The 57,671-nt window shown below is 38.9% G+C and carries 40 protein-coding genes (2 of these 40 cut by a window edge); 6 read left to right on the forward strand and 34 right to left on the reverse strand.

What is annotated here, in order from left to right:
* Positions 1 to 587 carry the final stretch of an argininosuccinate synthase gene (locus tag BM097_RS00290; RefSeq protein ID WP_090544748.1) on the forward strand. It extends 631 nt beyond the left edge of the window, so 587 of the gene's 1,218 nt are visible here — the last part of the coding sequence; its start codon lies off the left edge, out of view; it ends in the stop codon at positions 585 to 587.
* A gap of 378 nt (positions 588 to 965) precedes the next feature.
* Here BM097_RS00290 and BM097_RS00295 read toward each other — a convergent pair whose 3' ends face one another.
* The 24 genes from BM097_RS00295 to BM097_RS00410 form a co-directional block, all read right to left on the reverse strand.
* Complete coding sequence (locus BM097_RS00295; protein ID WP_090544750.1) at positions 966 to 1,628, reverse strand: thiamine diphosphokinase; 663 nt, start codon at positions 1,626 to 1,628, stop codon at positions 966 to 968.
* Positions 1,625 to 2,278, reverse strand: coding sequence for a ribulose-phosphate 3-epimerase (rpe, locus tag BM097_RS00300; protein ID WP_090544752.1), 654 nt, complete (start codon positions 2,276 to 2,278; stop codon positions 1,625 to 1,627). Before rpe ends, BM097_RS00295 begins: the two co-directional genes overlap by 4 nt.
* Positions 2,279 to 2,283: 5 nt before the next feature.
* On the reverse strand, positions 2,284 to 3,171 hold the full coding sequence (rsgA, locus tag BM097_RS00305; protein ID WP_090544754.1) for a ribosome small subunit-dependent GTPase A: 888 nt from the start codon (positions 3,169 to 3,171) through the stop codon (positions 2,284 to 2,286).
* A gap of 3 nt (positions 3,172 to 3,174) precedes the next feature.
* On the reverse strand, positions 3,175 to 5,127 hold the full coding sequence (gene pknB, locus BM097_RS00310) for a Stk1 family PASTA domain-containing Ser/Thr kinase (RefSeq protein ID WP_090544756.1): 1,953 nt from the start codon (positions 5,125 to 5,127) through the stop codon (positions 3,175 to 3,177).
* A 14-nt stretch (positions 5,128 to 5,141) separates the two neighbouring features.
* Positions 5,142 to 5,861, reverse strand: coding sequence for a Stp1/IreP family PP2C-type Ser/Thr phosphatase (locus BM097_RS00315; RefSeq protein ID WP_090544758.1), 720 nt, complete (start codon positions 5,859 to 5,861; stop codon positions 5,142 to 5,144).
* Entirely contained in the window at positions 5,861 to 6,931 is a 1,071-nt protein-coding gene (gene rlmN, locus BM097_RS00320) for a dual-specificity RNA methyltransferase RlmN (protein ID WP_090544760.1), read from the reverse strand. Before rlmN ends, BM097_RS00315 begins: the two co-directional genes overlap by 1 nt.
* Entirely contained in the window at positions 6,910 to 8,187 is a 1,278-nt protein-coding gene (gene rsmB / locus BM097_RS00325) for a 16S rRNA (cytosine(967)-C(5))-methyltransferase RsmB (RefSeq protein WP_090544762.1), read from the reverse strand. Before rsmB ends, rlmN begins: the two co-directional genes overlap by 22 nt.
* Positions 8,174 to 9,109: a methionyl-tRNA formyltransferase gene (gene fmt / locus BM097_RS00330; protein WP_090544765.1), complete on the reverse strand. Its 936-nt coding sequence runs from the start codon at positions 9,107 to 9,109 to the stop codon at positions 8,174 to 8,176. The genes rsmB and fmt overlap by 14 nt, the downstream gene beginning before the upstream one ends.
* A 122-nt stretch (positions 9,110 to 9,231) precedes the next feature.
* Positions 9,232 to 12,645, reverse strand: coding sequence for a SpaA isopeptide-forming pilin-related protein (locus BM097_RS00335; protein WP_090544767.1), 3,414 nt, complete (start codon positions 12,643 to 12,645; stop codon positions 9,232 to 9,234).
* A gap of 93 nt (positions 12,646 to 12,738) precedes the next feature.
* Positions 12,739 to 14,304 (reverse strand): glycoside hydrolase family 25 protein, encoded by a 1,566-nt coding sequence (locus tag BM097_RS00340; RefSeq protein ID WP_090544769.1) that lies wholly within the window; start codon positions 14,302 to 14,304, stop codon positions 12,739 to 12,741.
* Positions 14,305 to 14,313: 9 nt separating this feature from the next.
* Positions 14,314 to 15,012, reverse strand: a complete 699-nt coding sequence (locus BM097_RS00345; RefSeq protein ID WP_090544771.1) for a hypothetical protein — start codon at positions 15,010 to 15,012, stop codon at positions 14,314 to 14,316.
* Positions 14,999 to 16,279, reverse strand: coding sequence for a sensor histidine kinase (locus BM097_RS00350; protein WP_090544773.1), 1,281 nt, complete (start codon positions 16,277 to 16,279; stop codon positions 14,999 to 15,001). Before BM097_RS00350 ends, BM097_RS00345 begins: the two co-directional genes overlap by 14 nt.
* A gap of 4 nt (positions 16,280 to 16,283) precedes the next feature.
* Positions 16,284 to 19,343: a sortase gene (locus BM097_RS00355; RefSeq protein WP_090544775.1), complete on the reverse strand. Its 3,060-nt coding sequence runs from the start codon at positions 19,341 to 19,343 to the stop codon at positions 16,284 to 16,286.
* 2 nt (positions 19,344 to 19,345) lie between these two features.
* On the reverse strand, positions 19,346 to 20,665 hold the full coding sequence (locus BM097_RS00360; protein WP_090544778.1) for a class C sortase: 1,320 nt from the start codon (positions 20,663 to 20,665) through the stop codon (positions 19,346 to 19,348).
* 93 nt (positions 20,666 to 20,758) lie between these two features.
* Complete coding sequence (locus tag BM097_RS00365; RefSeq protein ID WP_090544781.1) at positions 20,759 to 25,933, reverse strand: LPXTG cell wall anchor domain-containing protein; 5,175 nt, start codon at positions 25,931 to 25,933, stop codon at positions 20,759 to 20,761.
* Between the two features lie 148 nt (positions 25,934 to 26,081).
* On the reverse strand, positions 26,082 to 27,995 hold the full coding sequence (locus BM097_RS00370) for a hypothetical protein (protein WP_090544783.1): 1,914 nt from the start codon (positions 27,993 to 27,995) through the stop codon (positions 26,082 to 26,084).
* 12 nt (positions 27,996 to 28,007) lie between these two features.
* Positions 28,008 to 30,146 carry a hypothetical protein gene (locus tag BM097_RS00375; RefSeq protein ID WP_090544785.1) on the reverse strand — a complete coding sequence of 713 codons (2,139 nt, stop codon included), beginning with the start codon at positions 30,144 to 30,146 and terminating at the stop codon, positions 28,008 to 28,010.
* Between the two features lie 69 nt (positions 30,147 to 30,215).
* Positions 30,216 to 31,034 (reverse strand): response regulator, encoded by an 819-nt coding sequence (locus BM097_RS00380; RefSeq protein WP_177197315.1) that lies wholly within the window; start codon positions 31,032 to 31,034, stop codon positions 30,216 to 30,218.
* Entirely contained in the window at positions 31,012 to 32,346 is a 1,335-nt protein-coding gene (locus BM097_RS00385; protein ID WP_090544789.1) for a sensor histidine kinase, read from the reverse strand. The genes BM097_RS00380 and BM097_RS00385 overlap by 23 nt, the downstream gene beginning before the upstream one ends.
* A gap of 23 nt (positions 32,347 to 32,369) precedes the next feature.
* The gene (locus BM097_RS16200; RefSeq protein ID WP_090544791.1) at positions 32,370 to 33,083 is read right to left on the reverse strand and encodes a hypothetical protein; all 714 of its coding nucleotides are present in this window, start codon (positions 33,081 to 33,083) and stop codon (positions 32,370 to 32,372) included.
* A 160-nt stretch (positions 33,084 to 33,243) separates the two neighbouring features.
* The gene (locus BM097_RS00395; protein ID WP_177197316.1) at positions 33,244 to 35,463 is read right to left on the reverse strand and encodes a SpaA isopeptide-forming pilin-related protein; all 2,220 of its coding nucleotides are present in this window, start codon (positions 35,461 to 35,463) and stop codon (positions 33,244 to 33,246) included.
* A gap of 154 nt (positions 35,464 to 35,617) precedes the next feature.
* Positions 35,618 to 39,247: a SpaA isopeptide-forming pilin-related protein gene (locus BM097_RS00400; RefSeq protein ID WP_090544795.1), complete on the reverse strand. Its 3,630-nt coding sequence runs from the start codon at positions 39,245 to 39,247 to the stop codon at positions 35,618 to 35,620.
* A 212-nt stretch (positions 39,248 to 39,459) separates the two neighbouring features.
* Positions 39,460 to 40,137, reverse strand: a complete 678-nt coding sequence (locus BM097_RS00405; protein WP_177197317.1) for a DUF6591 domain-containing protein — start codon at positions 40,135 to 40,137, stop codon at positions 39,460 to 39,462.
* A 50-nt stretch (positions 40,138 to 40,187) separates the two neighbouring features.
* Positions 40,188 to 41,534, reverse strand: coding sequence for a zinc-ribbon domain-containing protein (locus BM097_RS00410; protein WP_090544799.1), 1,347 nt, complete (start codon positions 41,532 to 41,534; stop codon positions 40,188 to 40,190).
* A gap of 119 nt (positions 41,535 to 41,653) precedes the next feature.
* Here BM097_RS00410 and BM097_RS00415 point away from each other — a divergent pair, with 119 nt between their 5' ends.
* A complete protein-coding gene (locus BM097_RS00415) occupies positions 41,654 to 41,812 on the forward strand; it encodes a type II toxin-antitoxin system antitoxin (RefSeq protein WP_090544801.1) in 159 nt (52 codons plus the stop codon).
* Between the two features lie 97 nt (positions 41,813 to 41,909).
* Here the strand turns inward: BM097_RS00415 and BM097_RS16205 are convergent, their stop codons facing one another.
* From BM097_RS16205 to priA, 5 genes are read right to left on the reverse strand one after another with little or no spacing between them, the layout of a single operon-like run.
* Positions 41,910 to 42,863 (reverse strand): translation initiation factor 2, encoded by a 954-nt coding sequence (locus BM097_RS16205; protein ID WP_177197318.1) that lies wholly within the window; start codon positions 42,861 to 42,863, stop codon positions 41,910 to 41,912.
* 11 nt (positions 42,864 to 42,874) lie between these two features.
* Positions 42,875 to 43,324 carry a DUF4869 domain-containing protein gene (locus BM097_RS00425; protein ID WP_090544803.1) on the reverse strand — a complete coding sequence of 150 codons (450 nt, stop codon included), beginning with the start codon at positions 43,322 to 43,324 and terminating at the stop codon, positions 42,875 to 42,877.
* 11 nt (positions 43,325 to 43,335) lie between these two features.
* Positions 43,336 to 44,922 carry a glycoside hydrolase family 25 protein gene (locus tag BM097_RS00430; RefSeq protein ID WP_090544805.1) on the reverse strand — a complete coding sequence of 529 codons (1,587 nt, stop codon included), beginning with the start codon at positions 44,920 to 44,922 and terminating at the stop codon, positions 43,336 to 43,338.
* Between the two features lie 21 nt (positions 44,923 to 44,943).
* Complete coding sequence (gene def / locus BM097_RS00435) at positions 44,944 to 45,435, reverse strand: peptide deformylase (RefSeq protein WP_090544807.1); 492 nt, start codon at positions 45,433 to 45,435, stop codon at positions 44,944 to 44,946.
* An 18-nt stretch (positions 45,436 to 45,453) separates the two neighbouring features.
* The gene (gene priA / locus BM097_RS00440; protein WP_242944627.1) at positions 45,454 to 47,790 is read right to left on the reverse strand and encodes a replication restart helicase PriA; all 2,337 of its coding nucleotides are present in this window, start codon (positions 47,788 to 47,790) and stop codon (positions 45,454 to 45,456) included.
* Here priA and pyrB point away from each other — a divergent pair.
* A complete protein-coding gene (gene pyrB, locus BM097_RS00445; protein WP_090544809.1) occupies positions 47,782 to 48,696 on the forward strand; it encodes an aspartate carbamoyltransferase in 915 nt (304 codons plus the stop codon). The genes priA and pyrB overlap by 9 nt on opposite strands.
* A gap of 47 nt (positions 48,697 to 48,743) precedes the next feature.
* The gene (locus BM097_RS00450) at positions 48,744 to 49,181 is read left to right on the forward strand and encodes an aspartate carbamoyltransferase regulatory subunit (protein WP_090544811.1); all 438 of its coding nucleotides are present in this window, start codon (positions 48,744 to 48,746) and stop codon (positions 49,179 to 49,181) included.
* 3 nt (positions 49,182 to 49,184) lie between these two features.
* Here the strand turns inward: BM097_RS00450 and BM097_RS00455 are convergent, their stop codons facing one another.
* The 3 genes from BM097_RS00455 to BM097_RS00465 form a co-directional block, all read right to left on the reverse strand.
* Positions 49,185 to 50,828: a sensor histidine kinase gene (locus BM097_RS00455; protein WP_090544813.1), complete on the reverse strand. Its 1,644-nt coding sequence runs from the start codon at positions 50,826 to 50,828 to the stop codon at positions 49,185 to 49,187.
* 16 nt (positions 50,829 to 50,844) lie between these two features.
* Positions 50,845 to 51,516: a response regulator transcription factor gene (locus BM097_RS00460; RefSeq protein WP_090544815.1), complete on the reverse strand. Its 672-nt coding sequence runs from the start codon at positions 51,514 to 51,516 to the stop codon at positions 50,845 to 50,847.
* A gap of 83 nt (positions 51,517 to 51,599) precedes the next feature.
* Complete coding sequence (locus BM097_RS00465; RefSeq protein WP_090544817.1) at positions 51,600 to 51,950, reverse strand: hypothetical protein; 351 nt, start codon at positions 51,948 to 51,950, stop codon at positions 51,600 to 51,602.
* 204 nt (positions 51,951 to 52,154) lie between these two features.
* Here BM097_RS00465 and BM097_RS00470 point away from each other — a divergent pair, with 204 nt between their 5' ends.
* Positions 52,155 to 52,535 carry a response regulator gene (locus BM097_RS00470; protein WP_090544819.1) on the forward strand — a complete coding sequence of 127 codons (381 nt, stop codon included), beginning with the start codon at positions 52,155 to 52,157 and terminating at the stop codon, positions 52,533 to 52,535.
* A 3-nt stretch (positions 52,536 to 52,538) separates the two neighbouring features.
* Positions 52,539 to 53,420: a cyclic di-GMP-binding domain-containing protein, MshE-related gene (locus BM097_RS00475; RefSeq protein ID WP_090544821.1), complete on the forward strand. Its 882-nt coding sequence runs from the start codon at positions 52,539 to 52,541 to the stop codon at positions 53,418 to 53,420.
* A gap of 315 nt (positions 53,421 to 53,735) precedes the next feature.
* On the opposite strand, the gene thrC is transcribed toward BM097_RS00475, so the two are convergent.
* On the reverse strand, positions 53,736 to 55,226 hold the full coding sequence (gene thrC, locus BM097_RS00480; RefSeq protein ID WP_090544823.1) for a threonine synthase: 1,491 nt from the start codon (positions 55,224 to 55,226) through the stop codon (positions 53,736 to 53,738).
* Between the two features lie 93 nt (positions 55,227 to 55,319).
* A protein-coding gene (locus tag BM097_RS00485) for an FtsX-like permease family protein (protein WP_177197319.1) crosses the window boundary here: on the reverse strand, positions 55,320 to 57,671 show its 3' portion. The gene runs 534 nt beyond the window's last position; the window shows 2,352 of its 2,886 coding nt (coding positions 535-2,886); the start codon falls outside the window, past its right edge; its stop codon occupies positions 55,320 to 55,322.

Raw genomic sequence — 57,671 nt, forward strand, 5'->3', positions numbered from 1 at the left:
CACCAGAGAAGGCACCTGAAACACCTGAATATGTAACTCTCACTTTTGAAAAGGGTGTTCCTACATCTGTAAACGGAAAGAAAATGAAGGTAAGCGATATTATCAAAGAGCTAAATGTTATTGGTGGCCGCAACGGAATCGGCATCATTGATATTGTAGAAAACCGTGTTGTTGGTATGAAGTCACGTGGCGTATACGAGACACCAGGCGGAACTATTCTTATGGAAGCTCACGAACAGCTTGAAGAGCTTATCCTCGACCGCGCGACATTAGAGGTTAAGAAAGAAATGGGGGCTAAGCTTGCACAGGTTTGCTACGAAGGCAAATGGTTCACACCACTTTGCGACGCTATCCAGGCCTTCGTAAAATCAACCCAGGAATATGTTACTGGTGAAGTAAAAATCAAGCTTTACAAGGGCAACATCATCAAAGCTGGCACTACTTCACCATACTCACTCTACTCAGAGTCACTTGCATCCTTCACAACTGGTGACCTTTACGACCACCACGACGCCGAAGGCTTCATCACACTCTGGGGCCTCCCACTAAAGGTTCGCGCCCTCAAGCTTGCTGAAGCTAGGGACTAACACCCACGCCCTTCGAATAAAGGGCTGACTGCTAGATATGTATAGAGCGGACATATCCCTAAACTACTAAGCATATGTATGAACTGGATTAGGGTACATTGCTTTCACTATTACATTCGCTAAGAAAAATTAAAAAAGCAGGTTTTGCATATATAGACACCGTGGCACATTCAACATCGTGTTTCAAGTGACCACTTGCGCCGCCGTCCATGGCGGCGCATGCCTATATATTGCAAAACCTGCTTTTTATTTTTCTAAGCTCATTCCAACGTTACAGCAATGTACCCTAATCCAGTTCATACATATGCTATCCAAATATTTTATATGTCCGCTCTATACATATCTAGCAGTCAGTAGAAATCCAAATGGGCGTGGGTGTTAGTCCCTGGATTCGCATACGATTAGGTAGCCCTCGGCCACGTGGATGGTGGCGAAGTTGTCTACGATTTCGTTGCTGACGGTGAGGGTGTTGAAGCCCTCTAAGGTGGCACGATGAAGTGGATATTTGAAGCCCTTCATGGTGACGCCATCTGCGAAGCCTGCGTATGGAAATACGGATATGTATTTGCCAAATTGGTTGCCCTTTTCTAGTTCTAAAGTCCAACCTGGGGCAAGCATAAGGATGTAGTTGCGCTCGTCCACAAGAATAACATCACGGTCATGCTTTAGGCCAAGGCCAAGAAGGTTGATGTTTCCTAGGGTGTGGTCTATCCGGGCGCCAGTGCCTCCTAAGATATATATTTCATCGGTATTTTTGGTACGTTTAAAAGCTAGGCGTAAAGCAAATTCGGTGTCTGTATCGTCCTTGATAGGATTAAGCCTTATCACCTCAGCTCCTGTGTTTTCTATTTTCTTGTATGCATCATCTGAAATAGAATCAAAATCGCCTACTACAATATCTGGATTAACTCCCAGCGATAAGCAGGATTCAAAACCACTGTCGCAAGCAATAAATAAAGTCTTATCAAATGAGTGGTCCGCTATAAATCCTTTAGCAAATTCAGGATTAAGCTTACCTCCTGCTATTATAAAAACTATCATCTCATTTTCTCCAATAGTACTTCGGCGTTAGCTTTAACATCACCCTTGAATACGGCCGAGCCTGCTACGATGATATTGGCACCTGCATCAAGTGCATAATCAATGGTGTCTATGTTAATACCACCGTCAACCTCAATATCAATCTTTGCCCCAACCTGATTGCAAAGCTCTGTAAGCTCACGAACCTTGTGTATAGTATAAGGTATCAGCTTTTGGCCACCAAAGCCTGGATTAACTGTCATAATAAGAACCATGTCTACCTTATCAAGCACGTGCTTAATAGTAGAAACTGGTGTAGCTGGATTTAAAGCTACTCCAGCCATAGCTCCACATGATTTAATCAAATCAATTGTAGCATCAAGATGCTTGCAGGCTTCAGCATGAACTGTGATAATATCTGCTCCTGCCTCTGCAAAATCCCTAATGTATCTTTCAGGATCAACAATCATAAGATGTACATCAAATAATCTATCAGTGTACTTTCGAATGCTCTTAAGTACTGGCATTCCATAGCTGATACTTGGCACAAAAACCCCGTCCATCACATCAAAATGAACATATTGTGCGCCAGCCTCATCGATAAGCTCAAGCTGTTCCTTTAATACCCCGAAATCAGCCGATAAAATTGATGGTGCTAAGCATTTTTCCATATTAATCACCTATACTTGTTATTCCTTTCGTTTACCATTTCCCCATAGATTTGCAGATAGTTTTCATATCTGCTTGCTGCTATTTCTCCGTTTGCAACAGCATCTTTAACCCCGCATTTTGGTTCCTTATCATGGGCGCAACCTGTAAACTTACAGTTAGAAGCCGGTTCAATAAACTCTGGAAATAGCATATATAAATCAACCGGTTCCAGCTTAGGAACGAACAGAGACGAAAATCCTGGTGTATCCATAATGAAGGTATCCTCTCCAAGATACAAAAGCTCGGAATGTCTTGTAGTATGCTTTCCTCTTCCAATTTTTTCTGAGACCTCTCCAGTCTCCATGGAATGACCTTCTGTAAGCATATTTACAATGGAGCTTTTTCCAACACCTGATGGTCCTGCAACAGTTGACGTTTTACCATGTAGTACTTCCCTGATTTCATCAATTCCTTTATTCTGCTTGGCAGAACAAAAGATTACTTTATAGCCTGCTCTTTCATAGGTATTACGCATTAACTCTTCGAATCCATCATCTGCAATATCTTCCTTGTTAAAACAGATTACAATTGGAAGCTCCTGCTCTTCCATCATGCACAAAAATCTGTCTAAAAGATTAAGATTAGGCTCAGGATTCTTAGTAGCAAAAATGAGCAATGCCTGATCTACGTTTGCCACAGCCGGTCTGATAAGCTCAGACTTGCGAGGCAGTAGTTTTACTACATTGCCCGTTTTCTCCTCTTCGGAGATGATGTCTATTTCAACATCATCCCCTACTAAAGGTTTTTTCTTTTCTTTTCTGAAGGCGCCTTTGGCCTTACATTCATAAACGCCTGCATCTATTACATAAACATAATAGAAGCCAGCTATTCCTTTGATAATCTTACCTGTCATATATTAATTGGCTGTTCCCTGTACAGTCTGTGTTTGAGCTTCACCTGCTACACCTTCAGCTGGTGTAAGTGTAACTGTAAGCTGTGCCTTTGAAACATCAGAAATATTAATTGCACCACTCTTTGGAATAGTGCCTGACTTGTTTAATTCAGCAATTGAATATGTGCAATCGCCCTCAAAAGGATTAGCAATTGTGTAATTGTAGGTAGTAGCCTTTGCTCCCTTGCTGATTACAAGTGTAATTGTTGAATTTGCAGCAACCATTTCACCTGGAGCAATTGACTGGCTGATAACCTGTCCCTGTGGTACAGTGTCAGAGTTTTCTGTTGATGTGCTGGTAACAACAATATTCTTTGCATCAAGAACTGTTGTAGCTTCAGCCTGTGTAAGACCAACAACACTAGGAACTGCTACCTTTGCAGAGCTGTCTGCATCTGTAGACTTGTTTTCTGTACCTGCAGCTGGTGTCTGTGTAGCGGCATTACCTGTATTAGCACTTGGAGTGCTATTTGAGGAGCTACTAGAACTGCTGCTAGGCTTAGACTCTGACTTTTCAGAAGAAGCAGAAGAATCTGACCCACCTTCAGCCTCGCCCTCACCAGATACTGTAAGTCTAAGTGTATCATTTAATGAGAACTCATCGCCTTCTTTTGTAGACTGGCTCATTACCACGCCATCTTCGTAATCATCACTATCTTCGTAAGAAACTAAAATGTTTTCCTCTTCAAGACCAAGATCAGTAAGCTCTGTCTTTGCCTCTTCATACTGAGTGCCAACAACATTAATCATAGTAACCTTCTTAGAACCGAACTTAAATACACCAAAGTGTGTTCCAAGAATTGCAACGATGATAACTACAATAGCGATTCCTGCAATAATACCAGAGATTGTAATAATCTTGTCCATTTTAGAATCTTCGTAATCATCTTCGTCATCATAGTACTCATCATCATAATACTCGTCATCATAGTATTCATCATCATAGTACTCTTCTTCCTCATCTTCGTATTCATCATCGAAGATAAGGGCCTGAGCAGCCTTCTTTGTAAGTGATTCCTCCTGCTCTGGTGTGATGCGAGTCATAATCTGTGTCTTACCAAGATCTGCTGACTCGACTATAGTAACGAAATCCTCGTTAGGGCTAACTAAAGCCTTCTTTAAATCCATAAGCATGTCTGAGATAGTAGCATATCTTCTATCTGGGGACTTCATTGTAGCCTTAAGGATAATCTTTTCAAGTGAAATTGGAAGATCTGGAGCGTATGCGCTAGGCGCAACCATTTCCTCCTGCAAATGCTGAATAGCAATTGCAACTGTATTATCTCCATCGAAAGGAACACGGCCAGTTACCATTTCGTACATTACGATACCAAGTGAATAAATATCACTCTTACCATCAACAAAACCATTTCTAGCCTGTTCTGGAGAAGAATAGTGAACAGAGCCCATTACATCTGCATGAATTGTGTTTGAGCTAGCTGCTCTGGCGATACCGAAATCAGTAACCTTAACCTTACCCTCTGTAGAAATAATAATATTCTGAGGCTTGATATCACGGTGAATGATGCCCTTTTGATGAGCTGCCTCAATACCTCTTCCTACCTGAATCGCAATTGAGATAGCTTCCTTGAAATTAAGCTGTCCCTTCTTTTCGATATATGTCTTAAGTGTAATGCCCTCAACATATTCCATTACGATGAAATACATTCCATTTTCAGAGCCTACATCATAAATATTAACGATGTTCGGATGCTCCAAGCCTGCTGCTGACTGAGCCTCTGTTCTAAACTTTGCAACAAAGGTTGCGTCCTCAGAAAACTCTGGCTTTAAGATTTTGATTGCAACTTCTCTTCCTAAAATATGGTCCTTAGCACGGTAAACATCTGACATTCCGCCTGCGCCAATTTTATCAATTACTTCATATCTGTCTGCTATAAATACGCCTTGTGTAATCATTTATTCTCCTTTAACTACTCGATAATTATGACTGATACATTATCCTTACCGCCATGTGCATTTGCAAGCTCAACTAATCGGTTTGCACGATTTGCAATAGTGTTGTCTGATGTGATAACTGAATAAATTTCATCATCATCCACCATATTGGTAAGTCCATCTGAACAAATAAGAATATGCTCCCCACCATTAATCGCAACATCAAAATAATCTGCTACGATAGAGCCTTCTGCTCCAATGGCTCTTGTAATCATATTCTTACGCTTATCATATTTTGCATCTACCTCATCAAGCTCCCCTGTACGAACCAGCTCCGCAACAACAGAGTGGTCCTTTGTAACCTGCTTAAGCCTGTCACGTGTTGCAACATATAATCTGCTATCACCAACATTGGCCACATAAAGATGCCCATCAAAAACTGTAGCCAGTACTAATGTGGTTCCCATACCGGCTTTTGTTGGATCTGTCTGTGATTCAGAATAGATTTTGTTGTTTGCTAGTTGAATTGCCTTTTCAAAAATCCTAACTGTCTCAAGCTCTGTAGAATTTTTGATTTCATTCACGATAATCTCAACGCATCTTGCGGAAGCATAATCTCCTGCCAATTCTCCACCCATACCGTCTGCGACTATGTACAGATTTGGCAATTTACCAACTCTTGCATCAGAGGAAAAAACGCTGTCTTGATTAACTCGTCTTTTTACTCCGACATCTGTTTTTTCATAGCTTATCATTAAATAGTCCCTTTCGAAGCGTCCATGTCTGCATGTCGCTTTCTCAGTTGTCCACAGGCCCCGTCAATGTCGCGACCCATTTCCCTTCTAATAGTAGCATTATTCACGTATTTTTCAATCTTTTTTTGGAAGGCGTAAGCCCTATCCATGCTAGGTGAAACGAAGTCTCTTTCCTTAATTGGATTAACTGGAATCAGATTGACATGACAGTTTAAATGACCTATCAATTGTCCTAATTCTTCTGCATCCACATCCCTATCATTCACACCGCCAACAAGGGAATATTCAAAGGTGATTCTTCTACCTGTTTTCTTGAAATAGTATTCGCATGCATCTATTAGTTCGTGTATTTCATATTTATTTGCTACTGGCATTAGCTCTTTTCTCTTCTCCTGATTAGGAGCATGTAGAGAAATAGCAAGAGTGATTGTTAAATCCTCATCAGCCAGCTGCTTTATCTTTGGAACAATACCGCAGGTGCTAACTGTGATATTTCTTTGAGAAATATTAAGACCATTCTCGTCCGATAATAGTCTAACAAATTTTACGATATTATCATAGTTATCCATAGGCTCGCCTGTACCCATAACAACCACATTGGAAACACGCTCACCTGTATCTCTTTGGATAGCATATATTTGACCTAACATCTCTGCTGCTGTAAGATTTCTTACCCAACCATCAAGTGTGGATGCACAGAAGCGACAGCCCATTTTGCAGCCTACCTGTGAGCTGATACATACGGAATTGCCATGCTTGTAGCTCATCCATACGCTCTCCACCATTTCACCATCAAATAGCTCAAATAGATATTTTCTGGTTCCATCGATTTTGGAAACCTGCAAATCGATTTTCTTGAGTGGTCTGTAGTTACAATTTGAAGCAAGCTTATCCTTCAACGACTTTGGAATGTTCTTCATCTCGTCGTAATCAAGTGCAAGATGCTTATGCATCCATTCATAAAGCTGCTTTGCTCTGAATTTTGGTTCTGAAAGCTCATTTGTAACATAATCCGTCAGCTCTATTAAGTTGAGTGATCTGATATCTACTAATTCTTTTTCATTACACATATAAAAAATCCATCATGATTTTTATCAGGCAGTAATTGTTCCTGACTAACTACTGTAAACTCCTTATGTGAATTTAAGAAGTTTTCTACCTGATTATCATTTTCATCTTTATTAATTGTACATGTGCTGTAGCAAAGTGTGCCACCAGCTTTTACATATCTACAAACTGTATTTAAAATCTTTTCCTGAAGCTGTACAAGCTCGTTCAAAGATTCTTCAGTCTGGTTATATTTAATGTCAGGCTTTTTTCTGATTATTCCAAGGCCTGAGCAAGGTAAATCAGCAATTACAACATCATACTGATTTTCGCCGCTTTCGTCAAATTCTGTGGCGTCCCAAATCTGAGCTGTAATGTTTTTTGCTCCGGTACGCATGATATTTTCATTAATAAGCTGAACCTTAGCTTCTGTAAGATCTCTTGCTACCACCTTGCCATCTACTGCTATTTCTGCTGCGTGACTTGCCTTGCCACCTGGGGCAGCACAAACATCTATGACAGAATCTGAAGCTTTAATGCCTGCTCTAAAAGGAACAAGCTGTGAGGAATAATCCTGTATGTAGAAAAGCCCTTGTTTAAATTCCTCAATTCCTGCCACTGAATCATAGCCTGAAATATATCCTGCGTATGGTAAATCCTCTGATTTTTCAAAGGTGATACCACTAGCCTCAAGTGCTTTTCCTAATGCCACCTCATCAGTCTTATTTTTATTAATTCTGATACAAAGCTTTTCTGGCTCGAAGAAGCCCTTTAGGATTAATTCTGTCTGTTCCTTGCCATAATCCCTGGTCCATTTATCTACAAGCCACTGAGGCATAGAATATTTCACACTATCATCAGAGAAGGTAACGTCAGACTTTGATCTGGAAATGTTACGAAGAACTCCATTTACAAAACCTGTAAGGCCTGAAAATCCTTTCTTTTTGGCAAGCTTAACATATTCATTGCAAGTGGCTGAATCTGGCACTGAATCCATGTAAAAAATCTCATAAGCTCCCATTCGCATAATTGTACGAATCACAGGCTTCATCTTTTTTACCTTTGTTTTAGAAAAGCTGTCGATAATGAAATCCAGCTGAAGCTTTCTTTCCACCGTACCATTCACAAGGCGAGTGAGAAAGGCACGCTCATTTTTACCTAAATAAGCGTACTTATCCAAAACAGCCTTTAGATAAATGTGGGAAAACTGACCATGCTCCAATATTTCCATTAATGTCTCAAGGCCAACAGCTCTTATATTTAAACTACTCTCTGCCATTTGCTAACCTCGTACCTGTTTCTAGCTGGTAACCTCTAAGGAAATCCGCTGCAGCCATACGCTTCTTACCCTCAAGCTGAAGCTCCTCAACTGCAAGAGCCTTTGAGCCGCAGGCGATTGTAAAGCCATTTTTATTGACATCAATAATGGTACCTGGCTCTCCAGACATATCCATAACCTTTGCCTTCCATAGCTTAAGCTGCTTACCATTTACGAAGGTAAATGCTGATGGCCAAGGATTAAGTCCTCTGATTAATCTTTCGATTTCCTCTGCTGATTTAGTCCAATCAACATTTCCCAAATCCTTATGAATCATACCTACGTGAGTAGCCTCCGCTTCATTTTGAGGAATTGGAGTGATTTCTCCTCTATCAAGAGCCTCGATAGTTTTAACAGTAAGCTTACCTCCATCAAGTGCAAGCTTATCAAAAAGACTTCCACCAGTTTCATCTGCCGCAAGCTCTATCTCTGACTTAAGAAGCATATCTCCATCATCAAGACCTGGTCCCATAAGCATAGTGGTGTTTCCTGATACCTTTTCACCATTGATAACAGCCCACTGGATTGGTGCGGCTCCACGATATTTTGGAAGAAGTGAGCCATGAACATTTACACAACCTAAGCGTGGCATATCAAGAATTACCTTTGGCAAAATCTGACCAAATGCAGCAACTACAAATACATCTGCCTCATAGCCCTTAAGATATTCCACTGATTCCTCAGCTCTGATTTTAGCAGGCTGATATACTGGAAGATCATGCTCCATAGCAAATTCCTTTACAGGAGTAGGCTGAAGCTTACCGCTACGTCCCTTTGGCTTATCAGGCTGGCTGACTACAAGAATAATCTCATGACCAGCTTCGTATATTGCCTTTAATGTTTCCACCGCAAAATCCGGTGTACCCATAAAAACTACTTTCATCTATGATAATCCTTTCATTTAATAACCATAATAAAAACGTCGCAAAACGCTACTTATTAGTGTAACATTTTACGACGTTTTTGTACATTACCCCTATTGTCTGTGAATGGGAACAACGTGGTCTACATGTAGTCCTCACCGCTTCGATGCTTTTTGATTACGAATAGTAAAATAACTGTACCCATTAGTATGATGCCAATTATTGTGAAGATAAGTGTACCAATTCCACCTGTGCTTGGAAGTACAAGACCCTGGTAGTTTAGTACTGTAAGGCTTACCATGCTGCTTTCGTTTAATTTTTTGGTGCCTGCTTCATCTCCTGGTTCGTAGAAGTTCTTTAAGCTACCCTGATAATACTGGGCTGCTTCAGAATCTTCCATTCTGTAAATTGTAAACATTATATCTTCTGCAAGCTCATTGTAGCCATTAGGTGCTTTTACCTCGGCAAGGATGTAGTTACCTTCTGATAATCCACTAAGGGCTACACCGTTTGCATTAGCTACTGATACAAATTCACCGCTTTCGATTACCGAATTATTTGCTGTATTATTTATGGCCTTTGTGTATAGGTTAAATACTCTTACAATAGTATCGCCTGCTGCATAAGCAATTCCATCTTCAGTGGTACCAGACTCCCCATATTCCTCTGTGAGGATATAATAATTGCTGGAAAGTCCTGCCTCTTCAAAGGCTGCCATAGCCTCATCCACGTTTACAACATCTGAAGGAGTCTCGGTAGCCTCGCTGCCTACTCTTTTCTTCCAGGTATATGCATCTGAAGCTTCTGCCTTTAAGAAAATGTCTCCTTCTTTGTAAATTCTAAACTGAGCACCTGCAAGGAAGGTATCCTCCCTGCCGCCATCCTTTTTAATTACCTGAAGACCGTAGGTGTAACCACGAACAGTGTCTTCTGTAGAATCAACCTCACCTGTACTTTTTTCAAATAAAATCTTGGCAGTGTTGGTGTTATTATCTGAGCCAACCTCTACAGCATTTGTTACTGTGGCTGTGTAATTAAGTGATACAACAACTTCACTAGGTGATACGCCAGCTGTAGCCTTAAGAGTCTTAAGATATGCCTTTAAAGCACTTACGTTAAAGTTTACAACGATTTCTGTAATACCACTTTCGTTCACATTGTGACCAATACTGTAAAGTGTTCCCATTTGTGGAAGTGCATACATACCAACTAAGTCGGCAGAACCATCATAGCTGTAATCTGCCTCATTATCCTTTGTTATTTCAGTTCCACCGGTAACTGGCGAATCTGAAAATACATAATATGGATATTCCTTTCCAAGCTCGAAAGGTACGTTATCATAATGCACATTTGCTGAATCGATACTATAGGTAAGATATGGCTCCGCTTCTGTAAGTGCAAATGAAGAGCTCATGGTATCCACCATCTGCAGAGTATATTCATTTCCACCAACTGTAGCACGGTCTGCGTACATTGATGGAAGTGTTGCATCTACCTTGAAAAATACTTCATCACCAAAGTTTATTGTATCTGATACATCGTGTCCGTTAATGCTCTTATCAATAGTTGCAACGATTTCCTTTAAATAAGCAGTAAACTCGTTTATTACATACCAGTCTGTATGTGGTCCATTCTGATAAGGGATGATGTCGATAACAACTGGTGTATATGACGTTCCACCACTATTAGTGGCAACTATCATATATCTACCAAAATTCATATCGTTGAAATATGCATAGTAGCTGCCGTCTGCTTCATTTAATGCAGAGGTTACATCATCACCATTTAAAAGCTCGGAAGCTGAAGTATCTCTAACTAAGGTAGCCTCCTTTACCTCTTCAGTAAGCATATCCTTATAGAACTGATTCTTTAAGGCATCGGTCATGCTATCTATGTTCTTAGGTGCGCTATAGGTATTGTCGCTACCATAGCCAGAAGCTGATAACCAGGCCAAGACTGCGTCTGTATCCCAGGTCATATCGTCATAGTCTCTATTGTTATCGTTGTAGAACATATCAGCAATCTTATAGATTTTAATCTTGTCCTCAGAATTATTCAGCACAACTCTAAGATTAGAAACTGCTGAGTCACCCCTTACCTTTTCGATGGTAGACTGCTGCTCTTCATCATATACATTGTTAAGCTTTTCCTGAGCATAATTTGCATCCTCAAGATAAATTTTGAAAGGCTTAACAATTGAGTAGGTAGAGCTATCCTTTGTAAAGGTAACTTTTGCAAAATAGTAGCCTACGTCACGTGGAGCTGTGGTTCCAAGTGATGTGGCGCCTGATTCACTGGTGCTACCATAAGAATTTGTTTTGTAGTAATTAATCTCTCCCACACTATAGCCAGTAGCTGCTGTTAAAAAGCTTGCGTTTGTATCTTTTAAGGTAGCTGGAACTGGCTGTCTATTGTAAACGGTATCTTGAGCCTCAAGCTCATATTCCATTTCATGATCTTTGTCGTACTCACAGCCATCTATTGTACAGTGAGCCTTGAATCTATTATCTACTGCAGAATATGCAAAGGAATAATTTGATTCGCAATTAACAACTACAGAAGATGGTCCCTGTCCTCCATCCTTATCTACCGCTCTAATTCTAGCGTAGTACTGAACACCAGTTGCAAGTCCCTTTACCTGACATGAATTTGTTGATACTGATTTGTTATTGTAATCACCAACAATCTGTGTAAAGTTCTTATCCTTTGCAATATCAATTCTATAAGAAGCTGCTCCTGTAACTGCATCCCAGGTAGCATTAAGAGCTGCGCAGCCTTCAAGCTTAAGATTTGTAGGGGCAGCAACTGCAGCTGTTACACCTGTTACAGCATAAACGTTAATAACACCTGAGCTAGCTGTATTTTTAATAGTTATACTATTTACAAGTCGGGTTGTATCCAGATTCATAACGCAGCGAGTAAAATATGGTCCGCTTGTAGTACTTCCGTTAATACCATCTGCAGATACACGCATGAAGGATGCATTTGCATAGCTTGTACTTGAATACCAATCCACAACAGTAAACTTGGAGGTACTTGCACTACCTGATGAATAATTGATGGTTGTATTCATTGTAGCAGAGCCACCTGGAATACCACCTGCTGTTACAAGGAAATATACCTTCTGGTAAACACCTACTGTATTGAAGGTGAAGGTTGCTGATGAGCCTGGTGAAAGTCTCATATCGTTTTTGGCTTTGTAGTCACCAAGAGTCCAGCTTAAGCCTGAAACGCTACCTGATTTATCTGGGACTACTTTATTGGTTGGAAGACCACCTGAAGAACTGTAGCTGGCAGAATAGAAACAGTTACCACCAACACTTAGATTGTTCATCTGATCTGCCGCTGCCTGATTATTAAGAGTTTCACCGCTATCCATAATTACATCGGCATTAAAACCACTGGCAATTGTCATTGGAATATAGGACACGCTGGCAGCTTCTACCTTTCCAATTCCACCAAAAAGATTTTCAGATATAGACACAGGAACCATGGCAGTCAAAAATATGGCTGCTAAGGTTCCTGCTAAAATTCTTTTCACTAATCTTTTTCCCATGGCTCCTACCCCAATTTCAAAAAAAGTAAATATTTCCTATCTTTGAAATCATTATATAGCGCCATTAGTTACAAACTAGTTACACTGCTTTATTCATTTCTTTTTTCTAACAACGTTCACATCTACGTAACCTGTTATTCCTGCTATGGTCTCCTTTGAAGAATACTGCCAGTAATCCGCCTTGCCTGTGTAGTTACATTCTGTATTATACTGGGCTACCCATATATTATATTTCTCAAGACTCTGGGCGTAGACCTTGTCGTAATACCAGTTTTTGCTGGCGTATACACCACCTGTGTATCCGCTGTTATTTATTGTTTCACAAAAGGCCTCAAGACACCTGGTTCGTGTGGTTTTATCCAAATCATTTGCCCTGCCATTGACTGCGTTTTCTGAATCAATATAGATAGGCAATGAAAGCTGATACCCCTGACACATTTGAAGGGCCATAGATGCTTCCTCTATTGCCTCCTGCTCTGTGATGGCCTGAGTAAAGAAATACACACCTACCTTAATACCGTTTGCAATAGCCCCTTCTATATTCTTCTTAAAATATGGGTCTTCTACCAGCTGACCATTAACAGAGCCTCTAAAGCCACATCTGATGATTGCAAAATCCACGCCAGAGGCTGCTACCAGCTGCCAGTCAATATCCTTCTGCCATTTAGAAACGTCGATTCCCATTTTTCCTATATTTGCAGTAGATATAACACCATCCTCACCAAAATCATAAGGCAAGCCACCGATAATTTGGTGCCCCAAAACAGGATATGAATCAGGACCGAAATAATAGGTCCTTCCATCTATTGTCTGCCAGCCAGTGGTCTTGACCTGACCGTAGAAAAAGTCGTGACTGGCATAATCAGATACTAGAGCCGGCTTTTTTCCTTTCTTATCCAAAAATAGCGGATTTCCTGCTTTATCCATAAGCTGATTATCGCCGTAGGACACGTCCTCCACAAATACATTAAAAATCATTTCCTTTGTGGCAGTCTTACCAGGAGCAGGCTGATAGGTAACGATTACAGAAACCGGTACCTTTCCAGAAAAGTCATCTCCTATGTACATTAAATCCACGCTGGTTCCTGTGCTTTCCGATAGCTGCAGTACATCAGGCTTGGTACTGTTCCAACCTATAGATTTAATAATACCTGCCTTATCAACGATAGAAGCCTCGATAGATATTTTTGAGGATTTCTCAATTCCTGTGTTATACAAATAAACTTCCTTTGGAACAGATACCTTGGAATCACCTATATCCAAAAATCTATGCTCGTTCAACACATAGCTGTCTGGAAAATCGCTTACCTCCACCTGATCCTTCTGTATCTTTTCTCGTTCTCTATAGATACTAGGTAAAAGTGGCGTAGTATTGATATAGGTATTCTCTATTTGAGTCTCATTTATAGCAGAATCTTCCTTATCAACATCCACATCATCCACTGTGAAAACTTCAACCTCTATCTGATGAAAGGCCTCTTCAGCATCCAGTGGAACTATAGCTGCCTCATCCACCACCTCTTCTGCAGCATTCCTAGAAGCTTTATCTGAACCATCCCCACCATTTTTTACTCTGGCGTAAATAATAACCCCAATAAACATAAAAACCATTGCTAAAGACAAAGCAATCGCAATGGTTATCGTTTTCTTGTCCTCCATACTTCTCCTTTAGAATAGTTTGATTCCCATTGCTGGCAAAATAGTTACTAGCATTACAAGTATTGATACTACGAAAGAAACAATTGCAAATATCAGAACATTGTTCATTCGTTTCTTAAGAGAATTAGATTTGTTATCTATACCAAATAGCGCCTGGTTTTGCTTGGCGTTTTCTTCGATAATAACTGCCTGGACATTTCTATATGTTTTTATAGCCTCTATGTTGGTTTTTTCCATGATATTTTCATACATGGCTCTAAAATCAACATTAAGACGCTCATCAATTACCTCCTTTAGCGCCTTAACCTCGGCTTCCATAGTGTCAATTTTTCTAAACTGACGCATTATTAAATCAAGCTGTTCATCATCCAGCTTGGCAAAATCCACCTTTGTAACCTTTGGCTCAGGATACTGAACCGGTGGCAAAATAATTGGCTTGAATTCAGGAAACTCAATATCCTCAAATTCAGTTTGCATCCCAAGTGAGCGCTCAATTTCATCAAGCTCCTGCAATAGAGAATCTATATCTCTTTCTATGGTATTCTCTAGTGTTAAGTCCTGATTTATTTCAGAAGCAGACTCTTCATTGGCTTCCTGCTCAGGTTCTGCCTTCTGTTCATCTCGTTCCATTAAAACCTGGTCAACACTGATGATTTCATCAATGTTGAGATCATCCATGTTTTCATCATCGTCATTAAACAGAATCATCCTTAACCTCCCCCTTCATTATCAAATACGTTACAGTAGTACCTACCCCCTCGGTACTTGCTATAGATATCTTAGACTTGTTTACCTCGTATAAACGTTTTCTAATGTCTTGTATACCTGCATTGATAACATCTTCCTCAAGCTCCTTTGCGTTGAAGCCCAAGCCATCATCTTTAACTATAATTTTATAACAATCTGGCATTTCACGCACGTATATTTTTATAGTTCCTCCTCCAACCTTTTTAGTAACCCCGTGACGAACAGCATTTTCTACTACTGGCTGAAGGGATAATGGAGGAATTAAAAATTCTTCGTTGTCTATACTGTATTCGATTTTTAAATCTGCAAACCTTAGCTGCTCCAGCCAAAGATAGGTTCTAGTGTGCTCTAATTCATCTGAGAAAGGAATTAAATCCTGGTCTGTAATAGTATCCAAATTTCGTCTTAGATACTTTGTAAATTTATCAATGGCGTTTTCTGCCACCTCTGGATTCTTCCTAATCAAATATTTGATGTTAGTTAGAGAATTAAAAATAAAGTGTGGCTGCAATTCAGAGATGATTAAATCTGTCTGCATAATAGTATCATCCATTTTTTGTTCAACCACATGCTGCTCTCTAGTTACATGAATAGCTATAAACATAATTATATAGCTGATAGTCATAGCAGAATAAAGCATAGAAAGACACTGGCATTTTAATGCTGGAAACAGCACAATAAGTGGGAAAGCAATAAACAGATACAATGCCACACATACATTTGCATCTAGCACTCCCGTCATGTGATTGTAGATTATTCTAAACATGATAAATATAACCAGCAGGCAGCCAATCAAGACCACCACAAAGAATAGCTGCTCCTGAGTATATACTCCTTCTTTTGAGATTTTGAAAACATATCCATGAAGCATGGAAGAAATCCAAAATAGAATCATAATGACGCAGACAGCAAATGGAATGCTTCTGAATAAAGGCCTTCTGCCTCTTTTTCTGGTGATCAGTTTATCTACATACAGATTAAAGCCGGAGATACTTACAAAAGTAAAGGAGCCCTGAAGAATAACGGAAATACGAAGTAAAACCAGATTTGATGAGTCATTTGCGAACACAATCGTACCCATATCTGCAAGCAAAACAAGGGCGTTCATAAGTAAAAGAATTGGGAAGTATTCATTCATCGCATTTCTCTTACCTAATAAAACGCCCACTAGAATTACAAACGTAATCAATACCGATAATAAATCCAGTCCTACGCCCATCAATTCCATAGCCTTACCTCTTCAGATCTAAGCGTACAGTAATTCTCTTTTCTCCCGAATAGCTACATGTAAATAAGGTCAAATCCCACTGTCCAGATAGCATCTCATCTATCTGGTCCGGATTAAGATTTTCTATAAGTGTGCTTTCATATTCATACACAGTGCCATCTAAGGTTGTAAGCTTTGCAGTAATCACTTCGTCTTTACCAAGTAAATTGAAATCTCCAAACTGGCTGTCATAATTATGGCCTACAATTACAAGATTTCCATTTTCTCTTGAGCCATTATAAACACAAGGTGTGGTTTTCATATCAGCATCTGTGTAGGTGGCAAGTACAGGAAGCTTTATTCCAAATCTGTCTATTTCTATAACACCTATATACTCTCTACCATCTGCAGGAACCATTGCCTTTTCTGGCTGAGGCTCCTCTACTACCTTGAAGGTAGAGGTATCACCCACTGAAGTTACCTCTGCCACACTTTCCTCTGTTACCTCTTCATTGTCACCTAAATTTGAATTATCAGTAACCTCTGCCATGCTGGCTATAATTTCATTGTTGGTTCTTATTCGCTGAATATCGTTATAAACATGAACTGCCCCAAAGCACATACCGCCCACCAGACAGGTCACTGACATAACAGTAATGTATCTTACTATTTCCTTTCTATCATCCTTGGCTGCCCAAAGAGCTCTGAAAATAAATCCTATTAATCCAACAAATAAAAGCACATATTCCAATCTGAAAACACCTGCCTCTGGAAGTAAGGCGCTGCCTCTACTCCACTTAATTGTATTTGAGCCGTAATCATATACCATAAAATATGCTGCAGAGGTATCCATGTAAAAGGCACTTAAATCCATATCATTGCTGCCTGCTGCAACAAGACTGTTATAGTAATCTGTTCCAAGTGCACCAACTGCTGCATCCAAATCGATTTCCTCGGCAGCCATTGTCACACCAATTAAAAAGCTTTCCGTCTTAATGAGAGGGCCTTCCACTAAAACAATTGCGCCCTCATCCATATAAAGATTTCTGTTGATACGTGCAGTATCTATTCCACCATCAGCATTGGCAGTCTCGCTATAGCTTACATTGTTGTGAAGGATGATATTTCCATTTACCTTAAGAGTTGCACCACTTCTAAGATAAGCTCCTGCTCCAGGGTCTGAGGCTGTAGCTCCAAGAAGAGCCACGTTTCCTACAAGACTAGTGCCCACCTCAGAGGAACCTATAAGTGATAAAGCAGCCCCATCATCGACTGTAATCATAGAGCTTACAGCCACCTGGTCTTCTGCAATAAATCCGTTTAAAGAGCAATCGCTAAGAATAAGCTCTCCTCCACCAACTGCAAACATAGTGCCATCAAAGATTACATCAGCACCACCTCTGGTGAAATTGATGTTGTTTACCTGTACCACAGGACTATAGCCATTTGAATTTGAGGACATGGTATAGGTCTGTGATATTGCCACGTTTGTAATTGCAGGGTCGTTAATAGAAACGATTGCCTTTGCACCATCGTTGTTTCTACTCATATTTGTTGCAGCCTCGAAGGCTTCAGCAAAGGTTGAATAGTAAAATTCACTTTCACCTAAAAGCTGTAAGGTTACCTTAAACAACGCATTAGATAAGCCGTAGCCTCTTACCTCATAGCCACTGATGGATACTGACATTTCTGCAAGAATCATCTTTTCAGGGCAAACCAGTGTGCCAGCATTTTCGCTGTTAAATAAGTCCTCATATACAAAGAAGCCACCATTAACTGTAAGCTTTGAGTCTGTGTCGGCTATATTTCCAGATGAATTAATTAGATAAGCATTGTAAACATCAATATCTGCAAAGCCTGAGCATATTGTTCCGCTTGAGATATTGTAATAGCCTGATTCAAACTTGATATAATCAGTACCTGCGAAAAGCTTGCCACTTGTACCAGATATACCACCTGGACGATAGTTATCCCCACTATAGTTTATTTCTGTTGCAGTGCTGTCCTTTAGGGTAACTCTGCTGCTGGCAAAATCTATATATGCTCCTGAATCCAAGGAGATTTTATGACCCTTCATATCAATAACAAAGGTGCAATTATTTACAACTGTCATGGAAGACGCGATACTTAATTCATCCTTAATTTCAATTACAGGGATGAAATTGGAATCTCCGTCATTATGTACCTCATCTGCTACAGCTCTTGCACCGTTTAAGGCCTCTTCAAGGGTAAGGAATTCTGCCTCCTTTGACTCGCCACCTACTGAATAAGCAATAATAGCAGCATAATCCTCTTCTTTGCCGATACATTCTGCATAATCCTTGGCACATACAGGGCAGTTTAAATCTACCTTTCCCTCTTTACATTTTTTCTCACAGATACATACCTCTTCAAAAGCGCACTGAGTATAGTCCTTTGCACAAACAGGGCAGGTGCTGTCTACGTCCTCCTCGCTGCAATGTGTCTTGCAGGTACATTCATCCTTATCTAAAATTGCGCAGTCCTCAAAATTCTTTTTGCAAACTGGACATTCTTCATTAAATTCAGCAGAGGTACAGTGAGTTTCACATATACACTTTTTCTCTTCATCATCCTTATTTTCTGTTTCCTCTGTGCCTTCCCCTTCTTTTTCGCCTTCTTCTCCTTCGGTACCAGTGCCAGTACCTTCGCCTTCTTGTGTAGTGCCACTTCCATCTGAAGCAGTACCACTACCTTCAGCATCACTTTCGCCACCTTCTGTACCTGTGCCGCCAGCACCACCCTCACCCGTGGTAACAGCTCCATCTGAACCTGCAGCTGTAGTGTCTCCTATAGCGGTATTACCACCCTCACCTGTGGAAGCATCAGCTTCTCCAGCTTGATTTTCAGGTACATTATCACCGCCTTCAGCGTCTTGGACAGGGGCGTCCTCTGTAAAAGTAATTCCTTCTTCTGACTGAACCTCAGCCTCGTTCTGTGGTAATTCACCTTCATCTGCAAAGGTACGAACAGTAATAACATTGGAAACTGCAAACAAAAGTAGCATAGAGCCTGTAATACCTATCAATATGTAGTTCATGTATTTTTTCCAGACTCTCTTTAACATGGCTACTTTCCTTTCTTGGATTTCTCTACAATATCCTCTCCAATATTAATCTCCTGCTTGAAGTATGGATTCAAATCCTCTGGTGGAGGCTCTGGCCTTCCTCTTTCCATTACATCTGGAATATCGGCAAAAAACAGGTTGAATTTATTTTTCACACGGTCAAAGACTGACCAGTCCTGATCAACCTTTTCAAGTACTTTATCGTCCCAAAGTCTACGCTTTGCATCTTCCTCGCCGTAGTCTACGGACTCATCATAGAAATCGAATTCGTCCCAAGGTCTTTCCTCATCATCCTCTGTAAGCTTATTTTCATGCATTAATGTGTCATCCCAACGTCTTTGCTTTGCCAGTCTGTCTGCCTCTACAGTAACGTTTTCTGTCTCCCAATTTGCTCTTGTAGACATTTCTGAAACCTTAATTGCAGCCTTATAAACCTCTTCAATATTGTCATCCCAAGGTCTTAAATAAAGCTTTGGCTTTACCACCGGTGGGAATATAAGAATTGGCAAGCCAACAAATAGGAAGATGGAACCCATTGTAACTGCTATTACATTTACAATCTGTTCTCTGGTCATACCGTATTTCTTAGTGTCTGTATGCTCTAGTACTTCTTCAGCTTCATCCTGCTGTATTCTCACTCCTCTAATCATAAGACGATGAGTGTTTTCACCGTATGGAGTACAGGTAACAAGCGTTACGTAATCCATCTCCGGGTCAATAGCAAGTGGAGACATATCGTTTGGTAGTACTGTAACAATCTGATCTACCTGATAAAAATGCTCCTCGCCTAAAACAATAATAGAAAATACATCTCCAACCTCTACTCTATCAAGATTTGTAAAAAGTACTGCACTTGGAAGACCTCTGTGTCCTGAAAGACCGCAGTGAGTACCTTTACCACCGATAGGAAGTGAGGTTCCTTCGATATGACCTACATACTTCTGTAAAACATCCTCTGTTGTTCCGTGATAAACAGGAAGATTTAAGCCAAGCTTATCAATCTTTAGGTAACACATCATTCCAGTCCCGTCTACATTCAAGGTGTCCTTGTAAACCTGGAGCATTTCATCTGTCATATCTGCGAAACGACCTACAGGATTTGACTGAAGCTCTGTGTTGTAGCTTTCTGTCTCTTCAAAGAAAGCCTTTCTAGTCTCTTCATTCATCTGAGCAACAGTTTCATCATACTCGCTGATGGATTTAGAGCTGTTCCTTTGATTGAAGAAATCAGAAATATTAGGGTACAAAAGAATACCTAGTCCTACAACGAAGACTAGTACTAAAAGCAAATTCATATAATTGAATTTCCTTCCTGCGCCCATAGTGTCCCTCAATACTTCTGCAAAAAAGCATTTCCTAATATTTAAAAATAGGCAGAAGACAGATACCTGCCTCCTGCCTATATACGTCAGATACTACATGTATGATTCGTTAGATTTTCTTTGCTTTAAAACTATAAGTAGTATTACAGCTGCCATCAGGATGATGCCTATGATTGTGAATAATAATGTACCCATACCACCAGTGCTTGGAAGTGTAAGTCCTTGGTAGTTCTTTACATTGATTCCATAAATACCATCTGAGTATCCCTGATAGTAATTAATTACTGGATTTCCTTCACCATCTGTTTCTTCAAGTGCTACTGCATCTACGATTGTTAATTCTGGATCATTAATATCCACTTGATTTGCTGAATAGAAGATTGCGTCTGTTGTGTAAGCTGCATTCTCTGTAAGGGCGTGCTGCTCGGCACTTAATCTTCTGATTTCAAATCTCATTGCTTCTGTAAGAGCATTGTAGCCTGTAGGCTGCTTTGTCTCGATTAATACATAAGAAGCTTCCTCTAAACCATCTAGTAATACACCATCTTCTGTATCTACAGAAATGATTTTGTTTTCCTTAACTGTCTGATAATCAGCACCTGTTGAATCCTTATCTATCTGATCAGGAAGTGCCATCTGCTTGTAAACTACTACCTTAAAGTGATCATAAGGAATACCATCTTCATTAGCCTTTACTGGTACGTATCTGAAGTAGGTATTTAAGCCGCCTTCGAACTCTGCTGATTCTGCTAAATCAAGTGTTGAAAGTGTTGTTCCTGCATCATCTACAGGAGCTGTTGTTAATTCAGAGGCGTACTCACCATTATTAGCATAAGAATCAAACTTGTAATACTGCCAGGTGTTACTTGTAGGCTCTGCTGTAAAGGTTGATTCAGATACGCCTTCAGCTGTTGTATTTGGTACGTATATATAAGCCTCTTTGTAAAGCTTAAATTCTGCACCAAGCAAATACTTGTTAGCTACTTCACCATCAGTCTTTATTAATCTAAGTGCGTAGGTATAAGCTCTAACTGTATCTTCTACTGGTGTGTAATGTCCTGCGATATCGCTTCTATACCAAAGCTTTGCTGTATTGGTATTATTTTCTGTGCCAGGTAAGCAGTTTTCTGTAACAGTTGCATCATATACAAGTGCTACATACTGATTGTTTCTTACCCACTTGCCAGATTCGCTGTCAATGTCAACAAACTTTGAGTAATTAAAGGTAATTGCAAAGATTGGTCTGTTTTCAACTCTTGCTACTGTACCAACTGATGCAACACCAGTTATTTCCTGATAGCTACTAATGATTGATGAATCAGGTACTGCCATAACAGCTGACTCTGAAGAAGCTGAGCCTTCTGCAAACTTAATTAGCTTACCTTCTTTATCATTGTATACATACCATGTAATTGCCCATGTGCTACCGTTTGGCTTAGCATATTTAACGAAGTAGTTACCTGCTGTATCCTTGCTGTCTCTGTACCAAATAGTACCAGTCTTTTCTACTGCCTTATACTCTGGTGCAATTAAAGCTGTATAGTAATCAGCTGGTACTTCGGTCCATGCATCCTGAGAGGATGGGTCATTGCCTGTGTAAATCTTAAGTGTTGTTGGATCTAATCTGAAGGCTGTTGACATATCATCAGTGATGCTGAAGGTGTAATTTGCATCCCAGTCATAAAGGGAATATGCCTCGCCGTCATCCTTTGTATAAACTACTCCATCTTCGATTGGATAGTACTCTGGTACTTCACCAACTACTTCGAAGTTTACTACCTCACCAGTTCTAACTACATCAGACTTGCCCATGTTGATGTACTTTGAAATAGTAACATCAGCGTACTTAAGTGTAGCTTCAAGGTCACCTGTTAAGTAATAAACACCCATAGGTCCCTGAATTTCAGGAGCTGCTGAAAGAGTAAGTACTGAATATGAACGATTAAGCTCTGGGTTTTCACCCTTTACTAAGTACATACCGTATTCAACGTCTCTGATTGTTGCGTAGTATTCTTTTGTTGTTGGATTCTGTGATGTAACTATCTGGTTGCTGGCAATTTTGTTGATAGAGCCTACACCAGATTTGTCCTTTGAATCATAAATCCATGTTAAGAAATCTGTCTGTTGCTTTGCGTCAAGCTGTGTAAACTGTCCTGGGTCTGTAGGAATATTGTCATTTCCTGTATCAAGACTATAGTTTCCTAAATATGCATATAGGTTTGGAACCCATTCAATATCAGAGAAGGTTTTCTCTTCATCATCGTAAGAGCAGGTTGCAATCTGGTATACGTTAAGTACATCACCCTCATCTCTAAGATGAACTGTAAATACTGCTTTGCCGTTAGGTACTGCCTTCTGTGCACCAACGTTTATTCCATCACTGTTACCAAGGCTGATAGTTGTAGCTGCATTAGATGTAAAAGAGAAGCTAAGTGCTAAAGTAAGTGCCATTACTAATGCCATAAATGTTGCAGCACTGTTTTTTAGCTTTCTGTTTCTTGCAATTACGAATATTATTGCACCACCCATAACTACTATACCTATCAATGTGAATAACAATGTACCAATACCACCAGTACTTGGAAGTGTAAGTCCACTGTAGTTCTTTACAGTAAAGTGATATATACCATCTTCATTATCATCAACTGTAAGGTTGCCATCTGCATCTTCGTATTCGTCAGACATGAAGCCTGCGTATGAGTTTCCTCTTTCTGTAAACTGCTCGTTAGATAGCTGGTTAATCTCGAAGTAAATAGCTGCATTCATCTTGTTGTATCCGCCTGCAGGAGCTACCTTCTCAACCATCAGATACTTGTTAGGGTCAAAGCCTGTAAGTGTAATACCTTCTTCAGTAGCTACTGACTGTGCATCTGCCCAGAATAATGAGTATGCATCCAAGTGCCAGTGTGCTCCAGAATGTGCTCTACATTCTCCTGCCTCTACCCATCTAGGTACGTAAGTTACATATCCATCTGAGAAGTCTTCATGTGTATCCCATGAAATGCCATTTTCCTGGTCTGTCTTAGCCATTGGATTCATGTAGTCAAGTAAGGCATTTCCACCAAAGTTGTCATGTAAATCCTTAAATGTTCCAGATGCATAAATATCTGTGAAATCATATTTGTTTGTAAACTGATCAGCTGTTGCATAGCTACCAACTGCTGCAAGTGCTTCATTTCTTGCCTGGCCAATTGTAAGCGGATCAGTAAGAGACATCTTCTGTGTCAATTCATAAGTAAGAGCCTTTGCAAGTATTCCTGAATATAATCCTCTTGAACCTGCGTATCTTGATGTAAGGTTAGAATCTGTAGGATCAAGTACTGGATATTCTGCATCATCGTAGAAATTAAAGGTGTTATAAATTGATTCAACAGGTACTGCTGACTGGTTAGCATTAGCTGAACCACCGCAATACTCAACATCATATCTGAAGATATCAAATACAGCGCCCTCCAGATAAGGTGTCTTTCCTTCTGCAATAGCCTGTGCCTTTTCCTCAGATGAAAGTGCTTCGAATTCATCGTATGCAGTTCCATCAACCTTGACGATGTTTGCACCGTAGGTCCATGCAACTACTTCATCTTCTGCTGTGCCAATTGTTCCAGTTGTATCTTCTACGTAATAAACTGTTACCTTGTTAGTATTGTTATCATTTCCTAAATAAGCATCATCATTTACTAATGCATCGTATGTTACAGAGATTTTTGCAGGTACTGTAAAATCGTCGCTCATTGTATATACAGCCTTTTGAACTGGAGTTGCACTTTCTCTGATAGGTGTATAGGTATCAGGATTCATCAGCTTCTCGTAGTCAATTACGACACCTATAAGAGATTTTGATGTATCAGCAACTACAAATTTAGATGCATTTGTTGATGTAATATAAGCTGCTGGAATCTTATCATCTGTTCCAAGCTTATTGTTAATTGTATTTAAGTCACTTGTATTAAATACATACTTTCCATTAGTCTTTGACTTCATCATGAGGTAGCTGTTAAGCTCACCACCATTGTTTGTCCAGACAGTAATCTGATTGTCTGAAACTGGAGAAATGTAAAAATACTCCTTAGGGTCCTGGCCCTCAGAATATGTTACAGGATAACTAAATCCGATAAGCTGTGCTGTGTATGTTCCAGCTATATCATTTGCTATCTTATTTCCATAAGCATCACCTGTAAGTGCTGCTGGTACATGGAACTCATTACCATTTGCGTCAAAGAATGTAAGCTTTGCTGATGTAGCTATAAGGGTAAAGCCCTGGCTCATATCATCAAATGCGTTAAACTTTGTAAATGTATATTTATTATCAGTCTTAGTATAAAGAGGAACGTCAAAATCAACTGTAAAGTTTACCATCTCGCCTTCACGGATGATGTCGTTATCACCACCGTTGATTTTCTTAACGATGTTGATTGACTCATTCTTTAAGGTAGCGGTCTTTGTGTTATCGATATACCAATGTCCTGAAGGACCAGTCTGCTCTGGTACAAGATCAACTACTACTGGCTGATATCCCTGGCCAGTTGCTCTTGCTGGATTAGATGCGTCTACGAAATATAAACCAAAGCTCAGACCAGTAATATCATAAGCCATGTTCCAAGAGTCTCCTGAGACACCTGTTCCGATAATATTTGCTGGCTCATATAAGCTTAAATTCTGAGAAGAACCAAGGAGTTCATAGTTAGGAGTTGTACCATCTGCTACTGCTGTTCCGTTAATTCCACCTGCAGGAGTAAGTCTACCGATAGCAGTTGAGCTCTTTTCAACAGCATTTGCATATTGGCTCTTCATAGCATTTACAAGCTTGATGAGCTTCTTTTCACGTTCTGCCTTTGCTGCTTTCTCAGCTGCTACTCTTGCTGCCTCTGAAAGGTTCTGGTCAACGGTGTATGCTCCAAGTGCATTTGGTGTAGCATATTCTGGGTCACCAGAAAATGTTGCACTGTTTGCAATAAACTCAGCAACTGGAGCTTCCCACTGAAGATCAAGGGATGTAATTCCATTCTCAGTGTTCGCAGAAGGATTAAGAGTCACAAGATTATACAGAGTAAAACTATCATTTGCTCTCTTAACTGTAAGAGTAAATCCAGTAGTATCTGTTGTATCAGGTGCTACAGAAACTTCTGTGTGATCAAAGGCCTGATTGCTTACGCTTGTACTTCTTTTGATAAGTGTAGTATTGCTATCAGCACTAACTACCAGTACAGAACTAAAGCAAAGTACTAAAAGAGTAAGTAATGCAGCTAATCGCTTTCCTTTTCCTTTCATGATTTTTTCCTCCTTATCTGACGTATATCGAATTTTTCTTTTGTATAAAGAGACAAAATTCTTTTCTATATGCCATATAATAAACCGTTACTAGTTACAAACTAGTTACAAAGAAAAAATATTTTAAAACTATTTTTGTAACACCCTCTCACACCTTGAAAATACTGAACTTGTGATATTTTCTATATACCTGTGCTATTCCAAGTGCAGCAAAAAGTGTAACAAGTATTCCAAGTGCTCTGTCAGTTTCTAATCCATCCTCACCAGTTGCTGGCAAATAGACGGTTTTATAATCAAGCCAAACTAAATCAAATACGCAATTACCTTCCATGTATTTTTCATCCTGCCAGTCATTTGCTTCAATCAAAAATGACAATTCAGATAAGGCATAGCCAGGTACATGCTCCGTTTGAACAATCAAATATTCTCCAGTAATAATTCCACCAATAGCTATTTGACCTTCATCATTTACATTTAAAGATGCATATTCTTTATATTCATAGGTTACATTTAATTCCTTGTCATAAATCAGCTGCACTATATCCTTGTTTTCTGCTGCAACCTGGGCGACAGCTTCATCAATATCGCCGGAATATGTATTTGATTTCTTATATAAGGTAAATTTATCATCCACCATTCTAGGTGCTGTGGCTAAAATCTCCTCACTACTCTTTTGATAAGAATCCGCATATCCCATACATGAAGTGATTCTGATTCCATAAGCTGCTGCACGGGATGAGGTTTTAATATTTGCTCGCAGGTTTCTATCAAGAGGGCTAACAGAATAGCTTAAGCTGGTATAAATGTCGTACCAGCCATCTGCTGTACTGTATTGATTCTTTTTAGCACTTATACTTGTTTTTAAGGTTGATATATCCACTGCTGTATCAAGAGATACAACAACTACAGACACTCCCCTGGTTTTATAGATAAGCTTAGACTTATCCTCGGTGGTGCCGCCTATTTCATCTGTGCTTATAATTTCAGAGTCTTCGCCTTCTGCAGGCTCCTCTACTACCTCCTCAGAGGCCTCTTCACTATCCTCGGGGCTTATCTCTTCTGCTGTGGAGGTGCCAAGTCCCTTACCGATTTTTTGTAAATGAGTTTCCTCTATTTCATATTCTGTCTGATATGCGCTGTTATATGCCTCTAAGGCAAGCTCCTTTGTGCCATCAGGTCCCACCAGATGATTGCCGTCCAATTCATAGTAGTAATCCTGTGCTCCAAAGAAGATAAAATTATCATTGTAATCCTTATACATGGATACGTTGCTGTAGGTCATTACTGTATAGGCTGATTCCAGAAGAGCTTCCTCCCCCTCTTCTGTAACTGAAAGAAGATTTGCACTATCCTCCACATAATCCATACCATTTGGAATAACGTATGAAATGGTGAGGACACGTTTTCCATCAGAATACATGTCGTTATAGCTTGGCATTTTTAGTACTGAATCCACTGTTACCTGATCGTCATATTCTGTCATTGGAACAGTTTCATTTACAAAGCCTCTATCCTTGGTGGTATTTTTAATAGTGGACTCCACTGATGGGAGGCTATATTTATCCTCAGTATAGACAATACTTTTTTCTTTGCCAGGTCCTAAAACAAACCACTCTATATCGTAAACTCTGGATTTTCCCTTTGGTAAAACGATATAAATGCCTGGCTCAATCTCTACTGTATTTCCAACACCTACCTGATATTCAAAGGATTGACCTTGAAGATTTGCTACACCTGTTGATGTATTTTTAAGACCGTCAAGGAGCAGCTCACAAAATTCCTTTGAATCCTTTGCTTTCATTTTTTGCAGTCCACTTGGACTTAAATCTGCATAGAATTTACCTGTTCTATTGTCTGTCATCCAGGTGGTAACGGCAGAAGCCCATGTGTAGGATGAGCCCGAATCGTCATAATTACAGATTCGATAAATCTCAACCACGTCTCCAACCTCCAACCCTTCAAATACAATAGTGGATGTTGCTGCAGCATATGAAACTGTACCTGTAAGCATTGTCAGGATAATGGTAAGCATTATCAGCAATGCCCCTGTCATCTTTTTCATAAGATTGTCACCTCAGCTAACAAATACCCTCCAGGTTAATGGACCATGTCCCTCAGGTAAAGTAAATATGATTACATTTTGGTTAATTAAGATTGCCCTTTGATTATCTACGTTCAAATCTGTTTCAGCCTCTTGCTCTGGCATAGATGTAAAATAACTAGTAACACCAATTACTCTTTTTGACTCATCAATAAATACAGCCTGAACATTTGTCACAAGAGATTCTCTAATATCTGTATCCAAATTAAGTGATAAACATCCAACCTCTTCAAAGTTGCCAGTAAATACAGTGCAATGCGCCTCACCTATGTCAGATGCCACAATTTCAACAGTGTATTTACATATATTTGGATTAGTAGTCTTTGGCCTTGCAAATGTCCAACTATCGCCAGGATTGATAACAATAGATTTTGTTGTATCCATGTGATTCCAGCCTAGCGACTCACTACCACCTTCCTCTGCCAGATTTATGAAATAATAGTAGTAAAGCTGAACCAAATAAGCTTTATTAGCATTTTCATTGTTTGTTATTACGATATATTCTGCATTTTCATCATTTGCCGAATCTAATCTTTCGTAGGTTATATCAGCTGTATCCATTCTATATGCCACAAGTCCTGTCTCTGAGGCCTGTGATTTATATAATGAATTTGGAAGAGGCGTTTCAATGATTGCATTTCGTGATGCCTCCTTGATTTTTTCGTCAGCTATTTCCTGTGCTCTGTTCTCTACTGTTTCAACATAATTCTCTGCCTGCTCTAGTCTATCTTCGTATTCCTGATTCTTATCAGTCAGCTTTCTAATAGATTCCTTTAAATCCTTTATGCTATTGTTAAGGCTTGATATGGTACTATTTTGCTCGCCCACCTTTTTTTCAAGCTCCTTCGCCCGTTTTTCATAAGCAGAGGATGAAGATGTATTTGTCTTTGTTGAATTTTGCGCTGCAGTTTGATTATTAGTCTTGTTGGTTGTGCTTTGTGTAGTGTTCTGGGTTTGCGTTGTGGTTGTCTGCTGGCTTGCGGTATGTTGAGTAGCTGTTTGCTGTGTAGTGGTTGAGGATGTGGATGAGCTTGTGCTTGAGCTACTACTACTACGGCTACCACCTGATGAAGAGGAGCCGCCTGATGAGGATCTTGTTGCAGAGCCACTGCTTACAGCAGCGCTTTCCGTAGCTTGCTCTGGGGCTTTCTCCTCACCAAAGGATTGCTCGCCACCCTGATCTACACTTACTACTGAACCATCTGGGTCATTTACCTCAAGGGCCATTGTTGTATTGTTATGAAGATTAGTTACTAAATCTCCATTTAATACAGAAATTGAGGATTCCTCAGCACCCTCCTCCATATACAAATCTGCTGAACCATATAATTGCATACTAAGCGGAACAGTGCTCTTTACAACAGAACCAGTAGCACCAGCCTGAAGATTTACATTTAACTTTTCTGCACCTGCTCCTGAAAGGGATAGATTTGTTTTACTGTAAATATCCAGTGTATCTATGGTTCCTCCCTCAACACTTACAGAAGAAATGGAATCATCTGCTTCTAATGACAAGGCTTTTACATTTCCATATATTTCAATTGCAAGGGTAGAACCGTAGGCAATATTTGAAATAGATTCTACTGATGCATCAGACTCAACAATCACATGACTGGCACCTGCAGACAGCACAATGTTGTTGCCACTAGCGTGCTCCACCCAGGTATTGGCAGAAATTTGCATAATGTTGATAGTATTAAAATTGGCATAGTTATCCACCTCTGTGTAAGGTGCATCTATATTTAAAGCCAGATTAGCATAATCACCCTGGGCTATCTCTATTGACTGTTCATCTTCTGTCTGAATAGTGATGGCTCCAATAGAATCATCGGTTTCCGATGCTGTCAGCTTTTCAATAAGTTCTTCCTGGGTAGTAACGATGATACTTCCATCTTCACCGTAATTATCTGTAACAGTATATGTGTCAACAACCTCTTCGGTAGTAGTGGTTCCAATAGGAATACCAAGGCCTTTATGTCTAATCGCAATAATAGCCAGAACAGTAGCCAAAACTACAACTGCACTTACCACCAGGGCAATAATTATGGACTTTTTTTCATCTTTTTCGAAGGTAATCGCATGCTTACTCTTCACAATTTTGTTTTTTGCCATAAAAAATCCCCATAGACTACTTCCATGTTACTAGGATTGTAATCTACAGGGTGTTACAAACTCGTTACATCATGTCATATCTAAAAGTACCCCCAAGGTTACCTCTGCCCAAGGATACTGGGTCATATACTCTTCCGCGAATGAGTTCTTAGCCTGTTCATCTCCATTTAGATATTTCAAGTAATCGCAGGACATTATGCTAACATCTACACTGTAGCAGTCCATATCATTTCGAAGGAAATTAGAAATTCCAATATCTTCCATGCTCTTTCGTATATCGTTGGCAAGCACCCTTATGTAGCCCTTCTTTTCTTCGTTGTCCTCCTCTTCTTCCCATAAAGCGCTTCTGAGCTCCCCTGTAGATATCATGGCTCCTTTTCTATCAATAAGGTAAGCTACCATTTCCTTTGATTTCTTCCTTGCGAAATGTACTGGTGTATTATTGTGGAATATCTCGAAATTGCCAAAGCATCTAACCTCAAGGGGCTTTCCTGTATCCACCTGGGCGGCCTGGGCGCCAGCCCTACTACGATTCTTCAGGATTCTATCAATGGCAGCTGTCATATCCTCCTTGGAAACCGGCTTTAAAATAAAAGCCTTGGCCTCAGTCTTCCAGGCATCCAGACTATAGTGAGCATAGCCTGTTGCAAAAACAATGTCTGCATCAGGATTAATTTCATGTAGCTGCTCCGCCAGCTTAAGTCCATTCATACCTGGCATATCAACATCTGAAAACACCACATCAGCCTTGTGGAGCTTCATCTGCTCAATTGCATCGTAAGGATCGTGAGCTTTGAAAATGGCCGCATTATCCCCCACAATTTCCTTAAGGGTATCAACCATACCTTCCACAATTATTTTTTCATCATCCACCACTAGATACTTCATTCTTTTTCCTCTTTGGTACATGCACAATGGCACGACAGCCCTGACCTGGCTGCGAAATAACCTCCAAGCTACCCTTTATCATGAATTTTAATCTACTATCGGTGTTTTTTAGTCCTACGTGATTCTTGCCATCGCTCTTTAATTCCTCAGAATCAAAGCCGATTCCATTATCCGCAACCTCTACCAGGAACTCATCATTATTTTCATATACGTGAATGCTTACCTTTCCACCTTCAAGCTTTCTAGCCACACCATGTCTTACGGAATTTTCCACCAGTGACTCTACAGAAAGAGGTGGAACGGAAAAGCCTGTAGCTTCAACGTTTATGTCCACCTGCAGCCTATCCTCATACCTTAGCTTTTGCATATACACGTAATGATTTATAATCTCCATCTCCTCTGTAATCGGAATACATACATCCAAATCATAAGCATCAATGTAAGATCTTAAAAAAGAAGATAAATGACTGACAGCTTTAGCTGCCTCCTCCGGATTTTGCTTGCATAAAAACTGAATTACATTTAAGTTGTTATAAATAAAATGAGGCTGAATCTGAGTCCATAACATTGTGTTCTTGAACTCGTTATTAATACGCTCCTTTTCCATGATTTCCTCAGCCTGCTTTAGCATTCTCTGATTCTTTTCAATCTCGTAAAACATGTACATCATAACAAGAGCGATGCTGATAGCTATATTTATAACTGAAGACACCTGTCCTGTTATAACCATGAAAATGGCACTACCTACAGGAAAGGATAAATATACCATCAATGACACTCTCTGGAGTCTACTAAAAAACGATCTATGGTAAAACACAATGGCTAATATTAACACGAAGCAGGAGAACACTGGCACCAGTGCAAGATAATAAACATCACCTCTATGATATACATTGTTCTCGTCAAAATAATAAATTACGTGCTTAAACTGATCAAAAATCAGCGCCAAAATAGAAAAGCACATTATAAAATATGCGATGTAAATAAAGATAGGATTGAATCTACCGCCATTGTTTGTAACTATAGCCCGAAGAAATGCTATAAAATATATTTCCAGCAAATACAGAGTAAAATACAATATAAAATTAGACAGCCTAAGAATAGTAAGACTTATTGCCCCAGGCTCCCCGTTATAGGTAACAGCAAAAATATCGCAAGCCAAAATAACCGCATTAAGCAATAGCATATTTCCAAGCTGTACATTTTCTCTTTGTTCAACTCTTTTTCCTCTGTCAGTGGAAAAGGCGGCAACTAAACAAAAGATTGCCCCCCATATTTCCAATGCAGCTACTCCCATAGCTCCTTGTGGCACTTAGGACTCCTCTCTATCGCCCATTAATGTGTATTGAGCAGTGTAAGTATAAAGAAACACATAAGGGCTAGTAACACTACTATTCCAATAGAATTTGCAATTAAAAACGTGTTATTGGTTGCAATCTTCTGCAAAACATCCCCGATAGTCTTAGAGCCAAACTTCTCGGCCAAGGTTTCCTTCATTCCCTCTGTGGCAGCTTCCATTTGCTCCTTCATTGGATCTGAATAATCCAGATTGCTCTGTAAGGTTTTTAATCTCTCTTCTATGGCATCACACTTAGCCTCCACTGGTAAATTCAATTCGTCCAAATCATCTCTAAGTGTAGCTTGAATCTTTTTTATGTTTGCGCCCATGCCTTCATCCATGCCATCTAGTTTTTCTGACATGCTAGCAATAGTCTTTGTAATGTTGGCTAGAAGCTCCTGATTAGATTTATCTGCCTGTCTAATCATTGTCTTTAAGTCTGCATTTTCCTGGCGTCTGCTGTCTAATGCATCCTTTAAGGCATAGACCTCTCTTCTTAAGCGCTCCACTTCCTCTCTAATCTGGTTGTCATCATTATAATCTTCATATCTATCGTCTCTACGATAATCTTCACGCCTGTCATCTCTATGATAATCGTCATGCCTATCGTCTCTACGATAATCCTCCCGTCTGTCGTCCCGCCTGTCATCCCTTCTATCATCTCTTCTGTCGTCTCTTCTATTATCTCTATCTCTTCTATCGTCGTACATTTTATTTACCCCCTGGCTATACATTGGCAATAAAACTCATTTGCTAGACTACGTTTATTAAATATTAGCATGATTTTTTGGCGATTTTGTTTATCAAATGTGAATTTTTTTGCACAAATAAGGCCTTCCCGATGTTCGGGAAGACCTTCAAATAACTATTTTACATATATGAGCTTGGGTCTAAATTACGCTGCCTTAGGATTAAAAGTAGTAATGAGGATGACATGATAACCATTCCAAGGATTGTGAAAATAAGAATACCAATGCCTCCTGTGCTTGGGAGTGTAAGTCCTCTGTAGTTGAGCACCTTAAGCACTGCAATACCATTTTCAATTAACTGCTTGTTTGAATCATAGCTATCAAAGAAACCACATAAGCTTCCGTTAAACTCAAGCTGTGCTGTTTCATCATCGATTCGACTAATGGTAAATAAAATATCCTCTGCTAATGAGTTGTAGCCACTAGGAGCCTTTGTCTCCATAAGGATATAGTTTCCAGCATCAAGTCCTTTTACAAGGATACCTGTATCTGAAGCTACAGATGTAAGACTACCCTCAAATGGTGTCTCTTCATTAATGGCACCTGCTGTATATTTTACAAATACTCTTGCAACCACTGCATTTTTCTCATAAGCCACACCACTTGTTGTTACTCCTGCATCTTCCATGGTTTGTGTATATACGTAATAATTACTTTCAGGACCTTTACTATTAATATCCTCTTCAATTTCCTCAAAGGAAAGCTCTAAGGTGTCGGCAGCACTTCCATTCATATCTGCCTGCCAGATAAACTGCTTGTTGTCCTCAATATAAGTATTCACTTCCTTGTATAGATTAAACTGGGCGCCTGCTAAAGCTTCCTGGCTGTTTCCATCCAGCTTGATGAGCTGCATACCATAAGTATAAGCTCTTACTGTATCTGAAATACCTGATGTTCCTTCGTATACAATTGTTGCTGTGTTATAGTTTCCTTCTGAATTGACCTCTATCTTATCAGTAACAATGGCCTTGTAGGACAATGTTACAATTGCAGTATCATAGGTTCTACCATCTGTGTCATCCTTAATCATCTGCTTTAACACACCAACATTAATGTTAAGCTTGATATAGGTGCATTCTACGCCATCAGCATTTTCCTTGGTTCTAATTTCGTCTAGTGTGTAGACTGGTGCTGATTTTTTAATTGCATAATAGCTGTGGCCTGCTTCATAACCATCCAGTAAAGCAAGTGAAGTGCAATTAGTTGTGTAATCACTAATATTTCCATCTGTAAGCTCATAGTAATCTTCTCCTTCCGTTAATCCTGTTTTATCATAGGTTTCATCTGCTATTTCATAGTAATCAAAAGGTATTGTTGGAAAGTCCTCTTTAACGGATCCTTCCATAGAACCTGTAGTTGTAAAGCTAACATCTAATTCGTTGGATACCCCATCATTATTTGCATCGTAGATGGTAAAGGCTGGGCTCATGTAATCCTCGATGTACATTGAATATGCCTGGTCCATTGCTCTTGTGTAGGTTACTCTATCCTTGTAAAGAGTTGGTAAAGTAATATCTACATCGAAATCTACAACCTCGCCTATTCTTACATCATCTGCCTGCTTACCATTTATTTTCTTATCGATGGTGGCATCTGCTGATTTAAGCTCGGCAAAATAAACTGAATCTACGTAATAATTTCCCTCTGGTCCATTAATCTTTGGTGTTAAATCCTTTACCACTGGGGTAAATCTCTTAGCATCTGCTGTAACCATAACAGCATAGATACCAAGCTCAAGATCAGAAAATGTAACTTCCAGATTTTCTACATCCTCTACTGTTACACTATCCTTATAAGGTGTTAATTTGCCCTGGTAAACTGTATTTTCATCTTCCACACTAGAAGAAGAACCATACTCGATAACATTGAGTGGTCCACTTGAATCTCTGTTATAAAGTAAGTATTTATAAAACTCTGTCCAGGTAGACTGGCTGGCAGATGCAAGATTCTTAGGTGATGCATAGGCTGTTTTAATAGTTCCATTTGAAGAATAATTATCGTATGCCTGCAGCCAATCAGAAACCTGTGTTACCCAATAAGGATCAGAATATTTTTTTGTAACTGTGTCGTAATTTACTGAAGCTATTTTATAAATAGTAACCTTCTCTCCTACTGAGGTTGTCTTTACTACTAAAGAGGTTGTAGCATTTTCGCTATCTACCTTAATGTTTGATGCAGCAGCTGTTCCAGAGGTATTTTCTCTGTTATTTAAAGAATCCACATCAAAATCTGCTGCCAGGGAATTAATTGCCATAGCAGGCAAAAGTGACATCATTAGCAGAAATACAAATATGAGACTGAGAAGTCTTTTTTTCATTGTTTTAGTATTTACCTTCTTCATAATGTCACCTTCCATCTCTACAAAACAGGACTGTATCCTTATGATGGTTACATTTTACCCCCACCCATGTTACAAAGCTGTTACACATGAATTTGTAATTTTTTGTAATAAAAAAACACCCGAAGGTCAATGCCTTCGGGTGTAGGTTACTAATTTAGAAGTTATCTTCCATTCGTCTTCTGTTTAACATAATCAGGATTACTGTACCCATCAGTACTGTACCAATGATTACGAATAACAGGATACCAATTCCACCAGTACTTGGAAGTGTAAGTCCCTGGTAGTTGTATACATCAATGGAGATGCACGCATTCTGGTTGATTACTGCTGTTTCTGGATTAGTAGCATCATAATCATCTGACATTTCTCTGAACCATACCAAAGATTTGTCTGTAGTCTTTAGCTGCTCTTCATCCTCTGTAAGTCTATTAATTTCGAAGTAAATATCTTCTGCTAATTCGTTGTATCCACTAGGTGCCTTAGTCTCTACTAAGATATATTTGCCATCTGCAAGACCGTGAGCTGTAATACCTTTGTCATTGCCCACAGATACCAATGTATCAAATTCACCAGTGCTTCCCTGTGTGAATACTCCGTTGTCCATTACAACCTTCTTGAAGTATCTATCAGAGGCATCTCCTTCTCCTGGAAGTACATAATAATTCTCATGATCAGCCTCGATTACTTCTATTTCTTCTGGACTTAAGTTGCCAAGAACTTCCTTGTAAAGCTTGAACTGTGCACCTGCAAGGTATGCTCTTTCGCTGGCACTACCATCAATCTTGATGATATTTAAGCCATAGGTGTATGCATAAACTGCGTCATGCATTTCTGTCATTGAACCACCAGAAGAATCCTTCTCATAGTATACGTATGCAATATTGCTGTTTGCATTAGTATTAATCTTTGCATCTGCGTCAAGATATGCATAGTATACAAGTCTAAAGCCAAGTGGCTCTCTTTGCTCTGTTGTCTTTAAGTTATACTTCCAAGCTCTAAGTGCTGGCTCATCAAAATCAATTCTAATCTTAAGAGAGCCATCCTCTTGATTTTCAACTATGAAATCATTAAAGATTCTTACGTTTTCTCTTCTATTATAGTAATTGCCTACCAAATCAGAATTCTTTGTAATAATGTTTGTGTAATCAATCTGGTCGCCAGCCTTATCCATTGTAAGTCCGTTAGAACCTGACACTGGAGATGCTGTAAACTTGTATGGGCTACTTGTAGGAATACCATTCTGAGTAATAAGCTCTGGCTTCATCTCTCCCTCATCCTCATACAAGTAGTATAGCTTAAGATCATGGTCACCACCTTCTAATAAAGTGAAGCCGTTAGCCATAATATCCTCGAAGTACAGCTGATAGCCGCTACCTTCACCTGAAGTAAGTCTATCCTTGTATTCAGGAAGCTGGAAGTCAATTCTAAATTCGATTGGATCATCTGTATTGTTGATTTCGGCAATATCTTCCTTGGCATCATTAATATACTTGTCAATTGTAGGTTCAACTTCCTTGATGTATACAGTAAACATATCCTGTACAAAGAAGTTGCCCTGTGGACCAGACTGCTGTGGATATACAGCTGCAACTGTAACTGCATAGCTACTTGAACCAGCCTTTGCCAATATTGCATAAATACCATAGTTGATATTATCAAACTTAACAGCGTATCTTGTTGCGCCATCAGCGCTTGATGCAACCTCTGCACCTTCTGCATCCACGTAAACGTCAGCCATTGAGTTGTATTGGCTAGGTGAATTATTAACTACCAAATCTTGTAACAAACCTGTGGCATTTCCTTCAGAATCTACAATTACACCGCCTTTATTCTGAAGCATATCCTTGTAAAAGGCTGAAATAGTACTTGAAGATGCCTTTCCATTTGCCAGGTCGTAAGGCGTTGCAGCCGATTTTGAATAACCAGAAGTACTAATCCATTCCTGCACCTCTGGTACCCAGGCAATCTTGTTCAAGGTATTCTCAGAATCGTTCCATGGCATCTCAGCAATCTTGTACATTGAAAGGGTATCTGAAGATGTTGCAAGAACAACCTGTAAATCAGAATATGCTGTACTTGATGTTACCTTACGCTGATAGGGAACCTCTTCCTTTGAATACTGCTTATTATTTAATGAATCCACTGCATAATCTGCATCTGGATCATAAATCTTAAATGTAGATACAGCCTTTGCTGTTACTGTATTTGATGCAAGCTTCGTATTCTTAACACTTACATCTACCTCTGCATAATAATATCCAATATCTGTTGGAGGGCCAGCTAATTGCTGTCCACCACTATAAATACCTGCTCCATCAACCTTAAAATATTTAATTGGAGAAATTGTTGTATTTGCTGCACCTGCTGCAGACTTAATGGCAATATCGCCATCTATGGTTGCACTATTATAAACCTTTCCATCATAAGGCACATCAGCGGTCTTAATATTCATATCAATAGTTACACCAAGTGTAGATTCGTTTGTTGCGAAATATGAACACTTAGGGTCAGCTGCTGAACAGAACATCTTAATTGTATCTGAACCTGCTGGAGAATATAAATTCCAAATGTGACTTAGAGGCTGAGTTGTTGTCTTAAATTCAAAGTTAGTCTTTGCCTTCTGGCCTGCTTCTGTTAATCCTGTTACAGCATCACCATATTCTACGAAGAAACCTGTAGATGTATAATCTGTAACACTTGAAGAACCATATTGAGCCATGTTAGTAGAGCTAATATCATTCCATGAATAACCGGATGCCTTATAATATGGTGATGAAGAATTAATCTTTCCACTTCTGGCACCGGTAGACCAACCTGTACCAATCTTAAGTGTTGTCATAGCAAACTCAACGTTAGAGTTGTTTGGCTCACCACTATTCCAGTTGTTATACATTCCATTGCTGTCGGCTGTTCTCATAAGAGCGTCTGTACCCTTAACAGCATTTAAGAACTTACCACCATTAACATTGACATCAGGACCACATGACCAATACCAGTAACCAATAGCATTATCCGATGCTCCTGATGGTTCAGTAAATGTCTTGTAATAAGGAATACCATTCTTTGTATCAGATGCACCATGATTCATTCTGGTACCACCCATCCAACCGATTTCGTTAGATGTCTGATAAATGAAGAAATCTTCCTGTATACTAGATACTGTTACAAGATAGCCCTGCAAACCTTCATACTGCATATCAAGTGCTGTGTAATATGAATATTCCCAAGAACCATATTGCCATGTCTTTCCTGTTCCATCAGCTTTACCTGCTGCGCCACCAAGCTTATGATCAAACTTGATAAACTGATAATAATGGCCTGTATCTTCTGAATAGAAGGTCATGTATCTAACTATATCTCTACCAATAGAGAAGTTAATTTTCTGAGAAGAGTTTTGGCAATTTAAAAATTTAATTTTTCTAATATAAGCAGCAATATCAACCAGATTCTTACCTTCTGGGATATTGATAACATAAGTACCATCTGTACTAAGCTTTGTCTCGTAAGTAAAGCCTGCCATATTAGTAGGAAGAACAGCCTTCTCACCATTAGTTCTTACAGAAGTAAAGTTAATAACAATACTTTTGTAAAGATTAGCGCCAGTACCCAGACAGTTACTATAGGTCATTGTTCCTGATACAGCATCATAGGAAGGCTGACCTACATCAATCTTATCTGCTACTGCAGCATAGGTTGGAACTGATGGCACTACCATAGCTGCCACCATCAAGATTGTTACCAATAATGATAAAAATCTCTGTTTGAATGTTTTTCCTTTTGCCATAAAAAACCTCCAATCACTTCTCTCTAGTATTAAACACGTAAATGTATTAACCCACTTTGGATTCTGTAATGCCATTCTATAATCCCCCCTGTTACAAACTAGTTACACTTTGAAAAAATTTTTCAGATTATATTTTTTTACATAAAAAAAGTAAAACCAAAGGTTGTATTCCTTCAGTTTTACTTAAATCATTAATTGTAATATTAGCTCAACTAATCAGTATCTAATGAATTCAGTATTTTTTTACTACATCTAGTCGTTACCTCTATATAATAATTATAATCAGCAGTTGTCATAGATTCAGTCTTATATGAATCAACTTTTGATAAATATTCATTATACTTTGAAAGAAAATCGTAATAATCTGTAAGTAACCCAATATCAGTCGGATTATTATTGTATTCTTTCATAAACACAATATATTCATCAATAAATGATTCATAGGAATCAAGAAACTCCTTCAATTCTGGTGTGACATTTTTATAGTCATTTGAAACATTAATATTACTTGCAGAGTCCCTAGTATTATTATTTTGAGGCGTAATAACCGTATGTACCAAAAGGCAAATCATACATACACCAATTACTATGGTAACGATAGGAAAACCTTTTAACTTACACTTTTTTATAATCGATACAATAGCTATAACAAATGCAAGTAAACACAAAATTAAAAAAAGAAATACATTATCTATAAAAAATGCTGCCACAAGTATTAATAAAGAAAATATGCCTAATAATGTATAGACTTTATTTGTTTCTTCCATACCATTCTTTTTGACATTCTCTTTTCTGGTAGATGAAATACTATAATTTATCTGATTTCCACAATTGTGGCAAAAAACAGCATCATCCATAACATAGGCACCGCAATTAGAACAATAAGCCATAGTAGACTCCTCTCTCATCATTTATTAAGGCTAGCAATATATTATTCTATCTAAAAACTTTCTATCATCGTTCCAAATGTAATATCTGTTGTATAAATATAGTTAAAAAAAACATCTTGACTCTTATCTACTTTTTTATAATTAAATGTGAGCTTTGATGGCGTAACTGTTATTGAAGCATTATTATCCAATTCAATTTTCCCCTGTTTCTCCACATTTATATTGCTAGTCAGGCTATAGAGATCTTTTTCAACAAGCTCTCCAACAACAGAATATTCCGTGTATATAGGAATATCACCTTTCATCATTAAAATCACTGAATTATCAGCTTTTAACGAGCATCTAATATCTATTGATAAATCACCTTCATTAAAATCATGGTACCACCAATAACTTGAATAGCTACCATCTTGAGTAGCTTTCATTTTCCCACTAGTACATATCCACGTTCCGCATACTTTTGCCCAATCCTTATTGTTTTCAAGTAACATTTTTATATCTGAAGCTTTTACATCTTCATATTGGCTATTATCTGGCACATTTTCTATTAACTTAATAGCATGATTTAAATTTCCTAATTCAATCTCTTCTTTTGAATAGGCAACAGAAATACTATTTATATAATCATTTACATCTTTATAATCAGTTATCTCTAAAAGCTCATCAAGCGCTTCCTCAAAATTTTTTGAGTTAACCTGTGTTATAGCATAATTATATACAGCCTCTTTATATTGCTCATCACCATCTAAAATATTTCTCGCACTACCAAGTTTGTTTTTAGCAAAAGCATAATTAGATTTTTTAAGAGCATCCATACCAAGGCAGTATTGCACATAATCATTTTCATTAAGCATTTCATAGATTATTCTTGCATTATCATAATCACCTTTATTTACCAACATATCACAAATCTGCATTGCCTTATCATAACTGTCACTATAACCAACTGCATTAGCGTAATTACTAGCAGCATTAATGGCAGCTTCATCGTTATTTTCTTCATATAGACTCTGACCTTTTGAATAATAAAATGCTTTAATCGCGACATCCAATTTATCTGCTGCATCCTTATATGTACCAGCTCTTTTATAACATTTAATAGCTTTACTATATGACTCATTAGAAAAGGCCTTTTCCGCAATATTATATTGAGTATTTGGATTAAAATAATATACCGTTCCAATTATGCAAATAAAGATTACCAACATTACTATAGGCAAATACTTTTTAATTACTATCAATATGCTTTTCATATTATGTATAGTTGACTGTTCCTTATCGATTTTAAGTTCTTGTTCTTCAGATTGCTGACTTCTTAATACTACCGGATATCCACATTTATAACATCTCTCTACATCTGGAGATAACTCTGCCCCACATTTAATACAAAATGCCATATCAACCTTCTCCTTCCCTTAAAACAATTTTTATGTACTTGTTTTAAGTACATTTTAATCATAGCAGACTAATGTGAACTTAATATGTACTTATAAAATCAAATTGATGAGGGGTACACATGAAAAAAGAAAAAGATAAACATTTAGGTTTAAGAATTGATTCAGAAACACATGATAAATTAAAGGATTTAGCTGAATATGAAGGCCGCTCTATTAATGGAGAAGTTTTATATTTAATTAGACAAGCAATAAAAAAATATGAAATTGAAAATAATTAATCTCAGTTGAATAACTATTAATTCTCTAAACGAATTTAATTTTATATAAACAGTGCAAAAAAGTCTCTCCAAAATCATGTTAAGGAGAGACTCATTCTTACTGTATCTGTTCAGGCAATACATGCTTTATCTTCTCTAAAGCTTTTTTACCCAAATAGTTTTTATTCAATTGTGTTTTAGAATATTTATAAATAGTTTGCTGCGATAAATTAATTAAATATTTGTTGTAATATTCTTCCCAGCTAGCGAACTCTTTGCTATCAGCATAATTATATGTTTGATTTATAATTTCATTTGGGACATCCAATAATTCTGACTTAAGTATAATATACTCAAATGACTCCGGTGCATAAATCACACACTTACATTCATTTAAAGATAGATATCCCATTATCTTACCTATTTCAGGACCAAATGCAGCTCCATCTACAATCACAAGAAGCTTCTTGTCTTTATGTTCTCTTATACTTTCGTATATGTTGCTTTTTCCATTTGAAGAAATGCACTTATCAAAGATATGAGAAAAGCACTGATATCCTGAATTAGAATCCTCTGTAATCACAAGCTCAGGATTTACATTCTGAATAGGATTTAAATTATAAAGCCTATACATTTCATTATAAACTTTTTTATAAGCTTTATATTTGGATGTTGAAGATACATTAACAAGACCATAAATCTCATCAACACTATATGGTAACTGGCTCAAATCATCACGAGTAACTATCACAAAATAGTTATCAGAGCCTCTTACCAACTCAGCAAATCTCTTAGTTTTAATAAAATCTGCTGTTTCATCTATAAATACTATAGTTTGAGACAATGCAGATAGTCTCAACTCCCATGCAACATTAGTTAATACTGAACATTTTTTTTCACACTTTAAACTGATACCTGAAGAAGCTCCATTAGCTTCATACTCACTGACTAATCTAATTAATTCAGTCTTACCGGTTGCACTATTTCCCTTAAGGATGGTAATGTTCCGATTAACTTCTAAAAAATAATGAACTTTGTTGTTATAAATTTCAATATCGTATTTTCCTACCATATCTCCATTCCTTAAATCAATTTATTATCAAGTACTTCTATAACTAGTTCCTTTTGTGAATGAACTAATTTTCTAGTATTAACAATTTCTACTTCAAAAGAAGCATCTCCAAAATCCATTAGATATCCTAATCGAATCATAATATCTTTATTTTCGGCAATTTTCAAAATCCATTTTGCGCAATTGTCTCCACACGCAGAAGCATTAAAGACATGTGAATCATCATTATTCATAAGAATGAGTGTTTTTACACCACCTGATAATCTTTCAACAGGAATAGAACCAAGAAATGGACTATCAATCAGCCTAGGTCCCATAACTTTTGATCCATCAATATCCTTAATCATTTCAACTGATATTTTATCAACGATCCATTCATCTTCGTATGTATTGTTAAAATAGACATCAGGATTAAATATATAGTTATCTGCTTCAAATTCTCCAAAATAGATTTTCAGCATAATTCCTCCATTTATTCAACTACCTTAATAAAACTGCTAACGCAATATAAAACCTGTCCGTTGTATTCTACTCTAGACCAGCCCAAATCATTATTGATACCAGTGCGTACTGCTGTCTGCCCATTATGAAGAGTTACAACTACGGCTGAATCAGTATCTGTAACACTTGGTTTAGAGCGAAGATTTACCATTTCCTTAGCGGTAATAGTTTCGTTTACATCTGTAAACTTTGTCTTTATGCCTGATGCTGCTGGTGCTGGTGCAGCATCTGGAGTTTCGGGCTGCTGCGTAGCTTCTGTCTGAGCTGGAGCAGAGGTATCTGTTGTAAGATAGCTGGATACTGCATAGTAGGTTACGCCATCTAAAACTACTCTTGACCAACCGCTATTGCTCACACCAGTTCTAGTGGCAACCACTCCATTTAAAAGTGTTGTCTTTACTGTGCTATCTGCTCCCTGGCTTGGCTTATCTCTAAGATTTGTTTTACTCTTTGCTGTAACAGCCTCATTCACATCTGTAAATTTCATCAAGGCTTCCACATCAGCGGATGCTACCTCTCTAGCAGATGTATCCTTTGCACTTTCAGTTCCGTTATAACCAAAGTATGCAATATTAACATCTACCTTGCCCTTGATACCTGCAACACTACCCTGATTAGAATACTGCCACATATCATACTTAAAGCCTGCCTGAGGTCCCTGGGCTATATTAGAGGTGTCCTGATTATACCAAGCCATCCAAATCTTAAACTTTGAACCAAGAGTGGAAGTGTTCCATTTTGCATCATTTGCCATTTCATTTTTTGAAGCATAAAAGATAGGTGTGTATCCCTTTTTATATATTTCATTAAGAAAGGCTACAGCAAAATTAGATCTATCATCCTTTGAAAGACTATACTGACGACTGCTGCTGTTTTCAAAGCCCTCACAGTTATAACCAACTGGATATGTAATGGCATACTTGCTGATATAATTAGCTACCCAATCTGCCTCTTCAACAGCTTCTGTGGATGTAACAGCAGTAGAGAAAAAGTAAGCACCAACCTTGATTCCATTTTTCTCTGCTTCCTGCATATTGTATTTAGCATTAGTATCTGCCTTGATTTCACCGGTTACAGAATCTCTGTAGCCTACACGAACCATGGCAAAATTAATACCAGTGCTAGCCACCTGTGCCCAGTCAATAGTGCCCTGAAACTTTGAAACATCTATTCCATAGGTAAGATTTCCATTTTCTCCTACATTGCTAGCGCTAACAATATCTTCTACATTTATCGCTGCGCCTGATTCTTTTTGAACTGTACTTTCTGGATCTGTAGTATCTTCTGAAGTGCCTTCTTCGTCTGGATAGATAACTTCAATTTTAACATCTGAGTCCGGGTCTTCCTCAGAAGGAGCCTCCACATTTTGTGCAACCTCTGCAGGCTCATCCTTCTTTGAAATCTTAACCAGCACTACTGCACCAATAATCAATACCACTGCAACCACTCCGCAAATGGATGCAATTAATATTCTTTTTCTTTGTAACTCTCTTTTCTTTCTGTTTCTGCTGCTAACCTGTACCAGAGTTCTATCTAGCTTTTCATAATCATTATTCATTACAAAATATCTCCAGGATAATTAGTCTTCCTCTTCATATTCTTCCATGAGATCTTCTACATTATAAAGCTCACCCTCTACCTTTTCTGTGTAAATGTGGCCATCAAGATGATCAATCTCATGTAAAAGAGCACGAGCCATAAGGCCTTCACCTTCAACGATGTACTCTTCCATGTCTTCATTTAAAGCCTTTACTTTTGCATAGTTAGGACGTGTAACCATTCCTGTTTTACCTGGTACTGAAAGGCAACCCTCATTTCCTGTCTGCTCGCCAGATGTTTCAAGTACCTCTGGATTAATAAGTGTAACAGGGCCCTCGCCTACATCGATAACACAGATACGACGAAGAACGCCTACCTGAGGAGCTGCAAGACCAACACCATCTGCATCATACATTGTGTCGTACATATCCTCGATTAAAGTCTTAAGACGTGGTGTAAGCTCCTTAACTGGCTTGCACACCTTAAGTAATACATCATCTTTTCCATACTCTCTAATTTCTAAAAGTGCCATAATAATTCCTTTCTATTATTAAATAGTTGATATTGGATCAAAATCAAACCAAGTGGTTGTATTTCGATATTGTTTTTGTTCTAATAAAAATCTATCGATTTCATCCTTAACCTTTACTAGTCTATCATATTCATCGGCTTTAACATAGATTACTCTGCGATAAACATCCTTTAATTTTCCGATATATGCATCCTCTGGGCCCATTACAATAATTTGAGGGTCCGCCTGCTTGATTAAAGCTGCCAAAATATCTGCCTGTGCCACTGCATCCTGCTGCTTTTCGCTGCTCACCTGAATTCCAAGGATATGAGAACAAGGTGGATACTGAAGCAATCTGCGATATGCATATTCCTGTTTGAAAAAACTATCGTAATCCTGATTAGCAGATGAAACTACAGCATAATTTTCAGGCTGATATGTCTGGATTACTGCAACGCCAGGCTCACTTCCACGGCCTGCTCTACCAACCGCCTGGGTGAGAAGCTGGAAGGTGCGCTCACCACTGTGAAAATCAGACTCGTTCAGGGAAATATCTGCAGCTATTATACCAACAAGTGTAACGTTGGCAAAGTCATGACCTTTTACAATCATCTGTGTGCCGATAAGCACATCAGCTTCATGATTGACGAAGGCTGATAAAATCTCTTCATGCCCATTTTTGCCAGATGTGGTATCCGCATCCATTCGAAGAACTCTGGCTTCTGGGAAGGATTCCTTAACAATCTCCTCTAAACGCTGGGTGCCCGCCTTAAAGCTTCCTATGTATTTGCTACCGCAGCTAGGACATGTTTTTACTGTCTTTGTTGTAAAACCACAATAGTGACATTTCATTATGCCGCCCGCATGTAGATGTAAGGCAACGTCACAATGTGGACATTTTAATACCTTACCGCAGGCTCTGCAGGAAACAAAGCCCATTAGTCCTCTTCTATTTAAAAACAGCATTATCTGCTGATGCTTTGCCAATCTATCTGCCATCAGCTCCTTTAAGCGCCTGCTTATCATGGAACGATTTCCAGATTGAAGCTCTGCTCTAAGATCTACAATCTCGCAGGCAGCCATATCCTGCCCCATAGCTCGCCCCGTAAGAGTGATTAGCTGATACTCTCCTGATTTTGCCCTTGAATATGCCTCAAGACTAGGAGTGGCTGAACCTAAAATAACTGTGGCTCCTGTAAGCCCTGCGCGATAAACTGCTGTTTCTCTGGCATGATATCTAGGAACTACTTCGGATTTGTAGCTAGGCTCATGCTCCTCATCAATAATAATAAGCCCTAGATTAGCAAAAGGTGTAAACAGTGCTGAACGTGGGCCTACCATAATACTAATATCGCCAGCTTTAGCTCTTTCAAATTGGTCGAAGCGCTCTCCTGGGGACATTCTACTGTTTAGAATGGAAACTGAATCACCAAACCTGGTGTAAAATCTCATTACAGTCTGATAGGTGAGGGCAATCTCTGGTATAAGCACGATTACCTGCTTCCCCATGCTAATTACATGCTCCATAACATCCATGTAGACTTCCGTTTTACCTGAGCCTGTAACACCATGTATCAGATATGTTTTGTGGCGACCAGTATCAATATCCGCTTTGATTTGTTCTGCAGCAGCCTCCTGCTCCTCATTAAGAACCACTCGCTTTTTATCGGAAGTGGCCTGCATGTGAGGATTTCTAAAGGCTCTTACTGAATCTATTTTTATTATGCCTTTAGATTCAAGGTCTTTGATGTTGGCGCTTGGAATCTTAAGCTTTTTGGTGGCAAGCTCCCAATCAAGCATATCAACCTCAAGCAATTCCTTCAAAAGACGTTCCTTACCGACGGCGTGCCTTTTGTTGGTGAGAAGCTCGTTAAGCTCGATTCTGGCATCCTCCACAGACACAGCAAGCCTAATTTCCTTTTTAAGCTTTTCATTTTCGCGCTTTTTGATAGGAATGACAGTCTTCAAAGCCTGATTCATGGTGCTACCGTAGTTGCGCTTTAGAAATGCGGCCAAAGAAATAAGCTGAGACTCTATAGCGATACTATCCTTTACAACCCTCGCAATAGGCTTCAGCTTTGTAACATCAAACTGTGGCTTGTCATGAAGCCCAACAACATAACCAGTAATGGCACGATTGCCATTACCAAATGGAATGACCACCTGAACGCCTTCATTAACCACTTCCTCAAGTTCTGACGGAACAATATATTCAAATGTCTTATCTAATCTCTCATGAGAAATATCAATAATAATATCTGCGTATTTCATGAAAAATATTTTATCATAAAAGGCTTTCTTTTTGTATTCAATGTGGTAAAATGAATTGAATTTTGAATAATTTATCTTTATCTGGGAGGATAATCTATGCGACATCTTATGAGCCCTCTAGACTTTTCTAGAGAGGAACTAGAGCAGCTGATGGACCTGGCAGATGATATTAAAAATCATCCGGATAATTATTCCGAAAAATGCCACGGCAAAAAGCTAGCTACTTGTTTCTACGAACCTAGTACCCGAACACGACTTTCATTTGAAGCTGCCATGCTTAATCTTGGTGGTTCGGTTCTTGGTTTCTCATCCGCTGATTCTTCATCAGCATCCAAAGGCGAAAGTGTTTCTGATACTATTCGTGTCATTTCTTCTTACGCAGACATCTGCGCTATGCGTCATCCAAAAGAAGGCGCTCCGCTCGTTGCTTCTGAGCGTTCACGTATTCCAGTTATTAACGCCGGTGATGGCGGTCATCAACATCCCACTCAAACACTTACAGATTTATTTACTATCCGCTCTTTACGTGGTGAAATCAAAGATCTTACTATCGGACTTTGTGGTGATTTAAAGTTTGGTCGTACTGTACATTCTTTGATTAATGCCCTCGTGCGCTATCCTGGAATTAAATTTGTGCTTATCTCACCTGAGGAGCTAAAGGTTCCAGAATACATCCGTGAGGATGTACTTGAAAAAAATGGATATGAATATAAGGAAGTAGATTCATTAGATGATGTTATGGGAGACCTTGATATCCTTTACATGACTCGCGTTCAGAGAGAGCGTTTCTTCAACGAGGAAGACTACATCCGCTTAAAGGATTTCTTCATCCTCACACCTGAAAAAATGCAGCTCGCCAAGAAGGACATGATGGTTCTCCATCCTCTGCCTCGCGTCAACGAAATCTCCGTAGACGTAGACGATGACCCAAGAGCCATGTACTTCACCCAAGCCCAAAACGGCGTCTACATCCGTATGGCGTTAATCCTAACGCTACTTGAACTTGTATAGATAGCCTGTCTGCGTAACAGGCGAGAGAAAACCAAGGAGGAAATGACATGCTTAATATAAGTGGAATACATGAAGGATTTGTGTTGGATCATATTAAAGCCGGCGAGTCCATGACAATTTATCGCGACCTACATTTAGACAACCTGGGTTGTGACTGCACCATCGCTATGATCATGAATGCTAAATCCAACAAAATGGGTCGCAAAGATATTATAAAAATAGAGTGTCCAATCGAACGAGTAGATTTGGACATATTAGGCTTCATTGATCACAACATCACATGCAATATTATCAAAAACGATATGATAGTTGAAAAGAGACAATTGAAGCTTCCAAAGGAAATTAAAAACGTCATTAAATGTAAAAATCCACGATGCATAAGCACCGTGGAACAAGAACTAGATCAAATTTTCATTCTTACAGATGAATTCAACGAAGTATATCGTTGTAAATACTGTGAAGAGAAATATATTGGCGTAAAATAAATACTACTCTTCGTAGAGATTCAGCGGTAATTCAAACCAGAAGGTGGCACCTTGGCCTTGTTTAGAGGAAACTCCATATTTGGCGCCATGTAATTCTAATACGTTTTTAACAATAGACAGTCCTAAGCCTGTGCCGGAAATGGCACGCTTATGGGCTGTTTTATCTTTGTAATATCTGTCCCAAACATAAGGAATATCTTCCTGCTTAACACCTTCACCAGTGTCCTTGACCTCTATCCTAAGAGTGTCATCCAACACCCTTTGAATAACAGTAACCTTTTTGTCTTCGCCGGTGTAGTTAATAGCATTGTTTACAAGATTGTAGAGAACCTGATACATCTTCTGCTCATCTGCATATACCATGATTTCGTCATCATATATGAAGTCGATGGTGTAGCCCTCAACCTCACGCAGCTTGTTGTAGCGCTCCAATACATGTCTAATGCTTTCAGTGATATTGTACTCCTCTGGCTGAATGGTGATAGTGCCAGCCTTTAGCTTTGAAATATCAAGCATATCATTTACAAGACTGGTAAGACGTTCTGTCTCATCGATAATTACCTGTACATTTTCAGGAGTGTTCTCACCAGGGATATCTCGCATAACCTCGGCATAGCCCTTTATCATGGTAAGTGGGGTGCGCAAATCGTGAGACACATTTGCTATAAGCTCCTTTTGGAAGCTGTCCGTTTTGCCAAGCTCCGTAGCTGTATAGTTTAGAGTATCGGAAAGTTCAGATACCTCCATATAATCTCTAGAATTAAATTTTACAGAATAATCACCATCTGCCAGCCTCTTGGCACCATCGTTTATTCTGATTATTGAACGAGAAATAGTCTTTGATAAGGTTGCTGCAAGGAAAAAAGCAATCACAATCATTATGGCAGAAATAAATCTGAGCTGAACCTTAAGGGTGTAGACAGTAGCATCTACAGGCGTAAGGACAGAATTAATCATGATGACCTCTTCCTGCCCGTCCACATCAATGATATGCACATAAATAACAGATTCAGCCAAATCATTTCCTATGTTCTGCCTAAAGACCTCTTCCTTTTTCTCCTCAGGGATTGTATATGCGATTTTGCCCTGTGCCTTACTATCTTCTATCTCATCAGCTTCAGCTTCATCAGAATCAGTTTCAGATTCTTCCGTATCTGCTTTGCCATTCTCTGAGTCAGGTTGCTCTATATTTTCAGGAGGTAATGGCTCTCCGCTTTCACCAATTAAAAAACGTTCCTTAGCCACCTTTCTTTGCATCTCATTACCCTTAAATTCAATGACAGCCTCACCACCGTTGGCAACAGCCTGCTCATAAAATAGGCCAAACATAAACTGTGGCAGAGAGGACATTTGAGAATTAGAAATGTACTCTGCATTGTAAAGAGCCACACCATTTTTATCTGTAATATAGATTCCAAGGTTATTAGATGCTGCTATTTTTTCAATGTCGTCAGTAGGATTATCAGAGGAATATAAAAGATTCTCTACATCATTTAAAACAGCCTCTGTTTCCTTACGTTTTATGTTTTTATAGAAATCATCCAGATAAACAATCTGAAAAAACCATAGTACTCCAAGCAGTACTATGGCAAAAATCAAGAATATTGAAAATGTCTTCCACTTTACACTAACTCTACTTTTTTTCAATTACTTCCTCCAAATATTAGGCCTCAAACCTATATCCAACGCCTCGAAGTGTAACCAAAAGCTTTCTGTAATCTCCAAGGCTATTTCTAAGAAGCTTGATATGAGTATCAAGAGTTCTATCGTCTCCATAATAATCATATCCCCAAACCTCTGTAATAAGCTTTTCGCGTTCTAAGGCAATGTTTCTATTTCTAACCAGATAGAAAAGAAGCTCGTACTCCTTTGGTGACATGTCTACTCGCTCTCCATCAATAGAAACTGTGCGGGCGGTAAAATTAATCTCAAGGCCTTCGTATCTGAATATTTCTGCGCTTCCAACCTCCGACTTGCTTCTGTTTGTAACAACATTTACGCGCATCATAAGCTCCTTAGGTGAAAATGGCTTAACCACGTAATCGTCAACACCAGCTTCAAATCCATGAATTCTATCGTATTCCTCTCCTCTGGCAGAAAGCATGATCACAGGAATATCCTTTATCTTTTTAATCTCACTGCAAGCCGAGAAGCCATCAAGCTCAGGCATCATTACATCCATGATGATAACATCAAAGTCACCATTAGCCTTTACCTTTTCGATGGCATCCATACCGTCGCAGGCCTCGGATACCTCGTAGCCTTCGAATTCACCATATTTACGAATTATTGAACGAATCTTTTCCTCATCATCAACTACTAAAATCTTCTTCATATCAACCTCCGATTGCGAATTCTCCTCTATAGTATTTTATCTTACACCCCAATGTGAATTCTACGTGATGCTCAGCTCACGCTTTACTGAATAAATTTCTTTTTTGCCTTGTGAAGATTGTAAGAGAACAATACATATATAACTACAAAGGCAACCAAAAAAACTGCATTTACTGGACGTGGGAAGGGAACTCTTCCTGTATCATTCAATAATCCCTGAATTCCAAACAGGATACAAAAGCCTCCAAAAATTGCTGTTTTTGGCATTAAATCCTTAGACAAAGCTTTAACATCTGAGCACTTAAGCAGCTCCTCCGAAGTAATGAGCATAGGGTCTACTTCCTGCTTTTTAAAGCATTTGATTCCAATGAACACCAAGTATATCCCCATTATTCCAATGATGACGTCAAAAATAGTCATAAAGCTCATATCCATAACAAAATCCTCCAATTAATAAAACATTTTCTAAACACGAATAATTATACCTATTCTCCCCTTTATTTTCCACACCTAAGGTAGATTTATGAATCTTTGAGTTCTCATTCAATTCGCTATTTTTTAACATTTATATCTGTTAATTTCATTTGAATAATACCTTTGTATATTGTATTATAAATATTAAATAGGAGGTTTAGGCGTATGGATATTACAGGCAAAAAAATACTAGTGTGCGATGATTCTGTACTTGCTAGAAAACAGCTAATGGATGCTGTTAAAGAGATTTCCAATGGTGCCGTTTTTATCGAAGGCAAAAACGGAGCCGAAGCGGTGGAGCTATACAAATCAGAAAAACCTGACCTGGTATTTATGGACATAGTAATGCCAGAAAAAGATGGTAATACCGCTCTATCTGAGATTAGAGAATTCGATAAAGATGCCCTTATCATTATCGTTTCTTCTGTAGGTACTCAGGATCAATTGAAAAAAGCCATTCAACTTGGAGCAAAGGATTTTATCCAAAAGCCATTTGAAAAGAATCAGATTCAGGAAATAATTGAACTTCGTCTTGGAGGAAAATAATATATGTATACACAGTTCTTGGGCAATTATTTGCTTCAAAAAGGAATTGTAAATCAAGAGCAGCTTTTCAAGGCAATGGCTCGCCTATCTCAAACTCATATCAAGTTAGGTACAATTGCCATCAAAGAAGGGCTTATGACAGCTAAAGAAGTGGACGAATGTCTTTATGTTCAATCCAGAGAAGACAAACGTTTTGGCGAAATTGCTGTGGAGCGCGGTTATCTGACAGACGATCAGGTAAACGATTTACTTTCTATGCAAACACCAGACTATATTCTTCTTGGCCAGAACCTGGTTGAGGATGAAGTCTTTACTTATGAAGATCTAGAAAGAATTCTATTTGATTACAAAAATGATACAGAGCTTTATGACTTAAGCCTTGATGTCGAAAACCAAGAGGCTATTGCGGCAATCATTAAGAGGTTCTTCTTATTAGCTGAAATGCCTGTAAACGAAACGAATGTCATGTATCTAGAGCTTATGTTCAACAGCTTAATCCGATTTGTAGGCGAGGATTTTTCACCACTCACTCCAATGGTCTTAGATGAATTTCCAATTACCTTTGGTGTGTCACAAGCCATTTCTAACGACAGAGCCTACATCACTCACATTGACTGCGATAGAGAAACAGCCATTGCATTTGCGTCAAGATATGCCAATGAAGAATTCTCGGATTTCGATGAATATGTCATTGCCGCCCTTGAGGATTTCCTCAATCTGCACAATGGACTCTTCATCGTCAATGTATCCAACAATACATCAGAAACTATAGCTTTAGCTCCTCCTGAAATTACCATGGAGGGTGTACTTAGTGGACCAAACAAATGCGTAGACTTTCCAGTAGCCTACTCCTTTGGTACAATCCACCTAATTATCTGCTATTGACCACAATGCTAAGAGAGCCAGTGAGTTACGCTCTCAAGCCTAAGATATTGCACCGCTTCGCATAGAAAGCTACGCTTGTGCAACACTTAGAGCTTGATAGCTACTCACTGGCTCATTTACTTGCAATAAACATTAAATTAAGCGGCTACTCAACCTTGGCGAGCGCGAGGAAGAGGGCCCCATGTAGTTAAGGAGGGACCCCGAAGGGGAGGTTCCCTTGACTGCAATGGGAGATGGCTTCCGGGAGCATGGAGTACTTGGAAGCCGCGAAACTTGAGAGCGTAACTCACTGGCTCTCACAGTTTGGTGTTAGATTTATACGCTGAGGAAGCGTTTTACTTCGGCGCACATGTCTTCCACTTCGATTACGGTGTCGTGGCGAACTGGTGCTGAACGAATTTCCTCGATGGCATTTGGTACATCAACCTGCGCTAGTTCTGAGAGCTTATCTACAAGTACGAAGTCTTCTTCGTTTTCGTAGGCTGAGTCGATAGCGCCCATGACAGCTCTTGTGAATTTGAATGGGCTGGCTGTTGATGCGATAACTGTTGTCTTGTCGTCACCTGTGGCAGCCTTGTATTTACCAAATACGCTTGATGCAACTCCTGTGTGAGTGTCAATTACGTAGCCTGTATCTTCGTAAAGCTTTTTGATAGCATCTCCTGTCTCGTCCTCTGATGCATAGTTTCCATAGAAGCTATCAAGTCTTGCCTTCATATCTGCAGTGATTTCGTATTTGCCTGTAGTCTTAAGGCTTTCCATAAGTTCGCTGTTCTTTGCAGCATCATCTCCAGCAATGTGATAAATCAATCTCTCAAGGTTGCTTGAAATAAGAATATCCATTGATGGCGAATTTGTAAGGATGAATTCTCTGTTCTTGTCGTATTCGCCTGTTGTAAAGAAATCATAGAGTACCTTGTTTTCGTTAGAAGCACAGATAAGCTTTTCAACTGGAAGCCCCATGTTCTTTGCATAGTAAGCAGCAAGGATATTACCAAAGTTTCCTGTAGGAACAACTACATTGATTGTTTCACCATCTGTAATCTTCTCTTCAGCCAAAAGTCTTGAGTAGGCATATACATAGTAAGCAATCTGTGGTACAAGGCGGCCGATATTGATAGAATTAGCAGATGAGAACTGGTAGCCAGCTCCATCTAATTCAGCGGCAAGTGCCTTGTCGTTAAACATCTTTTTAACACCAGTCTGAGCCTGATCAAAGTTTCCATTGATTCCAACTACATGAGTGTTATCACCCTTTTGTGTAACCATTTGGCGCTCCTGAATAGCAGAAACACCATTCTTTGGATAAAATACAACGATTTTAGTACCTTCAACATCTGCAAAGCCTGCAAGTGCAGCCTTTCCTGTATCACCAGATGTTGCAGTAAGTATTACGATATCGTTTTTAATATTATTTTTACGAGCGGAAGTAATCATAAGATGTGGCAAAATTGAAAGTGCCATATCCTTAAAAGCAATTGTTGCACCATGAAAGAGCTCTAGGTAATAAGCCCCGTCTGCATATACTAAAGGAGCGATTTCTTCAGTATCAAACTTGCTATCATAAGCACTATTAATACAATGCTTTAACTCATCTTCTGTAAAATCTGTAAGGAAAAGCTTAAGTACCTCATAAGCCACCTGCTGATAAGTCATTTCTGAAAGCTCTTTTAAAGACTTATCAAGCTTTGGAACAGCTGTAGGCACAAACAATCCGCCATCATCTGCAAGTCCCTTCAAGATAGCCTGTGAAGCTGTAATCTCTTTTTTATTAATATCTCTTGTACTAACGTAATTGATTCCCATGATTCTTCCTCTCTGCTTTATTTATTCTTTCCAAATACATTAACACACTAAAGCGTTAAAATCTAGTGGATATCTACACAATTTTGCGTAAAACTACTCTACTGCTTTCAGCGATTCTGTCATACTGATTTCCTCTAGCTTCTTTCCCATCAATAAATCGATGATAAATGTAAAGGCAACTGTCAGCACAAAGGCTGCGCAGTAGCTAAATAATGTTACACGAACATCGAAGGTAATCAAATCAACCACTATCTCACTCATAATAAAAGCATGCAAAAACTTTCCAAGGACAAGGCCTACCACAGCTCCCATTATAGATAAAATGATGTTTTCTCTAAATACATAGGACCTGGTTTCTTCCTTGTAAAATCCTAACACCTTTACAGTGGCAATCTCTCTTACTCGCTCTGCAATATTGATATTAGTAAGATTGAAAACAACCACTGCAGAAAGTGCCATGGCACATCCAATTACAAGATAGACGATAATGTTCAGGCTTTCCATCATGCTGTCTACTCTATCTAACATATCAACAGTTGCAGATACAACAGAAATGTCACTTTCATTCATAAGCTTTGCGCCTATCTCATGAGGGTCTTCACCTTCCTTAGCATTTAAATAGACATTTTTCTTTTCTGGCAGTGTGCCTATAGTATTTTCATAGCCTGTCTTTGTAAGATAAATATAGTTGTAAATAAAGTTTTCATTAATGGCCGCCACCTTAAGCTTTGTCTTTTCCATATCCTCAGAAGAAATGGTGATGGTATCTCCAACCTTTATTCCATATCTATCACTTAGGCCTTGATTTACAATAGTTTCTCCATCCTTTAAATCAGCAAAAGTAATATGATTGCCCTTTTCATCATGCATATCGTAAAATTTATCCAGCATTGCATCATTATCATATACATTCAAATATACGTTTTTAGTATATTTGCCAGCCTTCATGTCCACTGATGTGTGATAATAAAGAAGATAATCCTCTGTGGTATAGCCCATTTCTTCTAATAATGGCACCTGACTATCTTCACCATCCTTTAGGGTAATATCCATGTCATATTTTGAAATGTTGGTAAACTGATTCACTGCAATATCTGCAATAGAATCATAAATGCCAAAGCCTGCCACAAGAAGTGCTGTACAACCACCGATGCCAAGAACCATCATAAAGAGTCTTCCCTTATAGCGGAAAATATTTCTAAGACTTACCTTCTTAAGGAATTTCAGTCTGCTCCAGAAAAAGGTTATATATTCCAGGAAGATTCTTTTGCCTGCCTTTGGTGCCTTTGGGCGCATTAGTGATGCTGCCATTTCGTGCATCTCGTAGCGGCAGGATAAAATGGTAACACCAACGGAACAGATGAATGCAACTATAAAGCTGATAATTAACATAGCAGGACTAAAGTAATAGCTGATTTCCGAGGTATTGTACATCATCTGATATGCAAACCAGATGGCCTTTGGAAAGGCAATTGTACCTGCTATAAAGCCCAGTGTTGCACCAAGCAGTGATGCGGAGCCTGAATAAAGTACAAACTTACCCATTATACTTGTGCTGCTATAGCCTAATGCCTTAAGCACACCTATTTGTGTTCTTTGGTCTTCCACCATTCTGTTCATAGTGGTCATGCACACAAGTGCTGCAACAAGGAAGAAGAATATCGGAAATACGTTAGCAATAGCTCCAACTATAGTAGAATCACTTTCAAAGCAGATATATCCTACATTAGAATCTCTACCTAAAAGATAGGTGCTGGCTTTTTCAACATCTGCTATCTCATCCTCAGCGTCAGCTATCTCCTTTTCTGCGTCAGCTATCTTGCTATTAAACTCCTCAAGACCGTCCTCATATCCAGCCTTGCCATCCTCATATTCCTTCAGTCCCTTGCTATATTCCTTTCTTGCGGTTTCAAGGCCCGACTGAAGCGTATAAAGATTTGCGGAATACTGCTGATAGGTTGCAACCAAGGTCTGATATTGCACTTCATCATAGTATTCTGAGCCTACTGCCTTTAATTGATCCATTTGATTGATGTTTTCAAGCATCTCATCAAGAGCCTTTTTTAAATCTGCTTCCTTGGCTTCATAATCGCTGATCTGCTTTTTAGCATCATTTAGCTTTGTCTTTGCATCATCTAATTCCTTTTTTGCATCAGCAAGCTCACCACCCTTTTCCTCTTTATTTTCGGCAAGCTCCTTTTTTGCATCATCTAGTTCAGCAGTAGCCTCTGCAATAATCCTATCGTATCTATTATTTGCCGCAGCATCCAAGGCTGTCTGAACCATGTCCTCTTTTTCATCAATTAAAGCTTTGTATTCATCAGAATAAAGCTCTAGGTCACTGTCTAATTTAACGTAGCAATCTGTATAAACCTCAGAATCAAAGCCGCCCTCATTGATGTACATAAAGCCATCTAACACACCACTACCCAAAGCTGTAGCGCC

Origin of the sequence: Pseudobutyrivibrio sp. OR37 (assembly GCF_900113655.1) — a bacterium.
Lineage (GTDB): Bacteria > Bacillota > Clostridia > Lachnospirales > Lachnospiraceae > Pseudobutyrivibrio.

What these genes read in the sequence shown, in the direction of transcription:
- BM097_RS00295 (WP_090544750.1), bottom strand. Translation starts at nt 1,628, where the DNA reads ATGATAGTTTTTATAATAGCAGGAGGTAAGCTTAATCCTGAATTTGCT.
- rpe (WP_090544752.1), bottom strand. Translation starts at nt 2,278, where the DNA reads ATGGAAAAATGCTTAGCACCATCAATTTTATCGGCTGATTTCGGGGTA.
- rsgA (WP_090544754.1), bottom strand. Translation starts at nt 3,171, where the DNA reads ATGACAGGTAAGATTATCAAAGGAATAGCTGGCTTCTATTATGTTTAT.
- pknB (WP_090544756.1), bottom strand. Translation starts at nt 5,127, where the DNA reads ATGATTACACAAGGCGTATTTATAGCAGACAGATATGAAGTAATTGAT.
- BM097_RS00315 (WP_090544758.1), bottom strand. Translation starts at nt 5,861, where the DNA reads ATGATAAGCTATGAAAAAACAGATGTCGGAGTAAAAAGACGAGTTAAT.
- rlmN (WP_090544760.1), bottom strand. Translation starts at nt 6,931, where the DNA reads ATGTGTAATGAAAAAGAATTAGTAGATATCAGATCACTCAACTTAATA.
- rsmB (WP_090544762.1), bottom strand. Translation starts at nt 8,187, where the DNA reads ATGGCAGAGAGTAGTTTAAATATAAGAGCTGTTGGCCTTGAGACATTA.
- fmt (WP_090544765.1), bottom strand. Translation starts at nt 9,109, where the DNA reads ATGAAAGTAGTTTTTATGGGTACACCGGATTTTGCGGTGGAAACATTA.
- BM097_RS00335 (WP_090544767.1), bottom strand. Translation starts at nt 12,645, where the DNA reads ATGGGAAAAAGATTAGTGAAAAGAATTTTAGCAGGAACCTTAGCAGCC.
- BM097_RS00340 (WP_090544769.1), bottom strand. Translation starts at nt 14,304, where the DNA reads ATGGAGGACAAGAAAACGATAACCATTGCGATTGCTTTGTCTTTAGCA.
- BM097_RS00345 (WP_090544771.1), bottom strand. Translation starts at nt 15,012, where the DNA reads ATGATTCTGTTTAATGACGATGATGAAAACATGGATGATCTCAACATT.
- BM097_RS00350 (WP_090544773.1), bottom strand. Translation starts at nt 16,279, where the DNA reads ATGGAATTGATGGGCGTAGGACTGGATTTATTATCGGTATTGATTACG.
- BM097_RS00355 (WP_090544775.1), bottom strand. Translation starts at nt 19,343, where the DNA reads ATGTTAAAGAGAGTCTGGAAAAAATACATGAACTACATATTGATAGGT.
- BM097_RS00360 (WP_090544778.1), bottom strand. Translation starts at nt 20,665, where the DNA reads ATGGGCGCAGGAAGGAAATTCAATTATATGAATTTGCTTTTAGTACTA.
- BM097_RS00365 (WP_090544781.1), bottom strand. Translation starts at nt 25,933, where the DNA reads ATGAAAGGAAAAGGAAAGCGATTAGCTGCATTACTTACTCTTTTAGTA.
- BM097_RS00370 (WP_090544783.1), bottom strand. Translation starts at nt 27,995, where the DNA reads ATGAAAAAGATGACAGGGGCATTGCTGATAATGCTTACCATTATCCTG.
- BM097_RS00375 (WP_090544785.1), bottom strand. Translation starts at nt 30,146, where the DNA reads ATGGCAAAAAACAAAATTGTGAAGAGTAAGCATGCGATTACCTTCGAA.
- BM097_RS00380 (WP_177197315.1), bottom strand. Translation starts at nt 31,034, where the DNA reads ATGAAGTATCTAGTGGTGGATGATGAAAAAATAATTGTGGAAGGTATG.
- BM097_RS16200 (WP_090544791.1), bottom strand. Translation starts at nt 33,083, where the DNA reads ATGTACGACGATAGAAGAGATAGAGATAATAGAAGAGACGACAGAAGA.
- BM097_RS00395 (WP_177197316.1), bottom strand. Translation starts at nt 35,463, where the DNA reads ATGAAGAAGGTAAATACTAAAACAATGAAAAAAAGACTTCTCAGTCTC.
- BM097_RS00400 (WP_090544795.1), bottom strand. Translation starts at nt 39,247, where the DNA reads ATGGCAAAAGGAAAAACATTCAAACAGAGATTTTTATCATTATTGGTA.
- BM097_RS00405 (WP_177197317.1), bottom strand. Translation starts at nt 40,137, where the DNA reads ATGGCTTATTGTTCTAATTGCGGTGCCTATGTTATGGATGATGCTGTT.
- BM097_RS00410 (WP_090544799.1), bottom strand. Translation starts at nt 41,534, where the DNA reads ATGGCATTTTGTATTAAATGTGGGGCAGAGTTATCTCCAGATGTAGAG.
- BM097_RS00415 (WP_090544801.1), top strand. Translation starts at nt 41,654, where the DNA reads ATGAAAAAAGAAAAAGATAAACATTTAGGTTTAAGAATTGATTCAGAA.
- BM097_RS16205 (WP_177197318.1), bottom strand. Translation starts at nt 42,863, where the DNA reads ATGGTAGGAAAATACGATATTGAAATTTATAACAACAAAGTTCATTAT.
- BM097_RS00425 (WP_090544803.1), bottom strand. Translation starts at nt 43,324, where the DNA reads ATGCTGAAAATCTATTTTGGAGAATTTGAAGCAGATAACTATATATTT.
- BM097_RS00430 (WP_090544805.1), bottom strand. Translation starts at nt 44,922, where the DNA reads ATGAATAATGATTATGAAAAGCTAGATAGAACTCTGGTACAGGTTAGC.
- def (WP_090544807.1), bottom strand. Translation starts at nt 45,435, where the DNA reads ATGGCACTTTTAGAAATTAGAGAGTATGGAAAAGATGATGTATTACTT.
- pyrB (WP_090544809.1), top strand. Translation starts at nt 47,782, where the DNA reads ATGCGACATCTTATGAGCCCTCTAGACTTTTCTAGAGAGGAACTAGAG.
- priA (WP_242944627.1), bottom strand. Translation starts at nt 47,790, where the DNA reads ATGTCGCATAGATTATCCTCCCAGATAAAGATAAATTATTCAAAATTC.
- BM097_RS00450 (WP_090544811.1), top strand. Translation starts at nt 48,744, where the DNA reads ATGCTTAATATAAGTGGAATACATGAAGGATTTGTGTTGGATCATATT.
- BM097_RS00460 (WP_090544815.1), bottom strand. Translation starts at nt 51,516, where the DNA reads ATGAAGAAGATTTTAGTAGTTGATGATGAGGAAAAGATTCGTTCAATA.
- BM097_RS00465 (WP_090544817.1), bottom strand. Translation starts at nt 51,950, where the DNA reads ATGGATATGAGCTTTATGACTATTTTTGACGTCATCATTGGAATAATG.
- BM097_RS00470 (WP_090544819.1), top strand. Translation starts at nt 52,155, where the DNA reads ATGGATATTACAGGCAAAAAAATACTAGTGTGCGATGATTCTGTACTT.
- BM097_RS00475 (WP_090544821.1), top strand. Translation starts at nt 52,539, where the DNA reads ATGTATACACAGTTCTTGGGCAATTATTTGCTTCAAAAAGGAATTGTA.
- thrC (WP_090544823.1), bottom strand. Translation starts at nt 55,226, where the DNA reads ATGGGAATCAATTACGTTAGTACAAGAGATATTAATAAAAAAGAGATT.